Below are 57,671 nucleotides of genomic sequence, written 5' to 3' on the forward strand. Positions count from 1 at the left end.
CAAGGCGCGTGCGTCAAAAGAACCGGAGGCCGACGAAAGCGCACTCGTTCGGGCCCGCGCCCGAGAAGACCTCGTCGACGAAGCCAGGTCGTCCCTTGCTAAGAAGTACAACGCCGAGGCGAACAAACTGGTCGAGGAAGGCCAGAAGCACCGCGCAGACGCATCCCGTCTTGTAACAGAAGTTCCGCGCATCGCCGCGGAGACCCAAAGGCTGCACGCTGATGCACAGCGGTTACATGCAGAGACCGCGAACACGAAGGTCGATACCTTGCAAAAGAAGTTTGGCATGGTAGTAGGACTCGTGCTTGTCGCAGTCTTTCTCGTCATTCTCGTCACCACCGCGCTTGGCCGCGACAAAGATATTGCAGCCAAGACTGGTCAGTTTCGAAGCGATGCGCAAGACAGCCGAAAGGCATTTCAAGAGGATCTTGCTAAACGCATGAGGCAATAAGCAGCACATACCGACATCCCTTGGGATGTCGGTTTTTTTTTCCCCACGACCTCCGAGTGAAAGCAACGGAGGCAAAAAAAAGCCCCGCTGGTTGCGGGGCATGCTCGCCGCGGTGGGTCAGTCGCGTTTGGGCCGAATATTACGACCTTGCTGACCGTCAAAAAGCCGCCCCCCCGGCGCATCCTTTCCACTGGGCGAGCTACCTTCGGCATCCTGCGGATCAGAGGACCAGACAACCTCGGTTCTTTCGGACGATCGAGGCGCCGCAGCGGCCGCGCCAGCCCCCAGCCCACCACCGATTTCTGTTCCGGCGGTGGGATTCCGTGCCATGGGCACGTGGCCATCCCCCCCTCCGGAGGCCGACGATGGTGCCATGGTCGCCGGCTGTATGGGAGTGGCGCTGGGTGGAGCAATCTGACGATCACCCCCAACAGGCACGGCGTCCCCACGATGCTGGCTCTCCGCCACCGGCACCGATACCGGCGTCTGTGCCGGACTGGCGCTGGGCGGTGCATTCTGACGATCACCCGCGATAGGCACAGCGTCCCCACGAAGCTGGCTATCCGCCACCGGCACCGCTACCGGCGTCTGCGCGGGATTAGCGCTGGACGGGGCATTCTGACGATCAGCCGCGATAGGAGCCTCCCCACGAAGCTGGCTATCCGCCACCGGCACCGCTACCGGCGTCTGTGCGGGATTAGCGCTGGACGGGGCATTCTGACGATCAGCCGCGATAGGAGCCTCCCCACGAAGCTGGCCATCCACTGGCGGCGCATCAGCGAATGCGCGGCCCGAAAGGTATGCCTGGGCTCGCGCGACTGGATCGGAAGCGGGAACCCCCGAGAGAGATTCAATGACCCGCCCCGACAGGTCAACATCCGCTGCACGGGAGCCGGGCGCTGCGATCTGGCCTTCATACCGTGCTTGGTTGGCCTCCTCCAGCGTCTCACCGCGTCGCACGATAGTCGATCCCTGGTTCGAATCTTGCAGCTGTTGACGCAAATGGTCTCCGGTCATCGTGTGCGGCACTCCGGCACTCCGATAGCTCGCGTCGCCGCCAGGCCCAACGCGGCCGGTTACGTCAGGCGGGGCGAGCGCCTGCACATCACCTGACACGCCTCGCAACGCACCGGCATCGAAACCAGCACCGATGCCAGTCGCACCTGCAATCACGTCGACCGCACGGACGTACCCGCCCTGGTCATACTGTCGCAGCGTCTCCAGCTTTGCCCATTCCTCGGATCCAGCGCGATTGGACCCCGCCTGGTCGGTGAGTTGCCTATAGGTGGTGTTGGTCACCGACTGAAGCTCTGGACGAGCCTCTACCAGCTTGTTATGCAGGTCATCGATGGTCGACTTAACCGGGGCGTACGAATCATTCCTCTCCAGCAGATGCCCGTTCTGGCTTAGGCTCAGAGTGAAGCCCGCACCGATTCGACTTCCGGCGGACTCAGTGCGCGCGAAAGTCTCCATTTCAGAGCGCGCGCGCGACACGGTCTCTGTGACCGATCCGGTGGCCGACCTGACATCGCTTGATTCCCAGCCGTCGCTTCTCTGCACTTGGTGCGCCGCGTCCGACAATGCTCCCATTCGTATCGTCGTGGCGGATGAGTTTGCGGCCATGGCCGCCCGGTTAATTTTCTCCGACTCTTGCTGCGTAATAGTCTCGGTGTGCCGCTTCCCATCCGAATCGGTCCAGCTGACCGACCGACCAGCACTCACACCGCCGACCATGGGAGCACTAAATCCCAGCTTTCCGTCCACGCTGGTTCCAATGCTCTTGCTTTGCTCGCGGAAGATCGCATCTGCCTTCTGCTCCGTCATTCCGCTTTCGATGAGCCGCTGCTTGAAGGTCTGCTGAGCGGCCATCTGTGCGCTTTCCTCACCCGCGGCAACCGTGTCCCGCACAGCAGTCGACGTGCTGCTGCCTGACTTGAGCCCAAAGGTAGTCGAGTGGGCCTGGGCCATCGCATCAGCCACTGACGCTTGAGCCTGCTGAGTCTGCTGCCACGTACTCTGCTGCATGGCCGAGAGGTCGTTCCCAACCTGAATCTGTCGATCGGCCGCATAGGACGACGCGCCGCCAGCATGCATATTCTGCGTGTACGCCGGCGTCACTTGAATGGGAGCGGAGTTCTTAACGGAGTCGGGCGCAACCTTATCCTCGGACACGTAGTCGCGCCCGGACATGCGTTGGGCCATACCGGCCATTGCATACGGAGAGCCATAGATGATCGCCATCGTCAGCAACGGAACAGCCGCCATTAGATCGGAGGCATATGCAAGGTTGGTACTCAATGTGTCGTACATCACCGCATCGAAATTCTGCAATGTCAACGCGTTGAGCGCGTACTGCCCCATCTTCTCGACCACGGTGAGCTGGATGAACCCATTAATCACGGCCGCGAACGGCAGCCAGCTGAAGACCCACGCGCCGAACTGCATAAATTTCGCCATTGCTCCAAAACAACGCGCGCCCGCAATCAAACCGTACAGGAAAACAATGACCCCAAAAGCGTAGTACAGCATCTGCATATACGTCATGCCGGTGAACATCGTCTTTTGAAAGCCGCTACCTGCCGCGGTTGCGTCCACCTTGTACTTCTCCATGGCGTCGCTTTGCATCATGGTGCACTCGTTGAACGCCGACGGGCTTGTAGCGGCAAGTCGGCATCGATATGTGTCGGCGGTTGCATTGCGAAGCAGTGCGTTCAGCATAAACTGCTGGGCCGATTGGCCCCATCCGGCCCCGAGCTGCATCAGGGCGTTGTAGCTGTTTTCCACGTCCGCAACCGTATACGAAGATTGCCCGCCCGCTCCCAAGCCGACTTTGGCCGTCTTCATGTTCTGGTTAATGAGAGTGTTCAGAGGAGACGTGGATAGATTGGCATTGGCGAAAAGCAAATCGACGCGCGATCGCAGTGCTTCTGCCGCCTCAATGCACGACATTGCAACGCCGGCCTCGATGTTTCCAGTGCCGTCGTAGTTGATGTATCCGATCAGCACGCCGCCCCGTTTGGAGTTGTCCAAGAGATAGTTGAAATAGTCGGGAACCTGCTCCGTCTCTGTGCTATTGACCGCAGAGTTTGGCGAACAATAAAGCACGAAATTCTTCCAGGTCGCGACCATCGCCGGGTCGGCCTTCTCCAAACCGCCACGCATCGTGAAAAGCAGCGCAAGCGGTGTAACGAAGCCATTCTGCGCCACAGTCATGTAGCTACCGCTCACCGTCGAGAAAGACGTATCCACGGTCTCCAGGACGCCGTAGCTAAGCTGACTGTAGAGTGCCGCTGGGATGCCAAGCACCGCGGGCACGTTGTCAACCGCACGAATGCTGCCGTCATACACATTTACCAGCTGGTTGCGGATAGGCAATCCGGCAGCGGTTAGCGCCAATACGATTATCACTGCGCTCTCGAAGATGCTGTGCCCTCGATTGACAGTGCTTGGCATGTACTGGTTCATGTGGAACCAGGCCCCGGAAGCGATCGCGAGCAACCCGCCAAGCACCGCAGCGCCAGTAATGAGGCCGGTGTCGTTGAACGCCATGGCCACGCCATTGAGCGTGGCATAGAACATATCGAGCGGGCCGGTCAGGTAGGTAGTAAAGGTCGCCATAGTCCTCAATCCGCTTGGATGTCGTTCTTCGAAACGGCACGCTTCTCTGATGCGCCAAACCTCAGCCGCCGGAATAAGAGCGACGCGACGAGCACAGTTGAAAGCGACGTGTACACAATGAGCCAGGCGGCCAGTGCGATAAAGCCAGCGAAGCCCGCCCACGGCAATACGCCCACCTTTCCTCCGGAAAGAGCGAACATTACGCAGCAAAAGATGAACGTCGCGATAGCAATGACGCCGGGCACCGGTGGGAGTGCTACTGTCAGGACCCGAATCAGCCAATCGCCTGTCGCCGGGGCTTTCACGGCGGTATCGATGGAATTCCGGGGGTTCATCGATAATTCCTGAAAATGGCCGGGTTGAACTTGACCAAGATGTCGGAGTACTCCTTTGCCTTCATCACACGGTCCCACTGAATAGCATTTTCCTCGCGCATCTGACGAACTTGGTCGCTCAGCAACCGTTCGCGAGCCTCGATCACTGGCGGCATCGTCGTTTGGTCCTTACCCGAGAATGCTTGGCGAATGGCTCGTAGCGCAGCGTCCCCATACGAGATCGTTATTTCGTTCACGATCAATGGCTCAAGTTGCTTTGCGACTTGAGTCATTGATGCCGTGTTCTGTTGAGTTGCGACCAGAAGGCCTAAGAGAGGCGCCGATACCGCGTTCAGTAGAGCTCGCTGCTGCGCGGTGAATCCGCACTCGTTCCGCGTGCTTTCGCAACTGTTGATCTTCGCAATAATGGAATCCGCATACACTTGGTCCTTCGCGCCAAGCGTTGAACCGTACAGCAGCTTCGCGACGTGTTCTTTCACTCCCGTGAAAGACGACGGAACCGCTTCAAGCGTCACCGTGGTGCACGGCCCGTCTGGTACTCGGTCAGCCGTGCTGTCGTTGTATCCACTAGCTGGACAACGCAGCATTTCCAGCCGGTTCGCCTGGCCCTCCTTGGCTCCATCTCGGATGTTGTAAAGGTCGACGGTGCCCGCCCGAACCTGGCCAATGGATTTTGCGCTATCGCTGTCAGAGGCGTCTGCTCCGACAACGACCGTACCGGAAAGCGACATGACGAATTCCTTCGACGCCTTTCGCGTGGACTCACCCGTCAACAGATTGCCGAACTCGTCTGCGGCGCCAGAGTTGCCCAGCGCTTTCCACACGAGATTTCCGGTCTCGGTAATGGCGTTCTTATCCGCTGCCTCCTTTGACTGGCGATTCGCGCTGCTGAAAAAGCCCTTGACCGAATCGGTGATGCTCGCCACCCGGTCGACAAAGCCTCCGCTTCCTTCCGAATTTTCTGCGGAGAGCGACTCCTCTGAGGCAAACAACGCCTGTTTTCCCCAGTTCACGACAGTGTGGGCAAGAGCGCAGGTATTGCGAAGGTTCTGCATCAAGCTTTGCAATATCGACTGAAAGTCACCCATGATCTTGCCCAGCGCAGGGTTGATATAGTCGATCGCCGCCTTGAATGCCACGCCGATTGCGTTCGCCGCGATTTGCCGAAGCAGGGCTTGCAGCTGTTCGCTATTGATGAACGAGAACGAGCCACCATAGAGATCTATGCCACCACATCCAGCAGCGAGCCTCGGCGGATCAAACGCGATAAGGTTTATCGGACGAACCGGAGTTCGCACACCAATTCCTCCACCGACAAAGCCGTTGCGTAGCTGGCTGTTGAACGACCCAGGTGCGGTCGCGTTCGCAAACATGCCGTCCAGCTCAGAACTCAGCGACGCCGCCTTTACCGCAGGTGACAAGATCAAAGCGACCGCGAGTGCCGTAAGAACGACGGACCTTCGCATGTGAAGTCTCAACTTCATAGTGTTTTCCTTTTAGTACTGGCCCGACAGCCGCTCTTTCAAATAGCGCACCCACTCACCTGGGTCGTCGCCCGCTCCCGCCTTCATGTCCTCGGTACTGAGCACGCCGCGATCGAACACGCGTAGCTTCTTCAGGATTTCTTCTGGTAGCAGCCCGTTGTAGTCGGCAGCGACGATCAGACGGTCACGAAGCTGATCCTGAGACATCATCCCTTGCGACAGGATGTAGTAGTTGTCGGGTGGAACCACGAACACCGTAGTGGGGGTGAGGCGCAGACCTAGCCGCTGCGCCTGGCCGCCATTCGGCACAAACTCATCCTGTCCAAGCCCGGGGACCGCCTCGCCGTTCATCGAAATGAATTTGGTCAGGAATCCGAATTCGCGAGCAAGATCCCTTACAGCGGAGACCTGCGGCGGACAAAAGGCGCACGTCGAGTCGAAGAACACCCAAAGACCTCCGATCTTGCTGAGGTGCTCCATCGCCTCGGTTTGGCCTTCCCCTCGATACCGCAGGAAATCTTTCTTCGCAAAGCTGGACAGTGGGACGCGATTGTTTTCGTCTAGATACGGATCATTTGCCACAACCATCTGAACTTGGTTTGCGTACCGTTGCGCTTTGTCCATCGCCACTCGTTGAGCGTATAGATATGCCTCCACGTTTTCCTTTGTTGGGTCGTCAATTGCTCGACCCAGAAGCACCGGCATCTGCTTCTGTAACCACTCTACGGAAAAGGGCTCCACCTCTTGCCGCATGTAGGAAGGAGGCTCAACAGCCTTGGGCGGTTTGGGATCGGCGGCGGCCGGCGTGATTGGCTGCTGCTTTACTCGGTTCTCGTCTACAGGCTCGGGATCCAAGTCCGGGTCTTGGTACCAAAACCAACCTTCGCCCTTGCGGTCATAAAAGCTTGCGTCTTGTGCAACCGCGACGGTCGGCAAGATCGCAGCGCATAGCCACAGCCCGGCAAATATCTTGAGAATCGGATTTTCAAACATCTGTCGGTGTTCCACCAATGATTTATTTAAATCATACTTTTTTGGCTTAAAAAAGGGGCCATGCCTGTCCAATAATTTGGTCTTGGTCCAGGAATCCCCAGTACCGGCCATCGTAGGATCCGGGCATGGTGCCGAGCAGCAGCGCCTTGCCCTCTGGAACCGTTTTATCTCCCAGCATGCGTAACCCACTTACGCCAAGCCGACTGGACAGGCCCAGCGGGCCCCAGAGCTTTCCGTTGATGGAGATGCCTGAATCGTCCACGCGAACCCGATCACCCGGCAGCGCGGCCACGATCTTAATAATCCGCTCCCCATCCAGGGCATGGCCCATCAATCCACCATTGGCGATGTACTCCACGTACATTCCCCGGCTAAGCCCGCCTTCGGGACGCCCAAGACTTACAAAGTAGAAGGTGTGAGGTAGGCAGCGGTTCTCCTCCACCTGCACATCCAGGGCAAAGTGCATCTTCTGGCGCAACGCGTCTGTGATTACCGGACGGGCCGAGAGCGCCAGCACGGCGCCCACCAGCGTTAACAATATTGCCGTGCGGTTCTTGCACAGTTGGCGGCAGTTGGTCGCGATTCTTCGCCATGAGCTTTGTAGGTAAGCCATCTACTTCTCCGCCCCCAAGCCCAGGCGTTCAGCGACGACTGTGGTGACATCCCTCAGGGGCGGGACAGCAAGTGTGGCATTTTTGTTCAGCACAAGAATTCCTGCGCCTTCATAGTCGCGCAGGACGCGAGCCAATTGCGCCGCGAAATCTTGAGCGACATCGACCGGAGAGCTCACCTCCCCGGCATGCGACGCCCTCTCATAGAAGCGCTCAGCTAACCCTGCCGCATCGAGCACTACGACCGGCGTGCCACCGCCCACTTCTTGAGACGTAGCGGTCGATCGTGTCCCGTGCGGGGAATTCGACTCAGCACTCAGCGGGCCGTACGAATCAAGGTTCCATGCTGCAAGAGTCGACGCAATTACCACCGCGACGATCACTGCGATCGCATATTCTGGCCGTATGGCCTTAGGCCGAAACAGCCACAATCCCACGAAACACAGCAACGCCACGCCAGCGCTTAGGTACAAAAACCAGAACAAATTCATTTCATCACCTTGCAAAAGAAGAGTTGTCTTGCCTCAGCTCATAGTGAGAGTGGGTTCGTGACGGAGAACCACACCGCGCGCCTCTTCGTCGAGGAACCTGCGGATAGCAGCGTCGGCCGAAACACCCTGATCGATCATGCGTAGGATCTCCGTCCGTTCCCTTCCGCTGGTGGAGAACATCACGTTCGAATAGCGGCTTCGGACAAGTCGGTAGATCTCGTATGCGGAGTCGACTTTAAACATGAACTCGGAGTAGACGTTGTCCACTTTGTGGATCGAGTTGATCTGCTCCGCGCCATAGGCGTCGATTGAAAAGTGGTCTTGATTAAGAGCCTTCTGCACCTGATCCGGCTTCTGCTTGAGAATCGCATGCCACGCCGTGTTCTGAAGGATCGAGTCACCGCGGGGAGATTTGCCGATATCTAGCAGACCCTGGGTCACGCAAGCGATTGCGCCAAGGTCTTTACGCGCGCGTGCGTAGGACTCGTCAATGCCCTCCGCCATGATCGGATTCAGCAACCATTGTTTCGCCTCTTCCACCAACAAGAGATTGCGGACTCCCTGGGTTTTCAGCTTCTGTCGGCTGCGCGCAATCGCGGCAAACATCTGAAGAACAACCACGTCCCGCAGATGAGGAAGAAGCTTCAGGTCACCCATCTCCAGAATGATGAGCTGCGCGTCCATGTTGATGTTGAAGGGCTTGTTGAACCAATGCGCAAACTGGCCTGAGGCAAACGGGTATAGCTGCTTACCGATCGTCCGCGACAGTTCGTCAGGCTGCGTCAACAAAAAATTGGCGACGTCCTCGGGAATAGCCTCGTTCGTGTTGTTCATGTACGCGGCCGTGATAGCGCGTTCCAGAATGGGCCGCTTTACGTCGTCCAGCCCATCATTTGGCGCAGCCATCTTGGTGAAGATGGTCGAGAGCAGTGACATCTCCTCTTGAAGCCCGCCCAATGGAATGGATGTGAAAGGATTTAGCGAGAGCAAACTTTCCTTGGAGAAGGTAATGACCTGGCACTTATCTGGGCCTAGCGACCGACCGAGCTTCTCGTAGGATCTGCCGTCATCGATAATCCACACCTTCACCCCTGCGGCCAGCATGTCGGATACCACAGCCTGCACCCAAAAGGACTTTCCGCTGCCAGATTCTGCATATACGAGCCCGTTCGCATTCCCGGGGGTAGCCAGCGGGTCGATCATCGCAGCTTCGCCGCGACGGGTCAGAACTAGTGTCCCTGACGAGGTTCGACTCCCCGTTCCGTCGCCATAGATCGGCAAAAATCGCACGGCTTGTGGAACCGACATGGAGCGCAGGCGGAAGGAACGGTGCAACCCGCCTTCACTCCCATTCAACGGGAGCGCCTGCTCGAATACGGTGCGCAGAATTCGCTTGTCCTCTCGGATATCGAACTTCTTTCCTTTACCGCCGATCGCGCGGTAGTAAGTGCACAAGCTCTCGCTATACGAGCGGAGTCGGTCCTTGCTCTTCGAATAGATAACAAGGGCCATGGACACTTGCACGCCTATTTCACCGCGACCATTCAGAGCGTGCACGAGGGTGTCGATACGCTTTTTCTTGTAGCCAATAACAGGCCAGAGCTTGATCGTCGGCCCGTACGCCTGGTTGTTGATCACAGTCGACATCAAGCCGACCTTCCGCTTAAGCGCCTGCTGGTCGGGGTACAGCATGACGAATGACAGGTAGAAGGGCTCCTGGATCTGGTTGGTCAGCCCCTTGGCGTCGCCGATCACCTCATTCATGATCCATGTGTGCGCACGCTGAGGGAAGTTGTTGACGCTGAGCACCTTGGCGAAATGCTGCCCGTCATTGAACGATATCGACGCGTGATCTTGGGAATAGTCGACCGAGAACGAGTTGGGAAGAATCTGCTCGTTGAGCGGACGTTCTTCGTCCAACGGGGCCACACAATCATCGTCTGAAGCCCAGGGGTTGTGGACCTTCTTAACGATTCGCCGATACCCTGCCTCGTCGAGCAGACGAAAATGAAAGCCTGCGGTCTTCAGGCGGTCAAACAGTCCTGTGACGTGCTCGGTCGCGGGTGCAAGATCGTCGGCCGCGACATCAGCCGCGGTCACTGGCACTTTAATTCCGACAAAAAGCCGCTTTTTGTGGACCCGAACTCCATTCGTCGGAATGAGCGGCTGTGTGGTCCCTGACGCTATGTACTCGGCATGCTCGCGAGCCATCGAGGCCAATATGCCGCCAGCACCGGCCTTCCCTGAGAGGTAGCCCTCCACAATGGCGTCGATGTCGGGATCCGCGAGGATACCCCAATGAATGATGGACCCCGCCGGAAGGTTCGCCGACAAGGATACTGAAAGGCGCTCCACGAACTGGTTGTCGGTTCCCACCACCGGCGAGGTGACACCCACCGCGCCAATGAAACGCTCCTTCAACCGTTTGGATTCGAAGTAGAGGATATTGGAGGAGTCATCCCACGCAGTGACCGTGATGTTCTCGGCGGGATGATTTTTCTTGAGCTTGCTCATTATCTGGCGTCCGGGGTGGGGATGATTGCGATCGCGAGGCTGCCGACTAGCGGCCATGCCAAGATAAGCGAAGGGGTGCACAGCAAGACTAAGGCAGCGGGTCCGGGCATCGAGCCGGACGTCGCTGCCTTCCTGCATTTGCTACTTGGTAGAGCAGATAGAGGGATCAGTTCGCCTCTGCGCAGGCACCCCTAGAGGGTGAGGCCGGGAATCCCGGTAGTTACGACGTGTACGACGGCCTCGGGCAACCCGGACGCACGCGCCTTCACGACAGCATCGACGAACGGACCGATCAGGAACGCCACGCCCACGCCGATCGCGGCGGGCTTGAAAGTCATCATGACCGCCGTGGCCACGAGCCCGAACAGGACCGATACGAGGCCAATAGCCAGGCCGAGCGAGCCGTTGTACTCGTCTTCCAGGAAGTCGTTGAATTCGGTCAACGCGTCGCCGCCGCCACCAGCGTGTGCCGATGCCAGCGACACAATGGCGATGATGATGAGGGCGGCGACCATGAGCAGCCACTTCGGAGGGTTCTGGACCGCACTCTCGCTGGAACCAGAAGTCATCGACTTGAGGGAGATTTCCATGTTTTTATTCCTTTAGTTTCTATCCTTGGTTGGTGACACTTTCGTTTGCTACGGGTTGGTAATTTGCGGCATCCCTCCCATGTCCTTAATGGTGTTGTCCCTGGTGCTTGTCGCGGAGGAGTCAGTGGCCCCCTGAGACCCTTCGGATCGCGGCACACGCGGCGATCCGACAGGCTTGGAGCCCGTCGGCCGCACCATCTTCGCCGGCGCCAGAATGCCGCGATTGACGAAACCGGCCGCCCCCATAGCCCAGCGGCGAGGCTGGACTTCGGTGAAGACGTACGAGGGGTAATGCAGGTCATCACGCGCGTCGATCCACGGGGCTACCCAAATTCGCATCACCACGGCTGGCTCGCGGACGGGCTTGCCGTAAATGTCACCGCCATCGACACCGCCAGCACCGGCACCGACGGCCTTGGCTAGGTCATACGAGCCTGCAATCGAGGCTCCTTGCGCCCCTTGCCGTTCGCTCTTGGCAGCCGGGAAGCTTCCGATCTGCACATTGCCCGCGACCGCCCCGGACTCGATGTCCTTCATGGTCACCCCGAAAGGCAAGTCGCTTTCCCTAAGCGGCATCGGTTGATCGGTCGACTTGATGACGGCCATCGGCGTTTTGCACGTAATTCCGTCTTGCAGCGAGTCCGGATTGTTCGGATCCATGCATGTGAACGAAGAACGGCCGCCCGCAGGGTCCAAGATCGATGCGCAACCACTAAGGGTCACGGTTAGCGAACACACGAGTAGTAGCTTCTTCATTTCAGTACAAATCCTTTCTTAAGTGCCACGGTCACCTTCCTGCCGGCATCAACTTCGAGCACCGGCATCATTTGATCTGCCAACTTCAGGTAGTACTCGCTCACGCTCTTCGCAGCGTCGGAGAGACCTGTCGCGAGCCCGGTCTTTCCGATCGTGCTGGCGTCGACGGACTGAGTCTGGACACTTCCCGAAGGGTTGAGATCCAAGCCCTGGACGCGTGTCGGCTTTAACGCATCGCCGAATCCGGATAGCACGCCAGCCATCAACGTTTTCGCGATCAGCTGGCCCTGCTTCGAAACGAGCCTTCCCCGCACACCTACACGCCCGTCCTCGCCAAGCACAAACCCATCGAGCGGAGCCTCTACGACGCGAGGCTCTTTGGTTGGATCGTCATTGGGAATGATGCAAGCGATACTTTCGGTGCGCAGCTGGGCTCGCTCATCGGAAAGCCCGCCGTAGCCGGCGACGAGCACGCGGCAATCGTTGAGCGACTGTGACGTATGTCCATTGGGCATTGACGAAATGCCCTTAACACGGAGGATTCCAGGCACTGCGTTCACTTTTGCCTTGGCGGACTGGTCCGTCGGAGCGTCCATACCCGTGATGAGGTGCCCTTCAAACACGGTGGTCATCGGAACGTACTCACCAGGAGTCTCGGAATCTGCCCGTAGCTCTTCAGGCTTCGGCGTCGCGTTCTCCGTAACGCGGATGCGAATGGTCTTCACCTCGGGAGTCGGCGTGGCCGCCGCCGCGGGAACTCCAGAGGCCAATGAAGGGGCAGGAGCATTCGGGAGCTGATATCCCGCTCCCAACTCCTTCTTCCCTTCGAGCGAGTCCAGGCGGGTGCTCAGCTTCTGCACCTCGGAAAGAATGTCTTTGGACACACCGTCCGCGCCTGGCGCCGATTTGATCTTGTCGATCGCGTCCTCCAAACGGCCGAGAATCTGTTTCCGGGCCTCGCGCTCCTGCTTGATCTGGTCTCCGAGATCCTTCAACTGCTTGGATTGCGCTGTAAGGTCGCCTGCGAGCATCTCGACCGTGCGATCCTTTGGCTTTGGAAGCAGCATGTTCGCCGATACTGGGGGTTCGGGATTCTTCGGAAGCCGCTTCTTGGGGGCAGGCTTCAGAAGAATGAAGAGCAGCACCACGACGACGATGAAGCTGACGCCGACGATCCCCAGACGGACACCCGAGCCTTGCTCGTTCCACCAGTCCTTCAGACCTTTCTTCTCGCTCATTGCGTTCCTCCCTGCCCCGTGGCGGACTTGTCCGCGACGACGAAGAGGTCGGTCTCCGCGCCACTTCCCACAACAGATGACGGGAAGAATGCAACCCCGCGAACACCTTCGGCCCAGAAGGAGGGCTCTTGCAACTCCACCGTCCGATCAGCCGGCCCAGATACCCGGTACCGGTATATGTCGTAGCGCGCCCCAGAATGCCGCGACAGGGGCCTGATGCTCACCTCACCAATAGCAGCAACCGCAGAAGGCATGTACCCCTCCGCGTAGCCCTGCAACCGCCCCCCCGACGCAAGGGTCCGCAACGCGTAGACCAGTTGATCCGTGTACACATCAGACTTTGCACGCGCATCGAGTCCGGACGTCGATGAACCACCAGTGCTGGCCCCGCCGTTCAGCTGAAGAGGAATCACCTGGTTGGGTATCGATTTCGGAATGAGAAGAAGCGAGATGACAGGATCCCCCGGCTGGTCGCCCGTGATGTAAATGGCCTGCGCATCAGTCGCGCCATTGGCATGCACATACACGGACGAGCCGTTAGCCGTTATCACCATTTCCCCAAGCTGAGGTTTCTTGTCTTCGCCGCTCGTGGCATCGATTACCTTTGCTCGTGCAAACGGGGTTGCGATCCGGTTCATGTATGTGGCCGAGACGTCCACAGGCACGGTTTCTTCCCCCGTTACAGGGACCACATTGCTCCGCTGAACGACCTCGCCGGGCATGGTGCCGATGCCGGGCATGGCCTGGCGCTGCACCGCAGCTTGCCCGGGCGCGGGCAGCTTGTATTGGTCCACGGCGAAGGCGTTCGACGCGGCGAATGACGCCAGAAGTAGGCTATAAACGACTCGCTTCACTTACTCTCTCCTTGCTCGTTGTTCTGACGCCGCTCATCGATCATGAGGTCTCTGGCTTCGACGCTCCCGCCGGCCGCGCCGAAGCGAACAGCGTCGTCGAACCAAGGATCCTTTGCTGCTTCTTCATCACGTTGATCCGCCGCGAGCTCAGCGGCCTCGCGCTCAAGCGCGCGACGGTTTCTTGATTGCCAATGCTGGCTTTTCTCTTGCTTGCCTGGGTAATGATCGAACTTGGAGATCTGCGGCCAGCCGTTCTCGATGTCGACTTGGATTTCGTAAACGTACGGAGTTCCCTTCCCGATCGGGCCGGCCGTAGTCGTAGACTGGACCTCGCCCTTGATGAACACCGTCTTGGTGCGCGCCTCGTAATCCATTCCGGTAGCAGTGAAAGTCACGCTTCCGCCGCGGTCCTTGAACACAGGATCCATCGCGAGCGCGAAGAGCCGGCGCCTGACTTCCGGATAAATCGTCGGCGACGTGATGAGCCCCATCGCGTCTGCCACAAACGTCACATTCTTGGGGCTCACGTTCCCGGTGAGTGTCGCCGCCATTAGACCAACGCCGATCAGGTAGTCCTTGGACGCACTGTCGGCACTGATCTCTGCTTCTACTGTCATGCGAGGCGGCACCAGTCGAGTCACGACGTCTTTCTTCAGCCAGCCGTACAGCGCGCCCAAGGTGACCACGCTCTCGATCAGAACAATCACGAGCAAAAACTGAACGCTTCGCTCCGCGCTTCGCCAGGACTTCGTCAGAAAGTTGAGCCTCATGACCACAGCACCCCATGCTTTGCGTTCCGATAGAGCTTGTTGATACCGGCCCAACCTGCCGCAAACACGATGTGTGGGATAGCTCCCATCATCTCGTTCTGCTTCCAGCGGCGCATCCGCGCTGTGAACCAAAGTCCGACCGCGGCGCCTACGAACGGCCACATGCCGCGAGCGATGTAGCCGCCCAGGAAGCACAGCATCAAGACCAGAAACTCGTCCATTTCCCATAGAAGAAATGAAGGCATGTCGTCCGTGTGGGCGGGAATATCAATTTCGTCGATCATTGGTTGCACTCCTTGTTTTTCGAAGCAGGTACGATCCTTCCGCCGACGACCTGCGCTCCAGGCACCTGGCATGCGGCAGATCCTGGCGAGATGGTCCGAGGGGAAGGTTGTGGTTGACCGGACGGGGATTCCGCAAGGCCTGGATAGCTTCGCGGCGTAGTTCCCACCGCCTTTGCTCCACGCCTAAGCTGTGCCGGACGATCGCCGCTCACCAGGATCTCCACGCGGCGGTTGAGGCTCTGATCAGCGAAACTCACCGGGAGCCTCTTTCCGTACCAGCGCGCTTCGATTGATTTGGCGGGTACGCCCGCAACTTCCAACGCACGTTTCACCCCCTCCGCCCTGCGCTTCGACAGGGCGAGGTTGTAGGCGTCGGTACCGCGCTCATCCGCATGCCCCACCACCAGATACGTGACGCCCTGCCCTGCAACTTGCGCGGCAACCAGTGCCGCAGCGTTCGTGGACGCCGACTCCGACAAATCAAAATCGAATCGAACGACTTGGCTCAGTATGAGTCTCGGGTCCTTTCGGTAACTCGTATCGATCCATGTTCCGGGACGGTACGTAGACGGCCCTTGAACCGACCAAACCGGTTGGAGCTTTTCAGGTCCCACCCGTTTCGGTGTTGCGACCGCATGTTCAGAATGCTCAGGAACGGTCACGAGGGCGGACGTCTCCGGCACGATCCACTCGCGCATATCGAACTGACTCTGGCCTTCAGCTGCGGCCGCCATGCTCGATGTCAGAACTAGAGCACTTCCTACCAACCCAATAAAACGCCGCATTCGGACGCCTCCCACTATTTGCATTGCGTGGTATTTTAGCGATGAATGTTTATATCTCAACCTATCAATGTTGATTTTTTGGGCGTCGTGCCGCGCGCCCCAGGGGGACTAGGAGGACATGAAAGGAATAGGCTTTTTTGGAAATCGCTTGGGCGGGGCTGCCGACACCCTGGCCTTAGCGGCAATTTCGTCGTCAGTATTGACGACCTCTCCATTCTTCAGCGGCCTGCCTACTGCGCCCTCTTACGCTCTGGCTGGGCTTGGTGCTGCATGGGTGGCCGGACGCTGCATGCATGGCATGGCTGGCATGCATCTATTCCGCTCAAAGCTCAACATCCGCTCCAGCGACCTGCTCTCAAGCGATGGCATGCTGATCGGCTACACGACTGATCGCGGGCGTGCCGTTCGGCTCCCAGACGAAGCACTGCCATACCACGGTATGGTCGCGGGACGAAGCGGTTATGGAAAAACGACTTTTGCCCGGCTGATGATGCTGCAACAGATCATTCGAGGTGGCGGATTGCTCATGATCGACGCCAAGCTCGATAGCGACGACATGTCGTGGGTTGCGCAAGTCGCCCGCTGGGCGGGGCGGTACCAAGACATGCAGTTCATAAACCTTGGGGATCCTGCCAATAGCAACAGCTACAACTCCGTCCTTGAAGGCGACCCGGACGAGGTCGCCGACAGAATATTGACGAGCCTTCCCGCTCCAGAAGTAGCCCCAGCCGCAGAGCACTATCGTCAATCCGCAAAGCAGGCACTAGGGGCGATCGTCGGAGGCGTTCAGGCGCTTGGGCTGGCATACAACTGCATTGATCTCTCCATACTGCTACACAACGAGCGCGCACTATCCGAGCTAGAAGAGCGCCTTCGCTCCGTGCTGCCTCACCATCCCGCAACGAAAAATCTGTCGCTTTGGATAGAGCAGTACCGAGGCGGATTCGGGAACGACACGGGGCCAGCCTCAGCCAGGATCAACATGAAGCGTCTGAAAGAGACCCTAGGCGGCATCGCTGGGCGGTTGCATGCCTTCGGCACTGGGACCTTCGGCGAAGTCGGGTCGTCGTACAGCCCGGACGTGCGTCTGTTCGACAGCATGATGTCGAACAAGATTACATACGTCTCTTTGCCAACAATGGGGAAGGACGAATCCGCCCGAAATTTTGCGAAGATGCTCCTGGCAGATCTTCGATCCGCGATCGCGCGGATACAGCAGCTACCGAAGTCGCACAGATCGCGTATCCCATATCTCGCCTTGCTGGACGAGTTCGGAGCCTACGCGCTGATGGCGATGAATCGAGTTTTTGAGCAGGCAAGAAGTGCCGGAATTTCGGTGTGGGCGATGTTCCAAAGTATCGCCAACCTCGACGCCGTGTCACCAGACTTTCGCGACATGCTGGAAGAAAACACCGATACGAAGCTGTTCTTCAAGCTAGCGAGCCCGAAGACAACTGAGGAGGCAGCCAAGATGATCGGCAAAGGGACATTCGCGAAGACGACCATCAGCGCCACCAGTCGTGCGTCCGAATCGACGCCAAAAATCACGCCCGCGCCTGAAGGCGGGCTCAGCACTGATGCGGGATACGCGATCGCAGAGTCAGAGGAGGAGCAATACCGCGTCACTGAAGATGACCTAAAGAAGGTCGACCGTGGTGAGTGCATCATGCTCTATCAAGGGTGCGAGCTATTCAACCTGCGGATACCAAACATCACGATCTCGAAATGGCTATCGTCCAAGGCAGTTCCCATCCGCGTCAATCGCACCAAACGTAAACAAGTAAAAGGCTGCGACTATTTCAAGAATGCGGACCGATATCTCACCGCAGCAAAGGCCGCCAGAGCTTGAAGTACGCCCGAACCTCTATTACCGCTATGCACGCTATGGACAACAAAGGTCATGGTCGAACAAATTCAATTTTGGGGCTTGATAGCCCTCGTGATAGTGCTTGGCCTACTTCTGGCGAGCTGGACGAGGGCGATTTTGATCTACCTGTTTACGGATCTAGTATCACCTGGCCTGACGGCGGTGGCGAAGCCAGTTCTACTTTGGATCGCCTACTTGCTCAAGACAATTTGGCTGGACCATTGGGTGATCATCCAGAATTTGCTGAAGCCACACTCCGCGATCTTCCCTTCCCTATCTGCAAGAAGGAAGCGCCCGGTCGAGAAGTCGTAGCCAAGCTGACGGTCGATGACTTTGAGGAAGGTCCGGAACGATGGGCGCTTCTGGCCATCAAAACGGCCGTTCAGCTTCTGTTGAACAGTCGTGCGAAAGATCGGGACATCATGAACGCCGGCCGGTGGCTCCTGGGATTTGATGATGGCCCTCTCTCGTTCGAAAACTGCTGCCGCGTTCACGGCGCCCGGCCTGGCGTCGTACAGCTACGTCTGCAATTCGAGCTGTGGAAGCGGTGGCACGTATTCTCAGAGCCTATTCAACTTGGCCTATTTTCTTTACCGGAGGAGGTTGCAGACTCCATTCGGATGCGCGGCGGTCGCGCCGCAGTGAACGTAGCTGAGCGGATATGGCAGCAGCCGGGCATTATGACGTTGGACGCCGTGAGGGACCAGGACGAGTGCGCCGCGCTTGAAAGGCTCGATGAGGCTTCTATCGCATCCCAGCAGGGAGACAACTGGTATCTCACTGGACGCAACCCCTCGGCAACAGGAAGGCGGGACAGCAGCTGGTCCGACCTATTCCCATGGTGACGACTAGTTGTCGATCACCGAATCATTTCTTTGGGACTATCAAATATGGACCATGACGTGCTCACGGGCGCTTTAAAACAACACATCCTAGAAGACGCGAAATCCCGCTCTGACGCAGTACGACGCGGTGCCGAGACACGTAAGCTCGCGGCGCTCCTCTTACACAAGTTCGGCCGCGGCGCGATCGGCGCATTCTCCATTGCGTCTGACGACAGTTGCGTGGTGCATGCAGCTTCGAACGTCTTAGACTCTGAGCTTTTCCGACTGGACCCCTGCTGGCGCGAGAACGATCGTCAGAGGTGGGCTGCCTGCCCCGGCGGACCTGGTGCTACGGTGAGAGCTTCGAAGAAAAGGCCCTGTATGGGCCTTTTTGTTATTGAGCGCGAGAACCTCAGGCGGGAATGAGATAGTCGTTGCGAGAGGCACCGCCGAGTTCGGCGGCGACGAGCCAGCGCGGAGCCCGCCCACGCCCCGACCACGTTTCACCAGTGTCAGGGTGGCGATACTTGGGTGCCACTATTCTTTTGCCCGGAGCCGGCTTGGACCGTGCCTTATTGCCGGCTGCGCGCGCTGCCTTCAGGTCCTTCAAGGTGATCCCGTTTTTATCGAGTTGCGCCAGAATCTGGCGGATAACCACGTCCCGCTTCTGAGCTCGCAGATCGTCGAGCTGTCGGTTCACCCGTTTGATACGATCCTCCAAGGCGTGTTCTTTTCGCATAATTCTCTCCCTCAGTTCTGTGTGTGAATGACAATCTGCTTTGCCGTCAGCGCTCCACTTGGCCGCGGTATCGCCGCTTTCCTTCGGGTGGATTCCGGTTTTCCAGCGAGCACCTCTTCCAACGCCTTCTTGACCCTAGCGATGTACCACTGTTGGCCCTTCTCATTGGGGGAACCATAGTGGCCGACAGCCTTCCATGTGTTGCCATGGCGGGCAATTTCGTCCGCGTAGATCCACGCACCAATGTGGATGTTCAAGCATGGCTCCCAAAGGTGCTCACGTGTGATTCCGTAGCGAGGCAGCCGTTTCTCGATCCACCAGCTGTTTATTTGCATCACCCCGACGTCTTCGCTGCCGTCTCGGTTCAAGGTGTCGTTCAAGGCGTTCGCTTTCCACCTTGACTCATGCCACGCTATCGCACGCAACATGATTTCACTGACCCCGTAGCGTTCCGCTGCCTCTCGAAAGCAAAGCGTGCCCTTCGCAATTGGGCTCGACATCGAGGCCGGTGAGACGACCATCAATGACAATAGCAATAGCGAGGCAGCGGTTCTCATGCGTGCCCCATCGCCCGTGACACCAGTCCGCTGCACAGTTGGAGAAACAAGGCTTCGTCGCCTTGCACTCCGTCAGGCGTCAGAACGAACTTCCCGGCGATAGCAACTGTCGGCGTAGCGTCCACGGCGTATGCGATCATCGACCGGGGAAGCTCTGCGACCTCCGCCGGCGACAGACTCTCCCAGGCCTCCTCGAACGCCAGCACGTTCCCCCCCGCCGCGTTCACGATGCCACGCCAGGTTTCAGGAGCTCGCGGCGAGCGGCCTTCGCCTTGGATAGCGCGGTAGGCTGCATCTTCGAATCTCGCGACCCCAGCCCCCAACGCCTTTTGCGCGGCCAAATACCCTGCGGCTTCGTGAATTCCCGTGCCATCGGCAAGCAGAATCGGGACGAACTCATATCGCCAAGGTGCTGGGAGACTCTTGGCCCACTGACGCAGTGGCGTGTGGAATGTGCGGCAAAAAGGGCAGCTAAATGAGAAAAAGATGCGTACCACTCGCTTGTCCGCTTCAACCTCGGCAACCTCACGGTATGGCATCGGCGGGGTATATGACTGTCCCTTTCCCTCACCACCCATTGTCATAGAGGGTTGCGCCTTCGCCACTACGTGCAGGGCGCTAGTTGTGGCTAATGCCAGCACGGCGGTAATGCAGGAACGCCTCATCTTGAATTTGCTCATTGCTCAGTAGTCCTTGGTCAATGCACATAGCGAAAAGCGATTGCCGTCGCTCGCCTCGTTTCCACTCTTCGATCACGTGTTGTACTGGTTGTTCTGCCAGGATCCCGTTGTCTATGAAGTATCCGAGGAGGTCCACCGCTTCCTTTGTTCGGCCTAAGCATTCGATGACCTGGAGGCGCGTCGCCGCTCCAGTCGAAATGAGCGCTTCCCACAGTTCAAGGACGCGATGTTCTTCAATGGCCACGCGAGCCATCGTCTCCACCGCTTGATACGCCTGCGCGGGAGTTATCACACCCGAAGCGATCAACCTCTTGTCGAGCCTCTGCCGCTCAAACGTAGGCCACAGGGCCGGGTTCAGGAGGGACTGAATGGCGCTGAGCGTGGTTTTCCCTTCACGCGCGAGGCGGACGCCCGCCTCCGCGAGAGTTTCGAATTGAGGTTGATAGCTCGCCGCTTCGTACAGTTCTTTGGCGTCTCCGCCGGCCAGAATCACCCGTCGCACGCGATCATCGATCTGGATAACCTCAAAGATCGGCATCTTGGTTTCCGACATGTCGTGGTCGCTCACAATGACCGGGAACTTGTCGTCCGGGTGATAGGCCCCGACGGCCTTCAACCACGCTTTGCTAGATTCGTTGGGTACGACCCATTCGACCGTCGCCTCGGCGGGGATGGTCCTCACGAGGCGAGGCGCAATAATGAGTCGCAGCGTCTTCGCAATCAAGTCCCGGGGCATCTTCAGTTCGAGCAAACGCTCAATCACTAGCGCACTCGTATCCGAATGCGTGGTTGTCCAGAGCTGGCACCCGGTGTTCGCGTTGCGGCCCAACGCCTCAGCGGTCTCTTCGTCCCGAGTCTCACCGATCATGATGCGGTGGGCACGCTGTCGAAGGAATGCCCTGGCTAGCATGGGATACGTGACCTTTCCCGGCACCAGCTCACATTGGTCTATGCCAGGCGTAGGTATCTCCACAGGTTCTTCTGCGGTCTTGACGTTCTCTCCTCTGTCGCGCAACTCGACCATGTATGCCATGAGCTGCGTCGTTTTGCCGCTTCCCATGGGGCCCGACACCACTACCGTTCCCGCGCGTACCGCGAGTGCCTGGTCGATTACGCGTCGGACTGCTAAGGGCATGTATATGTCACGGTAGGCAAGCCGTTGTGCTTGTTCCCGAGCGAGCCGAAATACGGCTGTTGAGCCGACGATGGTGTGAAGGAAGCTGGCACGGAGACTCAATTTGAGCCCATCTTCCGGATAGCGAAGATGAATCGCGCCATCCATCGGTATGAACTGTTCGGACAAGTCCATGCTTGCACGTGCGCGGAGCTTTTCCTCGACATGCTTGACGAGATCCCCTTCGTACTCCGGCTCAAGCCAGCTGATTAGACGAACCCCCGAGTCAGCAACTTCAACCGGGCGCATGGCGCCATGGACGAAGCGAAGTTGAATGTCGGTCATGCCCTCTAATGCCGCTCGACGAAAGAGTTCGTTCAGGAAGTCGGCGGCCGGCTTGTCTTCCGGGCCCATGTAGATAAATTGATCGCGCTGACGGCCGAGTCTACTCATCGCCTCCTCCGCCTTACAGGAAGTTCTTGCACGTAAGACTGGGCCCGTAGAGCACGGCGCTTGCGTAGGTTTGCGCGCCGGAATCCACCTTTATGCTCAGCTCCAGGAGGGATAGACGAAGCTCGGTGTGCTCCGGTCCAGCAAACAGGTTGCTGGCGATAAAGCGCGTCGCGTCCATCGTCAGCCGAATCGGTAGTGCTAGCCGGTCCATCCGCTCGCACGGCTCAGTCGCCACCAGGGAGTAGCCCAGCCAAGCGATTGTCCCGAGAAATACGGCGGTGCCGAAAAACGCCTTGAATAGCATGACATCTCCATTGTCTATGCCTCGATTATATTTATGGCGCTTTTTATTTCATACCCAACAATGTGTACTTTTTGGTTTGTGGTTGGGTTTTTTGCACCCTATGTGCCTGCATGCCTGTGAGGCAGCCTGTCGAAGCCTTTCCGAGCATGCTGCCCGCGGGATTCAACGGCAGAATCAAGGGGCGGCGCACCCTGGTAATCGTGAAATTTCGTCGCCATCCCCTTGTAAGCCAGCAGCACCTTTGCCAGCTTTCCGCCTCTATGCTTCAGGATATGGAGCTCTGCACAACCCGGATACGGAGTATCCGGGTCATCTTGCTCGGGTCTGTATATCCCCATCACAACGTCAGCATCCGCCTCGATGGATCCTGAGTCCTTAAAGTCGGCGAGCAGTGGACGTTTGTTGGTTCTTCGATCGATTTCGCGGTTCAACTGGGACAGGAGCAAGATAGATATGCCAAGCTCCTTTGCGAGGCTCTTAAGACCGCGCGTGATAGTTTCGATCTGGCTGTGGCGCTTCTCTTCAGTCCCGACCATGAGCTGGAGGTAATCGACGATCAAGACGCGCAGGCCTGATTTGCGCTTCAAAGTTCTCGCCTTGGACGCTACGTCGAGAAGCGTCAAGCCAGAGGTTTCGTCGATGAACAGCGTGGCTGTGGCCGCAAGCTGTCCCGCTGTGACGAGTCTCGCCCAGAAGTCACTTTGCACTGCTTCTGGATTGTCCGCCTGGAGCGCATCGATCGAAATATCGGACCATTGAGCCAAGGTACGCCCGGTGAGCTCCTCTTCGGGCATTTCTTGCGACAGATACGCCGTCGGGACTTGGTCAGCAGCTAGGTGACTTCCGATCGTGCCTGCCAATGCCGATTTCCCCATCGCCGGGCGACCGCCCAGGACGTACAACCGCCCCGGCAACAGTCCGCCGTGCAACGCCTTGTCCAGATCGGTCAGCCCTGTAGAGACGACGTCTCGGGCTATGCCTCCCGAAATTCTCTGGTCCAGCTGTTCAATGAAGCGTGCCGCTGCGGCAGCGATGGGCACAGCGTCCCGCTTGACCGTTTGCTCCCCCAGACCGCCGATCAATTTCTGTGCATGGTCGAGGAGTTGATGCACGTTCCGGCCACCTGGTTCGGATACAGAAGCTTGGATCTCCGACGTCACGAAGATCAGCTGTCGGAGCAAGGCCTGTTCGACCACAATCTCGGCGTACCGAATTGCGTTTGTGGCGCTGGCGCACTCCGCGGCAAGCGAGTTGAGATAGGGTAACCCGCCGGCGCGGGGTGCTTCGTTGCGCTCGCACAAGAGATCGTGGACGGTAATCACGTCAGCCAATTGCCCCCGACAAATCAGGGAAGCAATTGCGCTGAAGATCAGGGCATTGCCATGGGCGCCAAAGTGCGAAGCGCCAACCCTCACCGGCGCGATGCGGTCGAAGGTGTCATTGTTAACAAGCAGGGCTCCGAGCAAAGCTCGCTCCGCCGTGCCAGCCCGAGCGTGCAGTGGGCTATCACCCTCCGGAATTGTGCGGCGCATTTCTTCTGGAACTACTCGAACGAAACAAACTTGCCGCCGTTCTCACGCAACCGCGACGCAATACGATCGCCGACGGCACGCAAAAAAGTGGCTTTTCTAAGGTGAGTGGTGATGACTGTGGGCTTTACCTCTTCGAAGCGGCGTTCGATGAGTTCAAAGATCGCATGTCGACCCGCCTCATCCCAAGGGTGCGAGAGCAGCCCATCCAACACGAGTAGGTCTGGATTGGCTAGCTCGGCGAGGGCATCCTCCCCGCACTCGACGACGGCAGCGATAGCCCTGCGGGCGCGTATAAGCCGGCCGGTGCTACCGCTTGCGATAACCGCAAACAGCATCGCCGTCGCCAGGTGCGTTTTGCCTTTCTGAGGCCCGCCTAACACCATGGAAACGCCGTCATAGCGCGCGACGTTGAAATGCTTGCTGTAACTCTCGCAAGCCAGTTTTCTCGCTTTATGTTCTTCGCTGTACGCGTGAAAGGTATCGAAGGTGCAAGACTTGTACCTTGTGGGTACGTGCGCCTTCGCCAGCACCTCGTCGCCGGATAGGCATGGAAGCGGCTCTGCATCGTGCTTCTGGCCACCTTCACCCTGAAACAACAGGCGCCGCAGCTCGTTAGACAACATCACTTGATCTCCTTTGCTGACCCGCTGCTTTATTGCAGAAGGTGACAAAGTTTCGTAATTATTTCTTGCTATGTGTGTAAATTCTTGGCTAAACATTGCCGCTGTAACACATTTGGCGCCGTTTTGTAAAACTTACTCGCGGTGATAGTGGTTTTCGACGCACTTCCGAAATCCGTCGGGGGAGATGAGAAAGTCCAGACTGGCGACGAATGGTGGTCGTCCCGGCTCTGACGGTGGCGCCTGCCCCGTCAAGAAATCGGACTCGCTGCATATCTCGAAGAATGTGTGCCATGCGTCCAGGCCCTGCTGGATTGTGTGATAACCAAACGGAGGCACGTCCAGCCTCGCAGCCTGCTTCCAGCGCGCTGCGAGGAGCTTTCGGCGGCTGTCATCAAGCACTTTGATCCTGGGGTTGAGGGGCATTCGGTCGTGATAAATCTCTACGAGCCGTTCGTGGGGACACGGCGGCAGTCCGTCAACCTGCGCAGATTCCAGGCCATCGCCCGGACGAGAGCCAGAACCTAGCGCTAACCCGCCAATAACCCGCTGGGTTTCGTCCGGGTTTCCCGTATCGGGTCTTCCGTCGCCTCCAGGTAGCTCCTGAGACGGCACCGACTTTCGCGGACGGCCACCCTTTTTCCCGTTCTCGCGGGACTGGTCTCGCCGCTTATTGCCCGCAGCGATCTCTTCCTCACAGCGCTTATGCCACCACCCGCTTTCCGTCTGAACGAAAAACTCCCTCAGCACCACACCCACGGCCTTGCGCTCGTCGTCACTCCGCGCGAGCAGTTTGCGGCAGAGGTCGGCCTCGTCTAAAGGCAGCGCCTTCTCGATGGTGTAGTAGTGGTCAAGCAAACGGCGGTACGCCCCTTCTTCCAAAAGAGTCAGGTGCCGCGTGTCCTTGACGTGGTCGCCGATGTTATGGGGGTAGAAGTGCATCGCAGTCTTGTCCGGTCAGACATTGAGCGGCACGGATTGCAGAAGATGGCATTTCATGGGCGAGCACGCAGCGCGTCGAGTAGCGCGGCTCGTCGCTCCGCGCCGGCGAACTCAGCCGGGTTTTGAATGTATCGGACGATGAGCGCGTCTCGCTCTGAGATGAGGCCTTCCTGAATGAGCCCCTCCAAAGAAACGCGACTCTCGCTATTTATCTCCACTAAAATGCCTCGCCGAAGAGGCATCGCCGTGTCCCCCTTTAACCAGAGGCTGGATTGTGGCGGGGTTACTTCAGCAAGCCGCGCCAGCGCCGCGACTATGCCAGCCGTCCGCCCGCCGATAGCGACGGAAGAGTTGATTCGGTCGGCTTCGACTATTGTTGCTCTTGTCGAGGTCGCGAGCTTATTGGAAGTAGCCATGGGCGCGAATTCGGTTAAGTAAAGGTTTGCGAATATTAAGCGATACTTTATGGAAGGTAAACCCCGATGACACAAAAGACAAAGAGGCCTGAAGGCTCCACGTCTCCGCAGCTGTCACAGATGCAACGCGACTTTGTCGCAAAGCTGGATTTTCAGATGCAGTCGAACGGCGTCTCAGCCGCCGCGTTAGCCGAACGGCTAGGCGTCAGCACGCCTGCCGTCTACGGATGGAGAAACAATGGCCGGTTCGACCGCGAACATGCGGTGGCTCTAGCCCAAGTCTTCGGTACCTCCATCGCTTATTGGCTCTCTCCTGAGATTCCCGTCGGCGCGCCTACTGACCTTTCGGCCCTCGCGGGTTCGGACGCAGAGACCATCGACATTCCCTTCCTCGGAGCGCGGCTGAATTACGGAACTATGTTGCCGCCAACGGCATGCGCAATCCGACACCTGCGGGTTAGCCGGACCTGGCTCAACGCTCGCCTTCCTCTGGGCGCGAACCTAACTGCTGTGGGGTTTGTGTACATAGAAGGGGCGTTCATGGAACCTACGTTCCGTCAGGGCGATATCGCATTCGTGCAAAGCGATGTGAAGGAAGTCAATGCGGACGGCCTGTATCTCATCCGGCAGGGAGAGCAGGTTGACCTTCGCTTCGTCCAACGTCTTCCTGGCGGGGGGCTTCGGCTATCTACCGAGAGCACAAAGGTCGCCCCGATCGATGTTCCAGTTCAGGACCTTGATGATTTCGTTCAGGTAGTCGCACGCGTTCCTTTCACTTGGGCCGAGCGACTCGCGTGACCTCCGAGAGTTAATCAACGCTTGACACTTAATAAAGCAACGCTTATCTTTACGCCAACCTACTAGCCGGGTCGACGCCACACGTCGCCGCGTCGGAGGCGACGAAATCGCCTCTCTTACCACGGGCAGAAGCAAAGGACGGCATATGGATGCGCGCGAGATCGACACCAACGAATTCGCTCAGGAACCGAGCGAGCAACTTTTGGAATTGCCTGCGGTCATCAAGGCCACGGGCATCAAAAAGACCAAGATTTACGAGGGAATCAAGGACGGGACGTTCCCGGCGCCTGCGAAGGTAGGGCGCGCATCGCGATGGCCCGCATCGGAGGTCCAGGCGTGGGTCCGCGAACAAAAGAATGCCCGCGCCACTGCCGCCCCCAGGGAACGACCTCTCAGGTACAACCGGAGTGTGCAGCACGCATAGTCCCAGCGTCTGGATGCGCGCATCAGCGGATCAGTAGGCACCCAGTATTTTCGAAGCCAGCCGACGTAGCTGTACCATTCTTCGAACAGCACAAAAAGCCGAGCACTATGCTCGGCTTTTTTTCGTCGAATTCCTTCGCCCCTGCCGACGACGCGCCTGGAGCGCCCCCGAATTGCGGCCCCACTCAGCTTTGGCTTTGTTGTCCCATATGTTGTCCCATAAGCCAAGCAAAGAAAAAGGGTTAGCTCAACGACATTGAGCTAACCCTTTGATTTTATTGGTCGGGGCGGTGGGATTCGAACTCACGACCCTCTGCTCCCAAAGCAGATGCGCTACCAGGCTGCGCTACGCCCCGAAGGGTGGCAACTATACCAGAATCCCGGCCCCCCGGGCGTAGACGCGCCGCGCGGTCGTGCGAACGTGGTCATGTCGACCAAGACGATGCGCCCAAATAGAAATCGGCGCGCCATGAAGGCGCGCCGATTTTTTATCCGCGCATCGGACCAACGGTCGTTACGACAGGGCCCACGCCGCAGCATCCATCAGCCGAAGCGGCCCGTGATGTAGTCCTCGGTTTCCTTGCGCGAGGGCTTCACGAAAATCTGGTCGGTCTGACCGAATTCCATGAGTTCGCCCAGGTACATGTAGGCGGTGTAGTCCGAGCAGCGCGCCGCCTGCTGCATGTTGTGCGTCACGATCACGACCGTGTAGTCGTTCTTCAGTTCGGCGATCAGCTCTTCGATCTTGGCGGTGGAAATCGGGTCCAGCGCCGAGCAGGGCTCGTCCAGCAGCAGCACTTCGGGCTTGATCGCCACGCCGCGCGCGATGCACAGGCGTTGTTGCTGGCCGCCCGACAGGCTGTTGCCGCTTTGATGCAGCTTGTCCTTCACTTCGTTCCACAGCGCGGCCTTGCTCAAGGCCCATTCCACGCGCTCGTCCATTTCGCCCTTGGACAGGCGCTCGAACAGGCGCACGCCGAACGCGATGTTGTCGTAGATGCTCATGGGAAACGGCGTGGGCTTCTGGAACACCATGCCGACCTTGGCGCGGATCAGCGAGATATCCGTCTTGGCCGTCAGCAGGTTCTCGCCGTCCAGGATGATTTCGCCTTCGGCGCGCTGGCCCGGGTACAGCTCGAACATGCGGTTGAACGTGCGCAACAGCGTGGACTTGCCGCAGCCCGACGGGCCGATGAAGGCGGTGACCTTCTTCTCCTGGATCGACATGTTCACATTGCGGATCGCATGGAACTTGCCGTAGTAGAAGTTCAGGTTCTTGACCTCGATCTTGTTCTTGACGGCGGTAGCGGTGTTTTCCATTTCTTTTCCCTTGGCTCCGGCGCGCCACGCGCGCCGGCAAAGCGATCTTTACTTGCGGAACATGTTGCGGGCAATGATGTTGATGCCCAGCACCAGTAGCGTAATCAGCGTGGCGCCGGCCCAGGCCAGGTCGTTCCAGTCCTTGAAGGGGCTGGCGGCGTATTGGTAGATGACGACGGGCAGGTTGGCCATCGGCGCGTTCATGTTGAACGACATGAACTGGTTGGACAGCGCCGTGAACAGCAGCGGCGCGGTCTCGCCGGAAATCCGGGCAATGGCCAGCAGCACGCCGGTGATGATGCCGGTCTTGGCGGCGCGATAGCACACCAGCGTGATCATGCGCCACTTGGGGCAGCCCAGCGCCGCCGCGGCTTCGCGCAGGCTGTTGGGCACCAGCAGCAGCATGTTGTCGGTGGTGCGCACCACCACCGGAATCACCAGGATGGACAAGGCCAGCGCGCCGGCCCAACCCGAGTAATGGCCCACCTGCGCCACGTACACGGCGTAGATGAACAAGCCGATGATGATGGACGGCGCCGACAGCAGCACGTCGTTCAAAAACCGCGTGGCAGGCGCCAGCCAGCCGCGCTGGCCGTATTCCGCCAGGTAGGTGCCGGCCAGGATGCCAACCGGCGTGCCGATCAGCGTGCCTACGCCCGCCATCACCACGCTGCCGAAGATGGCGTTGATCAGGCCACCGGTTTGCCCGGGCGGCGGCGTGATTTCGGTGAACAGCGTGTACGACAGCGCGGGCGCGCCCTTGGTCAGCAGCGTCAGGATGATCCAGAACAGCCAGAACAAGCCGAACACCAGCGTGCCCAGCGACACCGTCAGCATGATGCGGTTGAGGATGCGGCGGCGCCGGTAGACGCCATTCTGCATATTGAGTACGGAGACAGCCATGATCTTTTCCTTGTGCTCGCGGCGCGTCAGGTCTTACGGCCTTCGCCGGCGGAAAGGCGTACCAGCAGCACCTTGGCCAGGGCCAGCACGATGGTCGTGATCAAGAACAGGATCAAGCCCAGTTCCAGCAACGCCGACTTCTGAATGCCGCCTGCTTCGTTGAATTCATTGGCCAGCGCGGAAGCAATCGAGTTGCCCGGCGAGAACAGCGAGCCCGACCATTTGAACGCGTTGCCGATCACGAACGTCACGGCCATCGTCTCGCCCAGGGCGCGGCCCAGGCCCAGCATGATGCCGCCGATGACGCCCGACTTGGTGAAGGGCAGCACCACGCGCCACATCACTTCCCAGGTCGTGCTGCCCAGCCCGTACGCGGATTCCTTCAGCATCGCCGGCACCAGCTCGAACACGTCGCGCATCACGGCGGCGATGAACGGGATGATCATGATCGACAGGATCAGGCCGGCGGTGAAGATGCCGATGCCGAAAGGCGGCCCGGCAAACAGCCCGCCGATGACGGGCACGTTGCCCAGCGTGGCGATCAGGAACGGCTGCACGTACTGCTGGAATACCGGCACGAAGACAAACAGCCCCCACATGCCGTAGATGATGGACGGAATGGCAGCCAACATTTCGACGGCGGTGCCCAGCGGGCGACGCAGCCAGGTCGGCGACAGTTCGGTCAGGAAGATGGCGATGCCGAACGAAACCGGCACGGCGATGATCAGGGCGATGGCCGACGTCAGCAAGGTGCCGATGATGGGCACCACGGCGCCGTAGTTCTGGTTGACCGGGTCCCAATCGTTAAGCCACAGGAACGACAGGCCGTATTTGGCCAGCGATTCGCGGCTGCCGTAGATCAGGGATACCAGAATCGCCGCCAGCAGGATGAACACCAGGAAGGCGAACAGGCGGGTCAGATTCTTGAACAGCGCATCCATCAGCGCGTTTTTATTTTGCTTCATAGGCGAAGGCGTGCCGGTAGTCACGGAGTCCGCCACGCTGGGCGAAAGCGGCACACTATTATCCATTACCGCGCTCATGGATGGACTTTCCTTAGATGACCTGGGTGGAAACGGGAACTGCTGGGGCGAGCCGCCCCGGGTCTCTTGGTGGCCAAGATTTCCGGGGCGATCGCCATCGGGTCAAGCGCGTGGCAGGCAAGCGTCAGGCCGTGCCCAAGGCAGGTCAGACGCCAATCTTGCGCGCTGTCCCCGGTTTACTTCCAGACGGGGGTGCCGTCGGCGGACTTGACTTCGCCCCAGGCGGCGCGGATTTCCTTGGTCACGGCTTCCGGCAGCGGCACGTAGTCCATGGCTTCGGCCGACTTGGCGCCGTTCTTGAACGCCCAGTCAAAGAATTCCAGCACGGCCTTGCCTTGCGCCGGCTTGGCTTGCGACTTGTGCACCAGGATGAACGTGGCGGCGGTAACGGGCCACGAATCGGCGCCCGGCTCGTCGGTCAGGACCACGCCCATGCCCGGCGCGCCCTTCCAGTCGGCGTTGGCGGCCGCGGCAGCGAACGCCTTTTGCTCGGGCTGGACGAACTTGCCGGCCTTGTTTTGCAGTTGCGTCCAGGCCAGCTTGTTTTGCTTGGCGTAGGCGTATTCCACATAGCCGATCGAGTTCTTCAGCTGGCCGACGTAGGCGGCGACGCCTTCGTTGCCCTTGCCACCCTGGCCGGTGGGCCACTTGACGGCCTTGCCTTCACCGACTTGCGACTTCCAGTCAGCCGACACCTTGGACAGGTAGTTGGTCCAGCCGAAGGTGGTGCCCGAGCCGTCCGAACGGTGCACGACGATGATGTCGGCCGACGGCAGCTTGACGTCCGGGTTCAGCGCCTTGATGGCGTTGTCGTCCCACTTCTTGATCTTGCCCAGGAAGATGTCGGCCAGCACGGCGCCCGACAGCTTCAGCTTGCCCGGTTCCACGCCGTCGATGTTCACGACGGCCACGGTGCCGCCGATCACGGCCGGGAATTGCAGCAGGCCGTTCTTTTCCAGGTCAGCCGCCTTCATGGGATCGTCCGAGGCGCCGAAATCGACGGTCTTGGCGATGATCTGCTGTTGGCCGCCGCCCGAACCGATCGACTGGTAGTTGATCGCGTTGTTGGTGGCTGCCTTGTAGTCCGACGCCCACTTGGCGTAGATCGGGTACGGGAACGATGCGCCCGCGCCGGTCACATCGGCGGCCTGGACGGCGAAAACGGCGGCGCTCAGCGCAACGCCCACGGAAACTTGTTTGAAGACACGTTTGAACATCAGGGTTCCTTCTGTGCTCGTTAAAGGAGTCTAGTCAGGCTTTTTCTAGTGCCTGTCTTTCAGCGACCCTCGCATCTTAGGGGCCCAACGTGACAAGATAGTGACAGTCACATACGCTTCATCAATCGCTTTGCGCCCCGCTAAAAACGTCGCGGCCGCCCCGGAAATACCGGGGCGGCCGCGTTCGCTCACGCAAAAGCGCTGTGGTCGGAACGGACGCTACACGCCCAGCTTTTCAATCAGGTATTGATGCAGATTGAAGGGCTCGCGCCGGCTTTTTACCCGGGTGTAATCACCATCGGGCCGCTGCTGCCATGCCAATTGGTTATCGCGCAGCGCATAGGTGAACGCCTCGTCGATGACGCGTTTCTTCAACGCCTTGTCGTAGACCGGGAACGCGATTTCAACCCGGCGGAAGAAATTGCGGTCCATCCAGTCGGCCGACGACAGATACACCGTTTCCTCGCCATCGGCGTAGAAATAGAAGACGCGGGAATGCTCCAGGAAGCGTCCCACAATGGACCGCACGCGGATATTCTCGGACAGTTCCGGCACGCCGGCCCGCAGCGCGCACACGCCCCGCACGATCAGGTCAATCTTCACGCCCGCCTGGCTGGCCTTGTAAAGCTCTTCGATGATCTGCTCTTCCAGCAGCGAATTCATCTTGGCCATGATGCGGGCGCGCTTGCCCGCCTTGGCCGCGCGGGCCTCGGCGCGTATCAGCGCCACCATCCCGTCGTGCATGGTGAAGGGCGATTGCATCAGCGCCTTCAGCGACCGGCGCGCGCCCAGGCCCGTCAACTGCGCGAAGACCTTGTCCATGTCCTCGCACAATTTCGGGTCGGCCGTCAGCAGGCCGAAGTCCGTGTACAGACGCGCGGTGCGCGGGTGGTAGTTGCCGGTGCCCAGGTGCGCATATCGGCGCAGGCGGCCTTTTTCGCGACGCAGCACCACGGCCATCTTCGCGTGCGTTTTGTGGGCCACGACGCCATAGACCACATGCGCCCCCACCTCTTCCAGCTTGGACGCCCAGTTGATGTTGGTCTGCTCGTCAAAGCGCGCCATCAATTCCACCACCACCGTCACTTCCTTGCCGGCGCGCGCCGCCGCCAGCAGGATCTTCATCAGCTCGGAGTCTTCACCGGTGCGGTAGATGGTCTGCTTGATGGCCATGACGTCGGGGTCCAGCGCCGCCGCCGTCAGGAAATCAATGACCGGCTGAAACGACTGGTACGGGTGGTGCAGCAGGCGGTCCTGCTGGGCCACGGCGTCGAACAGGTCTTGTGGTTTGTCGCCCACCTTGTCAAAAGGCGCAGGCACGGGCGCGCGGTATTCGGGGAACAGCAGGTCGGGTCGCAGATCGGAATTGCACAGCTGCATCAGACGCGACAGGTTCACCGGCCCGGGCACGCGGTACGTGTCTTCGGCCTTTAGCGAGAATTCGCGCTGAAGAAAGGTTTCCAGTTCCACCGGCGTCAGTTTGTCGATTTCCAGGCGCACGGCGGCGCCGAAATTGCGTTGCGACAACTCGCCTTGGAGGGCGTGGCGCAGGTTGGTGACTTCTTCCTCGTCCACGAACAGGTCGCTGTTGCGGGTCACGCGCCATTGGTAGCAGCCCAGCATTTCCAGGCCGGGAAAGAGCTCGCCCACGAAGGCGCGCAGCAGCGACGTCAGCAAGATGAAGCCTTCCGGATGGCCGGAGAGTTCGGGCGGCATCTTGATCAGGCGCGGCAGCGCGCGCGGCGCCTGCACCACGGCAATCGACGCCTGACGCCCGAAGGCGTCGGCGCCGGCCAGCGACACAATGAAATTCAGGCTCTTGTTGTAGACACGAGGAAACGGATGCGCCGGGTCCAGCCCGATGGGGGTCAGCAGCGGCATCACATCGCGGTTGAACACGTCGCGCGCCCATTGCTGCTGCTCGGCATTCCATTCGGACGCGTGATGCAGGGTGATGCCCTCGGACTGCATGGCCGGCAGGATGGCGTCGTTAAGCAGGTTGTATTGCCGCGCCACCAGCTCGTGCACGGCCTGCTGGACGTTTTCAAACGCCTGATCGGGCGTCATGCCGTCAGGGCCGACCAGGTTCGGCGACTGGCGCTGCTGCTCTTTCAAGCTGGAAATCCGGATTTCAAAGAACTCGTCCAGGTTCGAGCTGACGATACACACGTACCGCAGGCGCTCCAGCAGCGGCGTTTTCGGATCTTCCGCCATCGCAAGCACGCGTTCGTTGAATTTGAGCAGCGACAACTCACGATTCATGAGCAAGGGCTCGCCGGGCGGGCGTGTGGGCATACCGGATTCCATACGTTGGGAACAGAGCGTGGAGTTTTACTGCAAAAGAGTGACGGTTCTATGACACAAGTGCAAAACCGTAGCGTACGTCAAAATCGGGACATATAGCGCAACCGGATTATTCGGCCAAGCCCATGATCCATAAGCGAAAACCCGAATCTCAAGGCACTGTCACATGGGGTCTCTATAATCAGGCCACCTCAAAGCCTATATTACGAGCCGCATGGATCAACTTCTGGCCGCGGTGGACCTCGGGTCCAACAGCTTTCGCCTCTCCATCGGACGCATCGTTCAACAGGACGGTACGCCCCAGATTTACCAGATCGATCGTCTCAAGGAAACCGTCCGGCTTGCCGCCGGCCTGGATGCCGAGAAACGCTTGGGCGACGACGCCATCGAGCGCGCCATCGCCGTCCTGGAGCGTTTTGGCGACCGCCTGCGCAGCTTCCACCCCAACCGGGTCCGCGCGGTTGCCACCAATACGTTTCGCGTCGCGCGCAACACGCGGGATTTCCTGCCGCGCGCGGAAGCCGCGCTTGGCTTTCCCATTGAAGTCATCGCCGGCCGTGAAGAAGCGCGCCTGATCTTCTCGGGCGTGGTCCACACCCTGCCCCCATCGCCCAACAAGCGCCTGGTCATCGACATTGGCGGCGGGTCCACCGAAGTCATCATCGGCAAGGGCCACGAGCCTGCCCTGATGTCCTCGTTGTACATGGGCTGCGTCAGCTACAGCCGCCAGTTTTTCTCGGATGGCGTGGTTGATGCGCACCAGATGAAGCAGGCCGAGCTGGCAGCGCGACGCGAAATCGAAGTCATCGCCAAGCAGTACCGCAAGATGGGCTGGAAAGAGGCCTATGGCTCGTCCGGCACCGCCAAGGCGCTGTTCGCCATCCTGACCGAAAGCCGCTTTTCCGATCGCGGCATCACGCGCGCCGGGCTGGCCAAGCTAAAAGACCGCATCGTGCGTTCGGGCCGCGTCATCCCGTCAGAGCTGCCGGGCATCAAGATCGAGCGTTCCGATGTGCTGCCCGGCGGGCTGGCCATCATGACCGCGCTGTTCGACGAGCTTGGCATCGACGTCATGCACACGGGTGACGGCGCATTGCGCCTGGGCGTGCTGTACGACCTGCTGGGCCGCGACGACGAGCACGACAAGCGCGACGAATCGGTACGCCAGTTCATGAAGCGCTATCACGTGGACGTCAACCAGGCGCGGCGCGTGCGCCATGCAGCGCTGACGCTGTTCGACGCCATGTTCCCCGAAGGCCCGGAACGCGCCGAACTTCGGCCGGCGTTGGGCTGGGCGGCGGACTTGCACGAAGTGGGCCTGTCGATCGCGCACAACGCGTATCACAAGCACACGGCGTACGTGCTTGAAAACGCCGACATGCCGGGCTTCTCGCGCGCCGACCAGCAGTTGCTGGCGCTACTGGCGCTGGGCCATCAGGGCAAGTTGACCAAGCTGGAACCGCTGATCCGCACGCGGCCGCAATGGAAAGCCATCCTGAGCCTGCGCCTGGCGGTATTGCTGTTCCGCCGCCGTGGCGAAATCGAACCGCTGCCGCTGACCGCGTCGGTGCGCGAAAACTCCATCGTGGTCCGGGTCAACCGGGAATGGCTGGCGCAACACCCCTTAAGCGACTTCACGCTACGTGCGGAAGAAGCCGAATGGAACAAGGTGGGCTTTTCGTTCGAAGTGCTGGAATTCTGACAGCGCAATTCCGGCGCGTTGGCAACAAAAAGGGCAATGGCGCTGGCGCCATTGCCCTTTTTTAAAACAAAGACAGATCCGTCTGACGGCGCAGCTGCTTGAGTTCAAGCCGCAAAGGCCGCGTGGCCCGCCGTATCAATCTGATTTTCATTCGGCGGAACAGGCGGCGCATGATGATCAGCGCTGGCCGTTCAGGGCCGCAGGCTGGTCCAGCCCGAAGTGGCGGCGATAGCGCTCGTCCATGCGCTCCATTTTCAGCAGCACCGGGAAGTCGGCGGCGTTGAAGTCCGGGTCCCAGGCGGGTTCGCCACAGACCTTGGCGCCCAGCTTCAGATACCCCTTGATCAGTGGCGGCACGCGGGCCGGCAGCGTGCTGTTCAGCTTCTCAACCGGGTAACGGTGCAGCGGGGTCACGTGGGGATCACCGCTTTGGGGCAGCTGCGGCATGATCGTGCGCCACACTTCCGCGGCGGTCACGCCGTCATCGCGCAGGCTGACGCTGGCGCAGCCCAGCACGTATTCGTAGCCGCCGCGTCGCAGGTATTCCGTCAGGCCGGACCACAGCAACATGATCACCGCGCCGTTGCGGTAGTCGGAATGGGTGCACGAGCGGCCGACTTCAACCAGCTGGTCGCGAATCGGGCCCAGCCCGGAAAGATCGAACTCCGACTGCGCGTAGTAGCCGCCGGCTTCCCGCGCTTTTTCCGGCGTCAGGATGCGATATGTGCCGACGACGCGGCCCGTATCCATTTCGCGCACCATCAGATGTTCGCAATAGGGGTCGAAGCGGTCATGCTCGATACCGTCATGCGCGTCGGGAAACACCGCGCCCATGTCCTCGGTGAAGACGTCGTAGCGCAGACGTTGGATCTGCTCGATTTCTTCAGCCGTGCGCGCCAGGCCTACCGCCAACACTTTCGGGGAGTTGCCCATCCAGGGTTCGGCGGGTTTACGGCTTGGGGTGGTGCGTGCTAATTCCAGCATTGCGCGTAGCTCCTAGAGAGTCCGGTCAGTTTGGACGCCCTGTATGTCAAAGACTTGACCAATATGTTACGTGACTATGAAGTTTAGTTCGGGGCAGATGGGTCAACTTTAGGCGAATCTCGACAAAACTTTACAATTCAATACCAAGCCCGAATGCAGAAAAGCCACCCACCGAGACTCGGTGGATGGCTTTTTCTAAAGCGGCTGGGCCGGGCTCAGGCCAGGCTGGCGGCGAGCTTCTCTGCGGAGGAAACGGCAAGGGATTCATCTTCAGCTTCGACCATCAGGCGAAGCTTCGGTTCAGTGCCCGATGCGCGGATCAGGATGCGGCCACGGCCGTTCAGTTCGGCCTCGACGGCGGCACGGGCGGCGGTCAGGCCAGGATGCGTTTTCCAGTCCTGGCCCGGGGTCAACGGCACATTGATCATCTTCTGCGGGTACATGCGCAGGTCGCGCACCCACTCGGCCATCGTCGTATTGCCGCGACGCAATGCGGTCAGCACCTGCAGGGCGGCGATGATGCCGTCGCCCGTGGAGTGGCAATCCAGGCACAGCAGGTGGCCCGAGCTTTCGCCGCCGTACTGCCAGCCGCGCGCCTGCATCTGTTCCAGCACGTAGCGGTCGCCCACGTTGGCGCGCTCGAAACCAACGCCCAGGCGCTGCATTTCGCGCTCGAAACCGAAGTTGGTCATCAGCGTGCCCACCACGCCGTCGACCTTGCCGCGCTGCATGCGCTCGCGGACGATGGCGTAAAGCAATTCGTCGCCGTTGTAGATGCGGCCTTCGCCATCAACCACTTGCAGACGGTCGGCGTCGCCATCCAGGGCAACGCCCAGATGCGCGCCACGCGCCTGCACTTCCTTGGCCAGGGACTCGGGGTGCAGCGCGCCCACGCCCTTGTTGATGTTGAAGCCGTCCGGATGCACGCCGATGGCATGCACTTCGGCGCCCAGTTCGCGGAACACATGGGGGGCGATGTTGTAGGCGGCGCCATGGGCGGCGTCTACCACGATCTTCATCCCGTTCAAGTCCAGGTCGTTGGGGAAGGTGCTCTTGCAGAATTCAATGTAGCGGCCCTGCGAGTCCGACATGCGGCGGGCGCGGCCCAGGCCTTCAGAGCTGACGCAACCCAGCGGCTCGTCCAGCGCGGCCTCGATGGCGGCTTCGATTTCGTCCGGCAGCTTCATGCCCTGCGCCGAGAAAAACTTGATGCCGTTGTCCTGGTACGGATTGTGGGAAGCACTGATCACGATGCCGGCCACCAGGCGCAGCGCGCGGGTCAGGTAAGCAACGGCCGGCGTCGGGATCGGGCCGGCCAGCAGCACGTCGATGCCCGCAGCCGACAAACCGGCTTCCAGCGCGGATTCCAGCATGTAGCCGGAGATGCGCGTGTCCTTGCCGATGACCACTTGCGGGCGGCTGCCGCCGCGTCCGGCGTGCTCGCGCGCCAGCACACGGCCGGCCGCATAACCCAGGCGCAGGGCGAACTCGGCATTGATGACCGGGCCGCCTACTTCACCGCGCACCCCGTCGGTGCCGAAATACTTGCGTTGACTCATGAACTGATTGCTCCTTGTTCGGCCGCATGCCATACCTTAAGGGCATCAACGGTGGCGGCAACATCGTGCACACGCACGATGGAGGCGCCCCGCGACACGCAGGCAAGCGCTGCGGCGATGCTGCCGGGCAGCCGGTCGCCGACCGGTCGGCCCGTGGCCTGCCCGATCATGTTTTTACGCGACAGGCCGATCAGCAATGGATAGCCACCGCTGCGCAAGCTGGACAGCCGACGCAGCAACTGGAAATTCTGGTCTGCCGTCTTGCCGAAGCCGAAACCCGGGTCCAGCACGATACGGCGGGGGTCAACCCAGGCGGCACGCAGCTTCTGCGCGCGCGAACCTAGGAAAAGTCCGATTTCACCGATCAGGTCGGTGTATTCGGGGGGCGCGGCCTGCATGGTGCGAGGCTCGCCCTTCATGTGCATCACGCACAGCCCGCAGCGCGATTGCGCTACCGCCTCGATGGCGCCGGGCTGTCTGAAGCCATAGATGTCGTTGATCATGTCGGCCCCCGCATCGAGCGTGGCGCGCATGACTTCGGGCTTGAAGGTGTCGATGGACAGCGGCACGCCGCAATCTCGCAGGGCCTCGATCACGGGCAACAGCCTATCAAGCTCGTCCGTGATGGACACCGGGTCGGCGCCCGGCCGCGTCGATTCGCCGCCCAGGTCAAGGATCTGGGCGCCTTCTTCGATCAGTTGGCGCGCGTGCGCCACCGCGGAATCCGTATCGTCGTGCTGGCCGCCGTCGGAAAACGAGTCCGGCGTGACATTGACGATACCCATGACAAGCGGGCGCTCGAGATCAAACTCGAAGCGCCCGCAAAGGAAGTTATTTGCCATAACTCAGGACAAAAAACCTCAGACTGCTGCAGCCGTGCTGCCGCCAGCCGCCAGCCCGGTGCTGGGCGGCGTGTCCGTCGAGTCCGACGGACCTTGCGGCGTTTTCGGGGGACGCGGAGGACGGCCCTCGATGATGTCGTTGATCTGGTCGGCGTCGATGGTTTCCCATTCGAGCAGCGCGGCCGTCATGACTTCGACCTTGTCGCGATTGTCTTCCAGGATCTTGCGCGCAACTTGGTATTGCTCGTCGATGATGCGGCGGATCTCGGTGTCCACCTTCTGCATGGTGGCTTCGGACATGTGCGTCGTCTTGGTGACGCTGCGGCCCAGGAACACTTCGCCTTCGTTCTCGGCATAGACCATCGGGCCCAGCTCGTCCGTCATGCCGTAGCGGGTGACGATGTCGCGGGCGATGGCGGTGGCGCGTTCGAAGTCGTTCGAGGCCCCCGTCGTCATCTGGTCCATGAACAGTTCTTCGGCGATACGGCCACCGAACAGCACGGCGATGGTGGACAGCAAGCGGCCCTTGTCCATGCTGTAGCGGTCGGTTTCCGGCAACTGCATCGTCACGCCCAGCGCACGGCCACGCGGAATGATGGTGACCTTGTGGACTGGGTCGGTCTTGGGCAGCAGGCGGGCAACGATCGCGTGGCCGGACTCGTGGTACGCGGTGTTCTTGCGTTCCTCTTCGGGCATGACGATCGAGCGGCGCTCGGCGCCCATGATGATCTTGTCCTTGGCCTTTTCGAAGTCGGACATATCCACCGTGCGGCCATTGCGGCGGGCGGCGAACAGCGCGGCTTCGTTGACCAGGTTGGCCAGGTCGGCGCCCGAGAAACCGGGGCAGCCGCGCGCCAGGATGGTCGCGTCGACGTTAGGCGACAGCGGAACCTTGCGCATATGGACTTTCAGGATCTGCTCGCGGCCACGGATATCGGGCAGCGGCACCACGACTTGACGGTCGAAACGGCCCGGACGCAGCAGTGCCGGATCCAGCACGTCGGGACGGTTGGTTGCGGCGATCACGATGACGCCCTGGCCGGATTCAAAGCCGTCCATTTCAACCAGCATCTGGTTCAGCGTTTGTTCGCGTTCGTCGTTGCCGCCACCCAGGCCGGCGCCGCGCTGACGGCCCACTGCATCGATTTCGTCGATGAAGATGATGCAAGGCGCGTGCTTCTTGGCGTTTTCGAACATGTCGCGGACACGGGCCGCGCCCACGCCGACGAACATTTCAACGAAGTCCGAACCCGAGATGCTGAAGAACGGTACCTTGGCTTCGCCGGCGATGGCCTTGGCCAGCAGCGTCTTGCCGGTACCCGGCGAGCCCACCATCAGCACGCCACGGGGAATGCGGCCGCCCAGCTTTTGAAACTTGCTGGGGTCGCGCAGGAAGTCGACCAGTTCCTGGACGTCTTCCTTGGCTTCATCGCAGCCGGCAACGTCGGCAAAGGTGATTTGATTGGTGTTTTCGTCGAGCATGCGAGCGCGCGATTTGCCGAAACTGAAGGCTCCGCCCTTACCGCCGCCCTGCATCTGTCGCATGAAGAAAACCCATACGCCGATCAACAGCAGCATGGGGAACCACGACACGAAGATGCTCATCAGGAGCGATTGCTCTTCACGCGGCTTGCCAGAGACCTGGACGCCGTACTTCAGCAGATCGGAGACCATCCAGAGGTCGCCGGGCGAAGTCAGCGTATAGGCGCGGCCCGCGTCCGGGGTGACGTACAGCACGTCGCCCTGAACGTCGACCTTGCGGATACGTCCCGCCTTGGCGTCGTCCATGAACTGCGTGTAGGTCACGCCGTCCTGGGTCTGAGCGCGTCCGTCGAACTGTTTGAAGACGGTGAACAGCACCAGGGCTATCACCATCCAGACAGCGACTTTCGAAAATGAATTATTCAAGGTCGATCTCCTGCTTTCGATTCCGACCGGCAACCGCGCACCCGCATATGGCACAGTCACAAGTATGTCAATAGCCCATTCTACCCTGTTGGACCCGATTGCGTCCTGGGATCCCTGGGGTCCGTGTAGTTACGTCTGATTTGTCGTTATGGTGGTCGTTGTCTCGGCAAGCAGGTAAGTTCTTTGGGGTTCCAAGGCAGCATGCCCCGGCCCGGGTTACTTCAGATCGCGGGCAACCAGAAAGGTTTCCGAGGATTTATCCCGAGACGCCTTTGGTTTGCGCTCGACTACACGCTTGAAGTGCTGCTTGAAGGACTGCACGATCTGCGAAAAGCCGCTGCCGTGGAAGGCCTTGACGATCAGCGCCCCATTGGGCTTGAGATGAACGCGGGAAAACTCCATCGCCAGCTCGCACACATGCTGAATGCGCGCGGAGTCGGCACTACCCACGCCTGACAAGTTGGGGGCCATATCCGAGATTACAAGGTCTACGGCGCGAGATCCGACCATGTCTTCCAATTGTTTCAGAACGTCATCGTCGCGGAAGTCGCCCTGGATGAACTCCACCCCGGCCACCGGCTCCATGGGAAGCAGATCCAGCGCAATAATACGTCCGTCCACGACGCCGCCCGGCCCGGCCAGGCGCTCGCGCGCCACTTGGGACCAGCTGCCCGGGGCCGAGCCCAGGTCAATGACCAGGTCGCCCCGGCGCATCAGCTTTTCAGTGTCCAGGATCTCGATCAGCTTGAAGGCGGCACGGGCGCGATAGCCCTTCTGTTGCGCCAGCTTCACATAGGGATCGTTGATGTGCTGGTGAATCCAGTCTTTAGAGAATTTATTCTTGGCCATTACCGTACAATTCCACGCATGCCTATATTAGAACTTACCTCTCGTGAGCGCAGCGACCTTCGCTCCGCCGCTCACCCTCTGCGCCCCGTCGTCCTGATTGGCGACAATGGCCTGACCGAAGCCGTGCTCAAGGAAATCGACCTGGCACTGGCTTCTCATGGCCTCATCAAGGTACGCGCCGGCGGCGATGACCGCGAGGCCCGCGAGACCATGTTGTCGACGATCTGCGACACCCTGTCTTGCGCCCCGGTGCACCACCTGGGCAAGACCCTGATTCTGTTCCGCCCCCTGGCCGGCAACGTCAAGCCCGCCGCGCTGGCTGCTATGGAGCCCGTGGCTCCTGCCAAGCGCCGCGCTTCCGAACCCTACACGCCGAAGAAGCTGGCCGCCGAAGGCAAGAGCCTGGCCAAGCGTCCGCGCCGTAGCGAGTCCGAAGAGCCCAAGCCGGCCAAGGCCCGCTTCGTGCCGCAAGACCAGTTGAACAAGAACGGCAAGCCCATGCGCCCCAGCAACAAGCGGGCTACCGCCAGCGGCCACGGCATTCCCCGCCGCGCCGGCAGTGCGCTGAGCCTGCGGGCCGGAGCACGCAGCGGCACCAGCCGCAAGACAGCAAAAAAATAAGGCCGGGCACAAAAACGGGCGCTTTACGCGCCCGGTCCACCATAGCGATCCGCGTAGGTACCGCGGGCAGCCAGCCTAACGCAGGCTTCAAGCTATGGCGTTTTGACAGTGTACCGCCAAGGCGATCGCGTTAGATGTAACGCACGCCCAGAACTTCATATTCGCGAACGCCAGCCGGGGCCTTGACCTCGACCACGTCGCCTTCGCTTTTGCCGATCAGCGCACGCGCCACCGGGCTGGATACGGAAATCAGATTGGCCTTGATGTCGGCCTCGACGTCACCGACGATCTGGTACGTCACGCGGTCACCCGAATCCAGGTCTTCGATATCCACGGTAGCGCCAAACACGGCGCGGCCTTCGGCATCCAGCGAAGTCGGATCGATCAGGTGGGCGTTGGAAAGCGTGCCTTCAAGTTCGGCAATCCGGCCTTCGATAAAGCCTTGGCGCTCGCGAGCAGCGTCATATTCGGCGTTTTCCGACAGATCGCCCTGCGCTCGCGCTTCGGCGATGGCGTTGATAACGGCAGGACGTTCCACGGTTTTCAGCCGCTGGAGCTCTTCTTGCAAGCGCTCGGCCCCGCGCACGGTCAAAGGAATGGCAGACATGTCGTTTCCCAAACAAAAAGTAGAAAAACGCCCCGACGGAGCGTTCTCGGTGAAGGTCGTTACCCTGGCGCGCACCCGCTGTCGGTGCAAGATTTGACACGAAGCTAGCGGCGCGGACGACCAAAACAAAACCCCGGCTCGGGTCGGAACCGGGGCAATCAAAGTCATATTGTGGGCAAACTCCACCGGAATTGCAAGCCACCCCGGAAAACGTGCTTTTGCACGCATTTCGGGGCTGTAACCCGCCAAAAACGGCTATTTCGTCAAAAATCCCTCAACGCGGCGCTGGCTGGCTTGAGGATCGCGAAGGGCTGTGGCCAAAAAGATACTATTCAATAGTATTTTGTCATCGAGCCTGGCGCGGCGCCGGCCAGATACCGGCCAGATACCGGCCAGATACCGGCCAGATCACCGACCGGGGCCACGACCCGGCCGCCCCACGCCTAGACCACCGGCCCCGGCTTCCGACGGCGCAGCAGCGCATACAGGATGATGGCGCCGAACGTGGCGGTGCCGATCCCGCCCAGCATGAAGTCACCGATCTTGATGGTGAAGTCGCCCGCGCCCAGCACCAGGGTGACGGCGGCGACGATCAGGTTGCGGTTGTCGCTGAAATCCACCTGGTTGACCACCCAGATTCGCGCGCCCGCAATGGCGATCAGGCCGAACACCACCACCGACATGCCGCCCAACACCGGGCCGGGAATCGTCTGGATCAGCGCGCCGAACTTAGGCGAAAAGCCCAGCACGACGGCGATCAGCGCGGCCACGACGAAGACCAGCGTGGAATAGATGCGGGTAACCGCCATGACCCCGATGTTCTCGGCGTAGGTCGTGACGCCCGTGCCGCCCACCGCGCCCGACACCATGGTTGCCACGCCGTCGCCCACGAAGGCGCGGCCCAGATAGCGATCCAGGTCCTGGCCCGTCATCGCGCTGACGGCCTTCACGTGCCCCAGGTTTTCGGCGACCAGGATGATTGCGACCGGCACGATCAGGCCCATGGCCTCGGCCTTGAAGACCGGAGCGGCAAAATGCGGCAAGCCGATCCAGGCCGCGGCGGCCACGCCCGAAAAGTCGATGGGCTTGCCCAGCCCCATGCCGTTGGCCAGCACGGCGTACACCACGCACGCCAGGATCAGCCCGACCAGGATCAACAGGCGCTGGACCATGCCCTTGGTGTAGACGGCGATGCCGCCGACGCAAACAATGGTGACCAGCGCCATGAACGTGTCAAAACCCGACGCGCCCATGGCACCCTTGGCCGCGATGGGCGCCAGATTCAAGCCGATCACCGCAACCACCGCGCCCGTGACGACAGGCGGCATCAAGGCGTCGATCCAGTTGGCGCCACTGCCCGAGCGCGCATTGACGATCCACACGATCACCCCGATCAGCGTATAGGCCAGGCCACACGCGATGATGGCGCCCAGCGCCACGCCGATGTTGGCGTTGGCGCCACCGCCCGCATAGCCGGTGACCGCGATCACGCCGCCGATGAAAGCGAAGCTGGACCCCAGGTAGCTGGGCACCCGGCCGCCGACAAACAGGAAGAAGATCAGCGTGCCGATGCCGGACATCAAGATCGCCACGTTGGGATCAAAGCCCATCAGCAACGGCGCCAGCACCGTCGAGCCGAACATGGCCACGACGTGCTGCGCGCCCATGGCGATGTTCTTGGGCCAGGACAGCCGTTCGTCGGGCGCAATAATGACGCCGGGTTCAGCGTCGTCCGCCAGGCGCCAACGCGGGAAATAGGAATTGGACATGGATATCCCAAATAAGGTGTCGGGGTAAGCGGGCGCCAGTGTAAAGGGGGCCACGAAAAGGCGGCAATGTTTAAGTTGCGCTTGCCCAATGCCGTTCATTGGTTGAACGCCCCGCAATCCCCCCCAAGTACCAGGAGACATCATGGCTATCAATTCCCTCGGCGGCTCATCCCGGATCGGCAGTTTGGCCGACCTGTGGGTCCAGAAGATTCAAGCCAATAAGGAAGCGAAGGATCCCACGGGCGGGGAGGCGACCACGGTCACCCCCGACGGCAAGATCCGCGTCAACAACGCTGGGGCGCTGAGCGTTGGGGGCACCAAGGCCTCGGAAGACACCGGTAACGACGACGAATTCACGCGTCAGATCAAAGAGCTGCAAAAGCAGCTCAAGCGCATCATGGATCAGATCGCCAAGGTGCAGGCCAGCGGCATGTCGGACGAGATGAAGGCACAGCAGCTTCAAGCGCTGAACGGCCAGGCCATGCAGATCCAAGGCCAGATCCAGCAGGTGCTGGTCCAGCAGGCCAAGGCGGCCATGGCCAGCGCCGCGGCCGGCGCATCGGGCGGCGGCGTATCCACCACGGCTTGACCGCAGCGCGTCATCAGCGGGGGGCCACCATCACGGCCCCACGCTGATGAGCCGCATCAAAATTTCTGATTGGACGCGTTGCAGACCAGACATTACTGTCTCCAGACAAATTAAAACTACGGAGACAAACCATGTATGCAATGCGCACCGCCCTTGCAGGCGCCCTTGCAGGCGCCCTGCTGGCCGTCTGCTCGGCACCTGCCCTGGCCGGCACCGTCACGGTGATCACGTCGTTCCCGAAGGACCTGACGCAGGCCTACAAGACCGCGTTTGAAAAGGCCAACCCCGGCATCACGCTGGAAATCCTGAACAAGAACACCGTGTCGGGCATTGCCTATGTGCGCGAAACGCCCGCCGGCCAACGCCCCGAAGTGTTCTGGGCCAGCGCGCCCGACGCCTTCGAAGTGCTGGGCCGCGACAAGCTGCTGGCCAAATCGTCCGACGTGGCGAACAAAGACGTGCCGGACAAGGTGGGCAACTATCCCATCAACGATCCGTCGGGCATGTACCTGGGCCAGGCGCTGGCCGGCTACGGCATCGTCTACAACACGCGCTATATCGCCGCGCACAAGATTCCCGCGCCCGTGGAGTGGAAGGATTTGCTGTCGCCCAAGTGGTTTGGCCACGTGGGCATCACGTCGCCGTCGCGCTCGGGCACCATGCATTTGACCGTGGAAACCATCCTGCAAGGCGAAGGCTGGGATGACGGCTGGAACACCTTGCTGCGCATGTCCGGCAACAGCAGCGCGGTGACAGAACGGTCATTCGGCGTGCCCGACGGCGTGAACAACGGCCAGTTCGGCGCCGGCCCGGTCATCGACTTCTTTGGCCTGTCCAGCAAGTATTCGAAGTTCCCCGTGGAATTCGTCTATCCGTCCGAGACCGCGATCGTGCCGGCCAACATCGCCTTGATCGACGGCGCGAAAAATACCGAGGAAGGCAAGAAGTTCATCGCCTTCACGTTAAGCCAGGCCGGCCAGGAGCTACTGCTGGAACCGAAGATCTCGCGTCTTCCGGTGCTGCCGTATTCCGCGCTTGCCGGCAAGATCCCGCCCGGCTATCCAGACCCCGCGGACATTGCCAAGCGCAGCAAGGTGCAATTTAACGCCGACCTGTCCCAGACGCGCTATTACGTCGTGCAATCGCTATATGACCAAACCGTCACTTTCCGCTTGAAGGAATTGCAGGCCGCCACCAAGGCGATCTACGACGCCGAGGCCAAGCTGGGCGACAAGGCCAAGTCGGGCAAGGCGGCCGAGCTGCTGGCCCAGGCGCGCAAGCTTGCCTGGGCACCGCTGGTCGATGGCAAGAAGGCCGCCGACCCCGCCTTCCTGGCGATCTTCGCGGGCAATAAGAAAGACGCCGCGGTCAACCAGCAGATCACGCAACTGGAAGGCGAGTGGAACGGCAAGTCCAAGGCCAACTACGAAGAAGCCGTGAAGCTGGCCAAGCAGGCTGCCGCGCTGTAAGCCGCCTCTCGCTATAACCGCCCATAGCGAACCGCACCGGGCACGCGCCCGGTGCGCAGTCCCCTGGCAACGATTTCGGGAATCTCGATGAATTCTTCGGGCCACTCACGCCTGCCCGCCGGCCCCGTATTGACGGCGCTGCTGGTATTCGGCTTTCTGCTGCTTTTTCTTGTCGTGCCCGTGGGCACGGTCTTCTACAGCGCCTTCGTGAACGCCGACGGCAGTTTCACGATGGGCCACTTCGGCGCCTTCTTCAATCAGCCGCTAATGCAGGAAGCGTTCTTCAACAGCCTGTACGTGGCGGGCTGGTCGGCGCTGCTGGCCTCGCTGATCGCGGTGCCACTGGCGTACTTCACGGTGCGCTTCGATTTTCGCGGTGCGCTGATCATCCAGACGCTGGGCGTGCTGCCGCTGATCATGCCGCCGTTTGTGGGCGCCGTCGCGATGCAGCTGATCTTCGGGCGGTCGGGCAGCGTCAACCTGCTGCTGAACGACTGGTTCGGGTTCACGATCCCGTTCATGGAAGGCTTGAACGGCGTCATCTTCGTTGAAGCGCTGCACTACTTTCCGTTCATCCTGATGAACCTGGTGGTGGCGTTGCGCAACATCGACGGCGCCATGGAAGAAGCCGCATTCAACCTGGGCTCGCGCGGGTTTCGCCTGTTCCGCCGCGTGATTTTCCCGCTGGCCCTGCCCGGCTACGTGGCCGGCGCGTCGCTGGTGTTCGTCAAGGTGTTCGACGACCTGGGCACCCCGCTGGTGCTGGGCACCACCAACATGCTGGCGCCGCAAGCGTACCTGCGCATTACGCAGGTGGGGCTGGAAGATCCGCTGGGCTATGTGATCAGCGTCATCATGATCGCGTTTTCGATTCTGGCGCTGTGGCTGTCGGCGCGCGTGCTGAAGGGGCGCGATTATTCCACCTTGCAAAAGGGCGGCAACTCCATCCAGAAGCGCAAGCTGGGGCCAATGGAAAGCGTGCTGGCCTATGGGTGGATCATCCTGGTGCTGCTGCTGGTGCTGTCGCCGCACATGGGCGTGCTGCTGCTGTCGCTGGCCAGCGTCTGGAGCTTCGCCCCGCTGCCGGATGGCTACACGCTGGCGCATTACTCGGCGGTGTTCTCGGAATCGCAAGGCATGATCGCCAACACCTTGCTCTATTGCGGTCTGGCGGCCGGGGTGGACGTCATTCTTGGCACCGCCATCGCCTACCTGATGCTGCGCACGCGGTTGCCGGCGCGGCAGTGGCTGGACTTGATGGCGTCGGCCGCGCTGGCGATACCGGGCATCGTGCTGGCAATCGGTTTCCTGCGCACGTTTCGCGGCATCGAGCTGCCGGGTACCGGAACGTTGCTGACCTCGTCGTGGATCATCATCATGATCGCGTATTCGGTCAGGCGCCTGCCCTACGCGCTGCGCTCGTGCGTGGCCTCGTTGCAGCAGATCAACGTGTCGCTGGAGGAAGCCGCGCAATCGCTGGGCGCCACCCGCATGAGCACGATCCGCCGTGTCGTCGTGCCCTTGATGGCGGGCGGCATGCTGGCCGGCTTCGTGACCAGCTTCGTGACGGCGGCGGTGGAATTGTCGGCCACCATCATGCTGGTCACCAAGGACAGCCAGGCGCCCATGAGCTACGGCATCTATCTGTATATGCAAAGCGCGGCGGGCCGGGGGCCCGGCGCCGCGCTGGGCGTGCTGGCGGTGGCCGCGGTGGCCATCGGCACGTATGTATCGCACCTGCTGGTAGAGCGCGCGCAGTCGCGCCAGCGTCCGGCACGCACTGAAGGGGAATCCGCATGAAGAAGGTCAGCGTAGAGTGCCGCAACATCCGCCTGTCCTATGGCAAGACGGAAGTGCTGAAAGACGTGAACATCCACATCGAGCCGGGCGAGTTCTTTGCGCTGCTGGGCCCGTCCGGCTCGGGCAAGTCGACGCTGCTGCGCTTGATCGCGGGCTTCAATCGCCATAGCGCCGGCCAGTTGCTGGTGGACGGCAAGGACATCACCGGCACCCCGCCCTGGGATCGCAACATCGGCATGGTGTTCCAGAACTACGCGTTGTGGCCGCACATGACGGTCTGGGACAACGTGGCCTTCGGGCTGGTCGAACGCAAATTGCCGCGCGCCGAGATTCGCGCCAAGGTCGAAGCCGCGCTGGAACTGGTGGGCCTGTCGCAGTATGGCAAGCGCCGGCCCAACCAGCTGTCCGGCGGGCAGCAGCAGCGCGTGGCGCTGGCACGCACCATCGTCATTGAACCGCAGGTGCTGCTGCTGGACGAACCGCTGTCCAATCTGGACAAGAAGCTGCGCGTGCAGATGCGCCAGGACCTGTTGAGCCTGCAACGGCGCCTGGGCATCACCACCATCTTCGTCACGCACGACCAGGAAGAAGCCATGACCACGGCCGACCGCATGGCGGTGCTGGACCACGGCGTGGTGCAGCAGATCGGCGCGCCCAGCACGCTGTTCGACTATCCGACGAACCGCTTCGTGGCCAACTTCGTGGGCACGATGAATGTGCTGGAAGGCGATGTGCGTGAACGCACCAGCGGCAGCGTAGTGCTGGCCGTGCCTGGCGTGGGCGACCTGCACCTGCCTTTGACGGCCGAAGCCCCCGCCGCCAGCCGGCTGGCCGCCAGCTTCCGGCCGCACACCGTACAGATCGAAATGGCGGACGGCCTGGGCGACGCGCGCTATGTGTGGCTGCCCGGCATTGTGGAAAGCAGCGAATTCCTGGGCGAGTTCACGCGCTACCAGGTGCTGATCGGTGAACAACGCCTGACGGCGGATCAGTCGCACCTGGCCGGGCTGTCGCCGTTTCCTATCGGCGCGCCGGTATCCATCGGACTGGAACCCACGCAAGTGCGGCTGTTGGCGGCCTAAACTGGCGGCCATGGAAATCTATCAGATCCGCGCCTTCGTCACGGTTGCCCGCCTGGGCAACCTGACGAAGGCGGCCGAAGCGCTGTCCCTGACGCAGCCCGCCGTGACCGCGCAGATCAAGGCGCTGGAACAGAGCCTGGGCGTGGCGCTGTTCGACCGTAGTGGCGGGCGGCTGGCGCTGGCCAAGGCGGGCGAGGTGCTGCTGCCCACGGCGGAATCGCTGCTGGTGCTGGGCGCGCAATTCAAGTCCGAGGCGCAACAACTGCAAGGCAGCCTGCATGGCGTTGTGGAGCTTGGCGTACCCAGCGAAAAACCGGATTTCCTGCGCCTGGGCGAGCTGGCCTCGGCCGTCACGCAACGCCTGCCGCTGGTGGAACTGAAGACGCAGACACTGCCCACCGCCACCTTGGCCGAACAAGTCAGCACCGGGCGGCTGCCGGCGGCGCTGACCATCGCGGCCAATCCCCCGCGTGGCGTGTTGTGGCTGCCGCTGCGCAGCGTGCGGTATCGCATCGCACTGCCCCACGACCATGCCGCGGTGCTAAAACGGGGCGGCTGGCGCGAAGTGGCGCAGTTGCCGTGGCTGGACGGCCCGTCGGGCAGCCACACGCATCTGTTGCTGCGCGACATGTTTGAACGCCACGGCCTGTCGCCTCGCGTCGTCATGCAAAACGATGACCAGGCCAATTTGGAAGCGCTCGTGCGCGCCGGCGCGGGCTGCGCGCTGTTGCGCGAAGAGACCGCGCTGGCGGGCGCCGCCTCCCATGATTTCATCGTGTGGGGCCAGGCTCGCGCCGACGCCATGCTAGGCTTCATCCTGCCTTATGAGCGCGCTAGCGAGCCCGCGCTCGTCGCGTTAAGCTCGATCATTCATGCCATCTGGAAGCCCCGCGCGGTTATCGCGCCGGCCCAACTTTAGTGCCCAAGCTTTAGTGCCCAAGCTTTGATTCCCACGCTTTACCCTTCTCCCTGCCTTATTCCCCACTACGACCGTAATGACTGAAATCTGGTTCATCCGCCATGGCGAAACCGACTGGAACCGCCAGCGCCGCCTGCAAGGCTGGAAAGACATTCCCTTGAACGAATTCGGCGTCAACCAGGCCAGCCTGCTTGCCGCGCGCCTGCGCGAAGACGCGCGCCACACACCCATCCACGCCATCTACAGCAGCGACCTGCAACGGGCCCACGCCACGGCGGTGCCGGTATCCGAACAACTGGGCTTGCGCGTGCGGATAGAGCCCGGCATCCGCGAGCGCGGCTTCGGCGTGCTGGAAGGGCTGGACCACGAACACATCGACGTGCAGGCGCCCGAAGCCGCCGCCGCTTGGAAAAGCCGCGACCCCTTGCGACCCCTGGATGGCGGAGAAACTCTGGGCCAGTTCCAGTCGCGCGTCATTTCCACCGTGGACGACATCGCTAGCCGCCACGACGGCGAGCGCATCCTGATGTTTACGCACGGTGGCGTGCTGGACATCATCTGGCGTCATGCCTCGGGTGTGCCGCTCAATGGCGCGCGCGACGCCGCGTTGCTGAACGTCAGCATCAACCGCGTCGGCGTACAGGGGCGTAAATGGGAAGTGCTGGACTGGGGCGACGTGGGTCACGTGACCGATGAGGTCGGCGACGACGTGGTGCCGTAACACGGCACCGCGTTCACGGGCGGCAGGTTCATCTTGCCGCCCGTTCGCGCATCACCCCGCTTTGCGCGGCTTGCGTGGCGCGTCACGCGCCAACTTGTCGTACACCGCGTTGGGCAACAGGCGCATCAGCTTGGCCACCACGCCCATCTGCCACGGAATCACCGTGTAAGACGTGCCACGCGTAATGGCCGCCTGCGCGCGTTGCGCAAAGGCGTCCGCCTCCATCAGGAAAGGCATCGAATACGGGTTCTTCGCCGTCATGGCGGTCTTGATGTAGCCCGGCGCAATGGTCACCACGCGGATGCCATCGCCCGCCAGCTCCAGCCGCAGGCTTTCGCAGTAGGTCACCACCGCGGATTTAGAGGCGCTGTAGGCGCCAGCCCCCGGCAGTCCACGCACGCCCGCCACGCTGGCAATGCCCACCAAACGGCCCGATCCGGCGGCGCGCATGGCGCCGACAAAGGGCTCGAAGGTGGCCACGGTGGCCAGCAAGTTGGTGTCGACAATGGCTTTGAAGACGTCATAGTCCTCACCGTGCTCGGTCAACGTGCCGGCACTGATGCCCGCGCTGGCGATGACGACATCCACCCTGCCCTGGCAGAACGCAATGAAATCGGCCGCCGCTGCATGCAGCGCGGCACGATCGCGCACGTCAACCGCATAGCAACGATGGTTGCCCGGCAAGCTGTCGGCCAATTCACGCAGCGCGTCTTCGCGCCGGCCCAAGAGACCCAGCGTGGCGCCCGATGCGGCGTACTGCTGCGCCAGGGCGCGTCCCAGGCCACTGCTGGCGCCGGTGATGAAGACTCTGTTCATGGAATCGTCTTAAGCGAATAGGAATGCAGGGATGGAAAAAGGGCGGCCCTGATCAAGGGCCGCCCCGGCATCCTACCTCAAGCCCGCGGGCTTGGCGCTGTCGCGTCAGCCTTGGCCGCTAAGCGATGCGTGCAAGTCCTGCAACGGATACACCTGCAAGCCCAGGCCCTGGCGCAGATACTGCATGCCTTCAACCGCGGCGCGGGCGCCGGCGATGGTGGTGAAGAAGGTGACGCGAGCGGCCAGCGATTGCGTACGGATCGTGCGCGAATCGACGATGGCGTTGCGGCGTTCTTCAACCGTGTTGATGACCAGCGCAATTTCGCCGTTCTTGACCATGTCCACGATGTGCGGACGGCCTTCGGTGACCTTGTTGACCACTTGCACCGGAATGCCCGCGGTTTCAATTTCGGCCGCCGTGCCGCGCGTGGCGACCAGCTTGAAGCCCAGGGCATGCAGGCCACGCGCCACTTCCACGGCGCGGGGCTTGTCCTGATTCTTCACGCTGATGAACACCGTGCCGGATTCCGGCAGGCGCACGCCGGCAGCCAGCTGCGACTTCACGAAGGCTTCGCCAAAGCTCATGCCCACGCCCATCACTTCGCCGGTCGACTTCATTTCCGGACCCAGGATGGTGTCCACGCCCGGGAACTTCACGAACGGGAACACGGCTTCCTTGACCGAGAAGTAAGGCGGCACGACTTCCTTGGTGATGCCTTGCTTGGCCAGCGTCTGGCCGGCCATGGCGCGCGCGGCGATCTTGGCCAGCTGCAGGCCGGTGGCCTTGGACACGTAGGGCACGGTGCGCGATGCACGCGGGTTCACTTCCAGCACGTAGACGTCGCCGCCCTGGATGGCGAACTGCACGTTCATCAGGCCGCTGACGTTCAAGGCCTTGGCCATCATCGTGGTCTGGCGCTTGATCTCGGCGATGACTTCCGCCGACAGCGAGTAAGGCGGCAGGCTGCAAGCCGAGTCGCCCGAGTGCACGCCGGCCTGCTCGATGTGTTCCATGACGCCGCCGATGAACACGGTTTCGCCGTCGGCCAGGCAGTCCACGTCGACTTCGGTGGCGTTGTTCAGGAAGCGGTCCAGCAGCACGGGCGAGTCATTGCTGACCTTAACGGCCTCGCGCATGTAGCGCTCGAGGTCTTGCTGTTCGTGCACGATTTCCATGGCGCGACCACCCAGCACATAGCTGGGACGCACGACCAGCGGGTAGCCGATCTCGGTGGCGTGAGCCAGGGCCTCGCCTTCCGTGCGCGCGGTGCGGTTGGGCGGCTGACGCAGGCCCAGCTTGTTCAGCAGCTTCTGGAAGCGTTCGCGATCTTCGGCAACGTCGATGGATTCCGGGCTGGTGCCGATGATCGGCACGCCGTTGGCTTCCAGGGCGCGCGCCAGCTTCAACGGCGTCTGGCCGCCGTACTGGACGATCATGCCGACCGGGTTTTCCTTGTGGACGATTTCCAGCACGTCTTCCAAGGTCAGCGGTTCGAAGTACAGGCGATCGGACGTGTCGTAGTCGGTGGACACGGTTTCCGGGTTGCAGTTGACCATGATGGTCTCGTACCCGTCTTCGCGCAGCGCCAGCGCGGCGTGCACGCAGCAGTAGTCGAATTCGATGCCTTGGCCGATACGGTTCGGGCCACCGCCCAACACGATGATCTTCTTGCGATCGGTGGGCGCGGATTCGCACTCTTCTTCGTACGTGGAATACATGTACGCGGTGCGGGTGGCGAATTCGGCGGCGCAGGTGTCCACGCGCTTGTAGACCGGGCGCACGTTCAACTGGTGACGCAGCTTGCGCACTTCGGATTCAGCGGAATCCAGCAGGAAGGCCAGGCGGCGGTCGGAGAAACCACGGCGCTTCAGTTCCCACAGGGTGGCGTAGTCCAGGTCGGCCAGCGTCTTTTGTTCCAGCGCCAGTTCGATGTCGACGATTTCCTTGATCTGCGACAGGAACCACGGGTCGATGTGCGTGATGTTGTGCACTTCGTCCAGCGTGAAGCCTTGCGCAAAGGCATCGCCCACGTACCAGATGCGTTCCGGACCGGGCTCGCCCAGTTCGACTTGCAGCTTTTCGCGGTCGGTGGTTTTCTGGTTCAGGCCGTCCACGCCCACTTCCAGACCACGCAGCGCCTTCTGGAACGATTCCTGGAAGGTGCGGCCGATGGCCATGACTTCACCCACGGACTTCATCTGGGTGGTCAGGCGCGCGTCGGCGGTGGGGAATTTTTCGAAGGCAAAACGCGGCACCTTGGTGACGACGTAGTCGATCGACGGTTCGAACGAGGCGGGCGTGGCGCCGCCGGTGATTTCGTTCTTGAGCTCGTCCAGCGTGTAGCCCACGGCCAGGCGCGCGGCAACCTTGGCGATGGGAAAGCCGGTGGCCTTGGATGCCAGCGCCGACGAACGCGACACGCGCGGGTTCATCTCGATGACGATCATGCGGCCGTTCTTCGGGTTGACGGCAAACTGCACGTTCGAGCCGCCCGTGTCCACGCCGATCTCGCGCAATACCGCGATCGATGCATTACGCATGATCTGGTATTCCTTGTCGGTCAGCGTCTGGGCCGGCGCCACGGTGATCGAGTCACCGGTGTGCACGCCCATCGGATCCAGGTTTTCGATCGAGCAGACGATGATGCAGTTGTCCGCCTTGTCGCGGACCACTTCCATCTCGAATTCCTTCCAGCCCAGCAAGGATTCTTCGATCAGCAGCTCGTTGGTCGGCGACGCTTCCAGGCCGCGACGGCAGATCGTTTCGAATTCTTCGGCGTTGTAGGCGATACCACCGCCCGAACCGCCCATGGTGAAGCTGGGGCGGATCACGGCGGGGAAGCCGGACGTGCCCACTTCCGCGGCGATGCGGCGTTGCACTTCCCAGGCTTCGTCCATGCTGTGGGCCACGCCCGACTTGGCCGATTCCAGGCCGATGTCGGTCATGGCCTGCTTGAATTTCTGGCGGTCTTCGGCCTTTTCGATGGCGTGTTCGTTCGCGCCGATCAGTTCCACGTTGTACTTCTTGAGCACGCCGTGGTGGGCCAGGTCCAGTGCGCAGTTCAGCGCGGTCTGGCCGCCCATGGTTGGCAGCAAGGCATCGGGCTTTTCACGCTCGATGATCTTTTCAACGGCTTGCCAGGTGATGGGCTCGATGTAGGTGACGTCGGCCGTTTCCGGGTCCGTCATGATCGTGGCGGGGTTGCTGTTCACCAGGATGGTGCGATAACCCTCCGCCTTGAGCGCCTTGCACGCCTGTGCGCCGGAATAGTCGAATTCGCAGGCCTGCCCGATGATGATGGGGCCGGCGCCGATGATGAGTATGCTTTTTAGGTCTGTACGCTTGGGCATGATGCAATCTTTACTTTTGGCCGGACATCAGGGCGATGAACTTGTCGAACAGTTCAAGGATGTCGTGCGGACCCGGGCTGGCTTCGGGGTGACCCTGGAAGCAGAAGGCCGGGCGGTCGGTGAGCTCGAAGCCCTGCAACGTGCCGTCGAACAGCGACACGTGCGTGACGCGCGCATTGGCCGGCAGGCTGGCCGCATCGACCGCGAAGCCGTGGTTCTGGCTGGTGATGAACACGCGCTTGGACTGGAGGTCTTGCACGGGGTGGTTCGCGCCGTGGTGGCCCGTCTTCATCTTGAGCGTCTTGCCGCCCACGGCCAGGCCCATGATCTGATGGCCCAGGCAGATGCCGAAGACCGGCAGCTTCTTGTCCAGGAACACGCGCGTGGCGTCGATGGCGTAGTCGCAGGGCTCGGGGTCGCCGGGGCCGTTGGACAGGAACACGCCGTCAGGATTGAGCTTCAGGACGTCTTCGGCGCTGGTTTGCGCCGGCACCACGGTCAGGCGGCAGCCACGATCCGCCAGCAGGCGCAGGATGTTGGTCTTGATGCCGTAGTCGTAGGCAACGACGTGGAACTTGGACTGGTCGGGCTTTGCGAAACCTTCGCCCAGTTGCCACGTGCCTTCGGTCCATTCCGTCGTGGATTTTTGCGACACGTCCTTGGCCAGATCCTGGCCAGCCATGCCGGCAAAGCCCTTGGCCATTTCAACGGCGCGTTCGGCGTCGGTGCCCACGAAGATGCAGCCGCCTTGGGCGCCTTTTTCTCGCAGGATGCGGGTGAGCTTGCGGGTGTCGATGCCGGAAATGGCGACGATGCCCTGCGCGGCCAGATAGTCGGGCAGGGATTGCGTGGAACGGAAGTTCGACACGCGGGCGGGACAGTCGCGGACCACGAGTCCGGCGGCATAGACGCGATTGGCTTCCACGTCTTCGGCGTTGACGCCGGTGTTGCCAATGTGCGGATAGGTCAGCGTAACGATCTGACCGCTATAGCTGGGATCGGTGAGAATTTCCTGGTACCCGGTCATCGCGGTGTTGAACACCACTTCGGCAACGGTAGCCCCAGGCGCACCGATCGACACGCCTCGAAAAATGGTACCGTCCGCCAGAGCCAGAATTGCAGGAGGGAAGCGGTTGATCCCCTCGGGAAAAAGTTGCGGCAGCACAGTAAACCCCGGTTTTAGAATCGATAATCAAACCTTCGGATTATACCTTGACCGGGCCGATTCCCCGGCGAACCGCGCCAAATAAGGCCAGGATGGCGATTCCCCCCCTTCCCCCGGCTTCCCTCTCCCACTCCTGGCTGACGGCCGGACGCCCACGGCAGTGATACGCTAAGGAACCTTCAACCTTAGCCGTCGTGAGCCGTTACTTGTCCATGTCCAGCCAACTTGACGCCCTGCGCAATCACACCACCGTTGTCGCCGACACCGGAGATTTCGAAGCGATGAAGGCGTTGCGTCCCACAGACGCCACCACCAACCCGTCCCTTATTCTGAAAGCCGTACAGCAAGAGGCCTATCGCCCGCTGCTGGAACAGACGGTGCGCGATCACCAGGGCGCCTCGGCGCTCGAGCTGGTCGACCGCCTCTTGGTCGCCTTTGGCCGCGCCATTTTGAACATCGTGCCGGGCCGCGTGTCGACCGAGGTCGATGCCCGCCTGTCGTTCGACACCCGCGCCACCATCGAGCGGGCGCGCGGCCTGATTGCCCTGTATGAAGCCGCCGGCGTGCCGCGCGAGCGAGTGCTGATCAAGATAGCCTCCACCTGGGAAGGCATCCAGGCCGCCCGCGCCCTGCAAGCCGAAGGCGTGCGCTGCAACCTGACGCTGCTGTTTTCGCTGCCCCAGGCCGTTGCCTGCGCCGATGCCCGGGTCCAGCTGATCTCGCCCTTTGTCGGCCGGATCTATGACTGGCACAAGAAGGCCGCCGGCGCCGCGTGGGTCGAGGCCGACAACGCCGGGCCGCAAGATCCCGGCGTGCTGTCGGTGACGCGCATATACCGGTATTACAAACAGCACGACATTTCTACCGAAATCATGGGCGCCAGCTTCCGTAACGTGGGCCAGATCCTGGCGCTGTCGGGGTGCGACCTGCTCACCATCAGCCCGGACCTGCTCAATCAGTTGGCCGGCACGCAAGGCGATGCACCGGCGCAATTGCGCGCCGACGACACGGGCCCGTCAATTGACCGTATCGGCGCGGACGAGGTCAGCTTCCGCACGCTGCTCAATGAGGACGCGATGGCCAGCGAA

General features: G+C 60.9%; 51 protein-coding genes and 1 tRNA gene (2 of these 52 cut by a window edge). 14 read left to right on the forward strand and 38 right to left on the reverse strand.

The features are described from left to right. On the forward strand, positions 1–451 hold the 3' portion of the coding sequence (locus tag KYT87_RS22050) for a hypothetical protein (protein WP_219990846.1). The gene continues 146 nt to the left of window position 1, outside the view; only the last 451 of its 597 coding nucleotides appear in the window; the start codon falls outside the window, past its left edge; its stop codon occupies positions 449–451. Positions 452–568: 117 nt separating this feature from the next. Here KYT87_RS22050 and KYT87_RS22055 read toward each other — a convergent pair whose 3' ends face one another. From KYT87_RS22055 to KYT87_RS22120, 14 genes are all read right to left on the reverse strand, one after another. Beyond that, a complete protein-coding gene (locus tag KYT87_RS22055; RefSeq protein ID WP_219990847.1) occupies positions 569–4,069 on the reverse strand; it encodes a conjugal transfer protein TraG N-terminal domain-containing protein in 3,501 nt (1,166 codons plus the stop codon). 5 nt (positions 4,070–4,074) lie between these two features. Then, positions 4,075–4,404: a hypothetical protein gene (locus tag KYT87_RS22060; RefSeq protein ID WP_175155065.1), complete on the reverse strand. Its 330-nt coding sequence runs from the start codon at positions 4,402–4,404 to the stop codon at positions 4,075–4,077. Next, positions 4,401–5,888, reverse strand: a complete 1,488-nt coding sequence (locus KYT87_RS22065; protein ID WP_082886914.1) for a conjugal transfer protein TraH — start codon at positions 5,886–5,888, stop codon at positions 4,401–4,403. Before KYT87_RS22065 ends, KYT87_RS22060 begins: the two co-directional genes overlap by 4 nt. Positions 5,889–5,900: 12 nt before the next feature. Then, positions 5,901–6,881, reverse strand: a complete 981-nt coding sequence (gene traF / locus KYT87_RS22070; protein ID WP_219990848.1) for a conjugal transfer protein TraF — start codon at positions 6,879–6,881, stop codon at positions 5,901–5,903. Between the two features lie 46 nt (positions 6,882–6,927). Beyond that, a complete protein-coding gene (locus KYT87_RS22075) occupies positions 6,928–7,494 on the reverse strand; it encodes a S26 family signal peptidase (protein WP_175155066.1) in 567 nt (188 codons plus the stop codon). Then, positions 7,495–7,983: a hypothetical protein gene (locus tag KYT87_RS22080; RefSeq protein WP_219990849.1), complete on the reverse strand. Its 489-nt coding sequence runs from the start codon at positions 7,981–7,983 to the stop codon at positions 7,495–7,497. 33 nt (positions 7,984–8,016) lie between these two features. Further along, complete coding sequence (locus KYT87_RS22085) at positions 8,017–10,497, reverse strand: TraC family protein (RefSeq protein ID WP_172802436.1); 2,481 nt, start codon at positions 10,495–10,497, stop codon at positions 8,017–8,019. A 191-nt stretch (positions 10,498–10,688) separates the two neighbouring features. Beyond that, positions 10,689–11,087 (reverse strand): hypothetical protein, encoded by a 399-nt coding sequence (locus tag KYT87_RS22090; RefSeq protein WP_063589018.1) that lies wholly within the window; start codon positions 11,085–11,087, stop codon positions 10,689–10,691. 48 nt (positions 11,088–11,135) lie between these two features. Next, entirely contained in the window at positions 11,136–11,843 is a 708-nt protein-coding gene (locus KYT87_RS22095; protein WP_219990850.1) for a TraV family lipoprotein, read from the reverse strand. Next, entirely contained in the window at positions 11,840–13,081 is a 1,242-nt protein-coding gene (locus tag KYT87_RS22100) for a TraB/VirB10 family protein (protein WP_063589016.1), read from the reverse strand. Before KYT87_RS22100 ends, KYT87_RS22095 begins: the two co-directional genes overlap by 4 nt. Continuing rightward, on the reverse strand, positions 13,078–13,935 hold the full coding sequence (locus KYT87_RS22105; RefSeq protein ID WP_219990851.1) for a type-F conjugative transfer system secretin TraK: 858 nt from the start codon (positions 13,933–13,935) through the stop codon (positions 13,078–13,080). Before KYT87_RS22105 ends, KYT87_RS22100 begins: the two co-directional genes overlap by 4 nt. After that, positions 13,932–14,705, reverse strand: a complete 774-nt coding sequence (locus KYT87_RS22110) for a type IV conjugative transfer system protein TraE (protein ID WP_219990852.1) — start codon at positions 14,703–14,705, stop codon at positions 13,932–13,934. Before KYT87_RS22110 ends, KYT87_RS22105 begins: the two co-directional genes overlap by 4 nt. Beyond that, a complete protein-coding gene (gene traL, locus KYT87_RS22115; RefSeq protein WP_063589013.1) occupies positions 14,702–14,989 on the reverse strand; it encodes a type IV conjugative transfer system protein TraL in 288 nt (95 codons plus the stop codon). The genes KYT87_RS22110 and traL overlap by 4 nt, the downstream gene beginning before the upstream one ends. Next, positions 14,986–15,774, reverse strand: a complete 789-nt coding sequence (locus KYT87_RS22120; protein ID WP_175154722.1) for an OmpA family protein — start codon at positions 15,772–15,774, stop codon at positions 14,986–14,988. The genes traL and KYT87_RS22120 overlap by 4 nt, the downstream gene beginning before the upstream one ends. 118 nt (positions 15,775–15,892) lie before the next feature. Between KYT87_RS22120 and KYT87_RS22125 the strand changes: the two genes are divergently transcribed. Both KYT87_RS22125 and KYT87_RS22130 read left to right on the forward strand, forming a co-directional pair. Then, positions 15,893–17,623, forward strand: coding sequence for a type IV secretory system conjugative DNA transfer family protein (locus KYT87_RS22125; RefSeq protein ID WP_063589012.1), 1,731 nt, complete (start codon positions 15,893–15,895; stop codon positions 17,621–17,623). 35 nt (positions 17,624–17,658) lie between these two features. Further along, entirely contained in the window at positions 17,659–18,486 is an 828-nt protein-coding gene (locus KYT87_RS22130) for a hypothetical protein (RefSeq protein ID WP_219990853.1), read from the forward strand. A 391-nt stretch (positions 18,487–18,877) separates the two neighbouring features. On the opposite strand, the gene KYT87_RS22135 is transcribed toward KYT87_RS22130, so the two are convergent. From KYT87_RS22135 to KYT87_RS22170, 8 genes are all read right to left on the reverse strand, one after another. Further along, positions 18,878–19,204, reverse strand: coding sequence for an H-NS family nucleoid-associated regulatory protein (locus KYT87_RS22135; RefSeq protein WP_082886912.1), 327 nt, complete (start codon positions 19,202–19,204; stop codon positions 18,878–18,880). Positions 19,205–19,215: 11 nt separating this feature from the next. Further along, positions 19,216–19,761 (reverse strand): lytic transglycosylase domain-containing protein, encoded by a 546-nt coding sequence (locus KYT87_RS22140; RefSeq protein ID WP_082886911.1) that lies wholly within the window; start codon positions 19,759–19,761, stop codon positions 19,216–19,218. Next, a complete protein-coding gene (locus KYT87_RS22145) occupies positions 19,758–20,441 on the reverse strand; it encodes a hypothetical protein (protein ID WP_219990854.1) in 684 nt (227 codons plus the stop codon). The genes KYT87_RS22140 and KYT87_RS22145 overlap by 4 nt, the downstream gene beginning before the upstream one ends. Then, positions 20,380–22,008 (reverse strand): ATPase, T2SS/T4P/T4SS family, encoded by a 1,629-nt coding sequence (locus KYT87_RS22150; RefSeq protein ID WP_175154707.1) that lies wholly within the window; start codon positions 22,006–22,008, stop codon positions 20,380–20,382. Before KYT87_RS22150 ends, KYT87_RS22145 begins: the two co-directional genes overlap by 62 nt. 13 nt (positions 22,009–22,021) lie before the next feature. Continuing rightward, on the reverse strand, positions 22,022–22,312 hold the full coding sequence (locus KYT87_RS22155; protein WP_054470919.1) for a hypothetical protein: 291 nt from the start codon (positions 22,310–22,312) through the stop codon (positions 22,022–22,024). Between the two features lie 98 nt (positions 22,313–22,410). Further along, positions 22,411–23,778 (reverse strand): replicative DNA helicase, encoded by a 1,368-nt coding sequence (locus KYT87_RS22160; protein ID WP_175155073.1) that lies wholly within the window; start codon positions 23,776–23,778, stop codon positions 22,411–22,413. Positions 23,779–23,855: 77 nt separating this feature from the next. Continuing rightward, positions 23,856–24,563 carry an ATP-binding protein gene (locus tag KYT87_RS22165; RefSeq protein WP_219990855.1) on the reverse strand — a complete coding sequence of 236 codons (708 nt, stop codon included), beginning with the start codon at positions 24,561–24,563 and terminating at the stop codon, positions 23,856–23,858. Positions 24,564–24,599: 36 nt separating this feature from the next. Beyond that, entirely contained in the window at positions 24,600–25,406 is an 807-nt protein-coding gene (locus tag KYT87_RS22170; protein ID WP_063589004.1) for a YdaU family protein, read from the reverse strand. 536 nt (positions 25,407–25,942) lie between these two features. On the opposite strand from KYT87_RS22170, the gene KYT87_RS22175 reads away from it, so the two are divergent. Beyond that, entirely contained in the window at positions 25,943–26,620 is a 678-nt protein-coding gene (locus KYT87_RS22175; RefSeq protein ID WP_063589003.1) for an XRE family transcriptional regulator, read from the forward strand. 145 nt (positions 26,621–26,765) lie between these two features. Further along, positions 26,766–27,044, forward strand: coding sequence for an AlpA family transcriptional regulator (locus tag KYT87_RS22180; protein ID WP_050730899.1), 279 nt, complete (start codon positions 26,766–26,768; stop codon positions 27,042–27,044). A 278-nt stretch (positions 27,045–27,322) separates the two neighbouring features. Here the strand turns inward: KYT87_RS22180 and KYT87_RS22185 are convergent. The 6 genes from KYT87_RS22185 to ppk1 form a co-directional block, all read right to left on the reverse strand. Continuing rightward, positions 27,323–27,399 (reverse strand) — tRNA-Pro (locus KYT87_RS22185). A 187-nt stretch (positions 27,400–27,586) separates the two neighbouring features. After that, positions 27,587–28,363 (reverse strand): phosphate ABC transporter ATP-binding protein PstB, encoded by a 777-nt coding sequence (gene pstB / locus KYT87_RS22190; protein WP_006221056.1) that lies wholly within the window; start codon positions 28,361–28,363, stop codon positions 27,587–27,589. A gap of 48 nt (positions 28,364–28,411) precedes the next feature. Next, entirely contained in the window at positions 28,412–29,266 is an 855-nt protein-coding gene (gene pstA, locus KYT87_RS22195) for a phosphate ABC transporter permease PstA (protein WP_082134619.1), read from the reverse strand. 26 nt (positions 29,267–29,292) lie between these two features. Further along, the gene (gene pstC / locus KYT87_RS22200) at positions 29,293–30,309 is read right to left on the reverse strand and encodes a phosphate ABC transporter permease subunit PstC (RefSeq protein ID WP_046806883.1); all 1,017 of its coding nucleotides are present in this window, start codon (positions 30,307–30,309) and stop codon (positions 29,293–29,295) included. Positions 30,310–30,485: 176 nt separating this feature from the next. Further along, the gene (gene pstS / locus KYT87_RS22205) at positions 30,486–31,526 is read right to left on the reverse strand and encodes a phosphate ABC transporter substrate-binding protein PstS (protein WP_046806884.1); all 1,041 of its coding nucleotides are present in this window, start codon (positions 31,524–31,526) and stop codon (positions 30,486–30,488) included. A 219-nt stretch (positions 31,527–31,745) separates the two neighbouring features. After that, positions 31,746–33,821, reverse strand: coding sequence for a polyphosphate kinase 1 (ppk1, locus tag KYT87_RS22210; protein ID WP_046806885.1), 2,076 nt, complete (start codon positions 33,819–33,821; stop codon positions 31,746–31,748). A gap of 223 nt (positions 33,822–34,044) precedes the next feature. On the opposite strand from ppk1, the gene ppx reads away from it, so the two are divergent. Next, a complete protein-coding gene (ppx, locus tag KYT87_RS22215; RefSeq protein ID WP_046806886.1) occupies positions 34,045–35,532 on the forward strand; it encodes an exopolyphosphatase in 1,488 nt (495 codons plus the stop codon). A gap of 177 nt (positions 35,533–35,709) precedes the next feature. Here ppx and KYT87_RS22220 read toward each other — a convergent pair whose 3' ends face one another. From KYT87_RS22220 to KYT87_RS22240, 5 genes are all read right to left on the reverse strand, one after another. Continuing rightward, positions 35,710–36,516: a GNAT family N-acetyltransferase gene (locus KYT87_RS22220; protein ID WP_046806887.1), complete on the reverse strand. Its 807-nt coding sequence runs from the start codon at positions 36,514–36,516 to the stop codon at positions 35,710–35,712. Positions 36,517–36,731: 215 nt separating this feature from the next. Further along, complete coding sequence (gene glmM / locus KYT87_RS22225) at positions 36,732–38,075, reverse strand: phosphoglucosamine mutase (protein WP_046806888.1); 1,344 nt, start codon at positions 38,073–38,075, stop codon at positions 36,732–36,734. Continuing rightward, on the reverse strand, positions 38,072–38,917 hold the full coding sequence (gene folP / locus KYT87_RS22230; RefSeq protein ID WP_046806889.1) for a dihydropteroate synthase: 846 nt from the start codon (positions 38,915–38,917) through the stop codon (positions 38,072–38,074). Before folP ends, glmM begins: the two co-directional genes overlap by 4 nt. Positions 38,918–38,935: 18 nt before the next feature. Further along, complete coding sequence (ftsH, locus tag KYT87_RS22235; protein WP_104144535.1) at positions 38,936–40,825, reverse strand: ATP-dependent zinc metalloprotease FtsH; 1,890 nt, start codon at positions 40,823–40,825, stop codon at positions 38,936–38,938. A gap of 216 nt (positions 40,826–41,041) precedes the next feature. Next, positions 41,042–41,674 (reverse strand): RlmE family RNA methyltransferase, encoded by a 633-nt coding sequence (locus tag KYT87_RS22240; protein ID WP_219990856.1) that lies wholly within the window; start codon positions 41,672–41,674, stop codon positions 41,042–41,044. Positions 41,675–41,692: 18 nt separating this feature from the next. Here KYT87_RS22240 and KYT87_RS22245 point away from each other — a divergent pair, with 18 nt between their 5' ends. Next, positions 41,693–42,295 carry a YhbY family RNA-binding protein gene (locus KYT87_RS22245; RefSeq protein ID WP_104144536.1) on the forward strand — a complete coding sequence of 201 codons (603 nt, stop codon included), beginning with the start codon at positions 41,693–41,695 and terminating at the stop codon, positions 42,293–42,295. 130 nt (positions 42,296–42,425) lie between these two features. On the opposite strand, the gene greA is transcribed toward KYT87_RS22245, so the two are convergent. Together greA and KYT87_RS22255 are read right to left on the reverse strand one after the other, a co-directional pair. Continuing rightward, entirely contained in the window at positions 42,426–42,902 is a 477-nt protein-coding gene (greA, locus tag KYT87_RS22250; protein WP_006221068.1) for a transcription elongation factor GreA, read from the reverse strand. A 443-nt stretch (positions 42,903–43,345) separates the two neighbouring features. Continuing rightward, positions 43,346–44,671 (reverse strand): solute carrier family 23 protein, encoded by a 1,326-nt coding sequence (locus tag KYT87_RS22255; protein WP_046806893.1) that lies wholly within the window; start codon positions 44,669–44,671, stop codon positions 43,346–43,348. Between the two features lie 142 nt (positions 44,672–44,813). On the opposite strand from KYT87_RS22255, the gene KYT87_RS22260 reads away from it, so the two are divergent. From KYT87_RS22260 to KYT87_RS22285, 6 genes are all read left to right on the forward strand, one after another. Next, positions 44,814–45,260, forward strand: coding sequence for a FlxA-like family protein (locus tag KYT87_RS22260; protein WP_219990857.1), 447 nt, complete (start codon positions 44,814–44,816; stop codon positions 45,258–45,260). Positions 45,261–45,391: 131 nt separating this feature from the next. Further along, entirely contained in the window at positions 45,392–46,729 is a 1,338-nt protein-coding gene (locus KYT87_RS22265; RefSeq protein WP_219990858.1) for an extracellular solute-binding protein, read from the forward strand. Between the two features lie 87 nt (positions 46,730–46,816). Further along, on the forward strand, positions 46,817–48,529 hold the full coding sequence (locus KYT87_RS22270; protein ID WP_104144539.1) for an iron ABC transporter permease: 1,713 nt from the start codon (positions 46,817–46,819) through the stop codon (positions 48,527–48,529). Next, positions 48,526–49,611: an ABC transporter ATP-binding protein gene (locus KYT87_RS22275; protein WP_120156687.1), complete on the forward strand. Its 1,086-nt coding sequence runs from the start codon at positions 48,526–48,528 to the stop codon at positions 49,609–49,611. The genes KYT87_RS22270 and KYT87_RS22275 overlap by 4 nt, the downstream gene beginning before the upstream one ends. 10 nt (positions 49,612–49,621) lie before the next feature. Next, entirely contained in the window at positions 49,622–50,530 is a 909-nt protein-coding gene (locus KYT87_RS22280; RefSeq protein ID WP_219990859.1) for a LysR family transcriptional regulator, read from the forward strand. A gap of 76 nt (positions 50,531–50,606) precedes the next feature. Beyond that, positions 50,607–51,251, forward strand: coding sequence for a histidine phosphatase family protein (locus tag KYT87_RS22285; protein ID WP_219990860.1), 645 nt, complete (start codon positions 50,607–50,609; stop codon positions 51,249–51,251). Between the two features lie 51 nt (positions 51,252–51,302). Here the strand turns inward: KYT87_RS22285 and KYT87_RS22290 are convergent, their stop codons facing one another. The 3 genes from KYT87_RS22290 to carA all read right to left on the reverse strand — a co-directional run bounded on the left by KYT87_RS22290 (position 51,303) and on the right by carA (position 56,583). Further along, on the reverse strand, positions 51,303–52,067 hold the full coding sequence (locus KYT87_RS22290) for an SDR family oxidoreductase (RefSeq protein ID WP_046806900.1): 765 nt from the start codon (positions 52,065–52,067) through the stop codon (positions 51,303–51,305). A gap of 105 nt (positions 52,068–52,172) precedes the next feature. Further along, positions 52,173–55,418, reverse strand: coding sequence for a carbamoyl-phosphate synthase large subunit (carB, locus tag KYT87_RS22295; protein WP_046806901.1), 3,246 nt, complete (start codon positions 55,416–55,418; stop codon positions 52,173–52,175). 10 nt (positions 55,419–55,428) lie between these two features. After that, positions 55,429–56,583, reverse strand: coding sequence for a glutamine-hydrolyzing carbamoyl-phosphate synthase small subunit (gene carA / locus KYT87_RS22300; RefSeq protein ID WP_046806902.1), 1,155 nt, complete (start codon positions 56,581–56,583; stop codon positions 55,429–55,431). Between the two features lie 212 nt (positions 56,584–56,795). Between carA and tal the strand changes: the two genes are divergently transcribed. Continuing rightward, positions 56,796–57,671, forward strand: the 5' portion of a protein-coding gene (gene tal, locus KYT87_RS22305; RefSeq protein WP_219990861.1) for a transaldolase. Its footprint extends 78 nt past the window's final position; 876 of the gene's 954 nt are visible here — the first part of the coding sequence; it begins with the start codon at positions 56,796–56,798; its stop codon lies beyond the right edge, outside the window.

The organism is Achromobacter sp. ES-001 (assembly GCF_019448355.1).
In the GTDB taxonomy this organism is placed as follows: Bacteria; Pseudomonadota; Gammaproteobacteria; order Burkholderiales; family Burkholderiaceae_B; genus Achromobacter; species Achromobacter spanius_B.

What these genes read in the sequence shown, in the direction of transcription:
- KYT87_RS22055 (WP_219990847.1), bottom strand. Translation starts at nt 4,069, where the DNA reads ATGGCGACCTTTACTACCTACCTGACCGGCCCGCTCGATATGTTCTAT.
- KYT87_RS22060 (WP_175155065.1), bottom strand. Translation starts at nt 4,404, where the DNA reads ATGAACCCCCGGAATTCCATCGATACCGCCGTGAAAGCCCCGGCGACA.
- KYT87_RS22065 (WP_082886914.1), bottom strand. Translation starts at nt 5,888, where the DNA reads ATGAAGTTGAGACTTCACATGCGAAGGTCCGTCGTTCTTACGGCACTC.
- traF (WP_219990848.1), bottom strand. Translation starts at nt 6,881, where the DNA reads ATGTTTGAAAATCCGATTCTCAAGATATTTGCCGGGCTGTGGCTATGC.
- KYT87_RS22075 (WP_175155066.1), bottom strand. Translation starts at nt 7,494, where the DNA reads ATGGCTTACCTACAAAGCTCATGGCGAAGAATCGCGACCAACTGCCGC.
- KYT87_RS22080 (WP_219990849.1), bottom strand. Translation starts at nt 7,983, where the DNA reads ATGAATTTGTTCTGGTTTTTGTACCTAAGCGCTGGCGTGGCGTTGCTG.
- KYT87_RS22085 (WP_172802436.1), bottom strand. Translation starts at nt 10,497, where the DNA reads ATGAGCAAGCTCAAGAAAAATCATCCCGCCGAGAACATCACGGTCACT.
- KYT87_RS22090 (WP_063589018.1), bottom strand. Translation starts at nt 11,087, where the DNA reads ATGGAAATCTCCCTCAAGTCGATGACTTCTGGTTCCAGCGAGAGTGCG.
- KYT87_RS22095 (WP_219990850.1), bottom strand. Translation starts at nt 11,843, where the DNA reads ATGAAGAAGCTACTACTCGTGTGTTCGCTAACCGTGACCCTTAGTGGT.
- KYT87_RS22100 (WP_063589016.1), bottom strand. Translation starts at nt 13,081, where the DNA reads ATGAGCGAGAAGAAAGGTCTGAAGGACTGGTGGAACGAGCAAGGCTCG.
- KYT87_RS22110 (WP_219990852.1), bottom strand. Translation starts at nt 14,705, where the DNA reads ATGAGGCTCAACTTTCTGACGAAGTCCTGGCGAAGCGCGGAGCGAAGC.
- traL (WP_063589013.1), bottom strand. Translation starts at nt 14,989, where the DNA reads ATGATCGACGAAATTGATATTCCCGCCCACACGGACGACATGCCTTCA.
- KYT87_RS22120 (WP_175154722.1), bottom strand. Translation starts at nt 15,774, where the DNA reads ATGCGGCGTTTTATTGGGTTGGTAGGAAGTGCTCTAGTTCTGACATCG.
- KYT87_RS22125 (WP_063589012.1), top strand. Translation starts at nt 15,893, where the DNA reads ATGAAAGGAATAGGCTTTTTTGGAAATCGCTTGGGCGGGGCTGCCGAC.
- KYT87_RS22130 (WP_219990853.1), top strand. Translation starts at nt 17,659, where the DNA reads ATGGACAACAAAGGTCATGGTCGAACAAATTCAATTTTGGGGCTTGAT.
- KYT87_RS22135 (WP_082886912.1), bottom strand. Translation starts at nt 19,204, where the DNA reads ATGCGAAAAGAACACGCCTTGGAGGATCGTATCAAACGGGTGAACCGA.
- KYT87_RS22140 (WP_082886911.1), bottom strand. Translation starts at nt 19,761, where the DNA reads ATGAGAACCGCTGCCTCGCTATTGCTATTGTCATTGATGGTCGTCTCA.
- KYT87_RS22145 (WP_219990854.1), bottom strand. Translation starts at nt 20,441, where the DNA reads ATGAGCAAATTCAAGATGAGGCGTTCCTGCATTACCGCCGTGCTGGCA.
- KYT87_RS22150 (WP_175154707.1), bottom strand. Translation starts at nt 22,008, where the DNA reads ATGAGTAGACTCGGCCGTCAGCGCGATCAATTTATCTACATGGGCCCG.
- KYT87_RS22155 (WP_054470919.1), bottom strand. Translation starts at nt 22,312, where the DNA reads ATGCTATTCAAGGCGTTTTTCGGCACCGCCGTATTTCTCGGGACAATC.
- KYT87_RS22165 (WP_219990855.1), bottom strand. Translation starts at nt 24,563, where the DNA reads ATGTTTAGCCAAGAATTTACACACATAGCAAGAAATAATTACGAAACT.
- KYT87_RS22170 (WP_063589004.1), bottom strand. Translation starts at nt 25,406, where the DNA reads ATGCACTTCTACCCCCATAACATCGGCGACCACGTCAAGGACACGCGG.
- KYT87_RS22175 (WP_063589003.1), top strand. Translation starts at nt 25,943, where the DNA reads ATGCAACGCGACTTTGTCGCAAAGCTGGATTTTCAGATGCAGTCGAAC.
- KYT87_RS22180 (WP_050730899.1), top strand. Translation starts at nt 26,766, where the DNA reads ATGGATGCGCGCGAGATCGACACCAACGAATTCGCTCAGGAACCGAGC.
- pstB (WP_006221056.1), bottom strand. Translation starts at nt 28,363, where the DNA reads ATGGAAAACACCGCTACCGCCGTCAAGAACAAGATCGAGGTCAAGAAC.
- pstA (WP_082134619.1), bottom strand. Translation starts at nt 29,266, where the DNA reads ATGGCTGTCTCCGTACTCAATATGCAGAATGGCGTCTACCGGCGCCGC.
- pstC (WP_046806883.1), bottom strand. Translation starts at nt 30,309, where the DNA reads ATGAGCGCGGTAATGGATAATAGTGTGCCGCTTTCGCCCAGCGTGGCG.
- pstS (WP_046806884.1), bottom strand. Translation starts at nt 31,526, where the DNA reads ATGTTCAAACGTGTCTTCAAACAAGTTTCCGTGGGCGTTGCGCTGAGC.
- ppk1 (WP_046806885.1), bottom strand. Translation starts at nt 33,821, where the DNA reads ATGCCCACACGCCCGCCCGGCGAGCCCTTGCTCATGAATCGTGAGTTG.
- ppx (WP_046806886.1), top strand. Translation starts at nt 34,045, where the DNA reads ATGGATCAACTTCTGGCCGCGGTGGACCTCGGGTCCAACAGCTTTCGC.
- KYT87_RS22220 (WP_046806887.1), bottom strand. Translation starts at nt 36,516, where the DNA reads ATGCTGGAATTAGCACGCACCACCCCAAGCCGTAAACCCGCCGAACCC.
- glmM (WP_046806888.1), bottom strand. Translation starts at nt 38,075, where the DNA reads ATGAGTCAACGCAAGTATTTCGGCACCGACGGGGTGCGCGGTGAAGTA.
- folP (WP_046806889.1), bottom strand. Translation starts at nt 38,917, where the DNA reads ATGGCAAATAACTTCCTTTGCGGGCGCTTCGAGTTTGATCTCGAGCGC.
- KYT87_RS22240 (WP_219990856.1), bottom strand. Translation starts at nt 41,674, where the DNA reads ATGGCCAAGAATAAATTCTCTAAAGACTGGATTCACCAGCACATCAAC.
- KYT87_RS22245 (WP_104144536.1), top strand. Translation starts at nt 41,693, where the DNA reads ATGCCTATATTAGAACTTACCTCTCGTGAGCGCAGCGACCTTCGCTCC.
- greA (WP_006221068.1), bottom strand. Translation starts at nt 42,902, where the DNA reads ATGTCTGCCATTCCTTTGACCGTGCGCGGGGCCGAGCGCTTGCAAGAA.
- KYT87_RS22255 (WP_046806893.1), bottom strand. Translation starts at nt 44,671, where the DNA reads ATGTCCAATTCCTATTTCCCGCGTTGGCGCCTGGCGGACGACGCTGAA.
- KYT87_RS22260 (WP_219990857.1), top strand. Translation starts at nt 44,814, where the DNA reads ATGGCTATCAATTCCCTCGGCGGCTCATCCCGGATCGGCAGTTTGGCC.
- KYT87_RS22265 (WP_219990858.1), top strand. Translation starts at nt 45,392, where the DNA reads ATGTATGCAATGCGCACCGCCCTTGCAGGCGCCCTTGCAGGCGCCCTG.
- KYT87_RS22270 (WP_104144539.1), top strand. Translation starts at nt 46,817, where the DNA reads ATGAATTCTTCGGGCCACTCACGCCTGCCCGCCGGCCCCGTATTGACG.
- KYT87_RS22275 (WP_120156687.1), top strand. Translation starts at nt 48,526, where the DNA reads ATGAAGAAGGTCAGCGTAGAGTGCCGCAACATCCGCCTGTCCTATGGC.
- KYT87_RS22280 (WP_219990859.1), top strand. Translation starts at nt 49,622, where the DNA reads ATGGAAATCTATCAGATCCGCGCCTTCGTCACGGTTGCCCGCCTGGGC.
- KYT87_RS22285 (WP_219990860.1), top strand. Translation starts at nt 50,607, where the DNA reads ATGACTGAAATCTGGTTCATCCGCCATGGCGAAACCGACTGGAACCGC.
- KYT87_RS22290 (WP_046806900.1), bottom strand. Translation starts at nt 52,067, where the DNA reads ATGAACAGAGTCTTCATCACCGGCGCCAGCAGTGGCCTGGGACGCGCC.
- carB (WP_046806901.1), bottom strand. Translation starts at nt 55,418, where the DNA reads ATGCCCAAGCGTACAGACCTAAAAAGCATACTCATCATCGGCGCCGGC.